The following is a 57,671-nucleotide window of genomic DNA, read 5'->3' as shown; positions in this document are numbered from 1 at the left end:
CTCGCACTCCCATTGTACCCGAGCGGAACTAGTATTTTCAAGCATTAACGATTTCACGCACTACAGGACAACCATTACCCGGAGGCAGCATCCCTTATACACGCTCACATTTCACCGCTCCAGCGCTCGCCAAAATCTTCCTGGGCTATCGCCCGATTCCGCTCCTATCCCGAAAATCGGGACATCCGCCTAAACCCATCGCCCGCCCGTATCATACAGTATAGTATCTTAACTCAAAAAGGAAAGTGATATCATGACGCGTCATTCTCACTATTATCACCGCCGACCCACTAATAACCAGCGCTCCCTCAATGAATATGAATCACTGCCGCAGACGCCATCGCCATACCCTGGCATTACTCCATACACCGATTATCCGGATGTGGGTGAAACCGCGTTATATCCATATACCGACGGCGTAACCGACATGGAAGCATCAGCTTCGGCTCTGGCTCCATCCACGAATTCCGGCGGAGGTGGTCTGGCAGGTCTCCTTGGCGGAGGAGGCAGCAGCGGCGGTGGAGGCGGATTAGGCAAGCTCCTCGGCGGACTCGGGGTCAACAATATGAGCGACATCAAGGGCCTCATCGATCGGATGGGCGGCATAGACGGTATCGTCAACAACATTGGCAAGGTACAAAAGGTCATGCAGGGCTTCCAGCAGCTTGCGCCTATGGTCTCTCTGCTTGCAGGCGCACTCGGCAAGAAGAAAGGCGGCGGCGGCGGATCCTCTCCAAGCGCATTTACGGACCAGAATGAAGACGGCTACGAATATAAACCGCGCAGACGCCGTTCCTCGGGGAGCCGACGCCGCTCCGGCTCGCGCAGACCATCCGGCTCTGGCAAAAAACGTCGCCGTTGATCTATGTAAATGGATAAACTTTAAACCTACCGTGCGTTTCACAAAACACGGCAGCCTCTGATCATCGAAGGATATAGCGACACGATGTTTAGCAGATACGTTAATAAAACTCACCATAGGCGGAATCATCCGAACCATCATACATCAATGCAGTTGGCTCCAGTCGGTTACCCAAGACTGGAGCCATAGCCTTTTATCAACCTATGATATCCTCATCAGCGCGTCCAGTCCCCTTCGGGACCGGCTTCTTTATTCTCGGCTCTTTCGAGTGATTTTAACCGAAACCAATAGGATCCGCGCAGACCGGAACGCAGCAGCATCATGATGCTGCCCATCAGATACAGCACGGTCGGGACCCGTTTCATATGGGGATAGAACATGAGTATGCTGCCAGTGATGAACAACAGGCCGGTCGCAATCTCGCTGATGACCATGCCCACCTCATAGCGGTTCGTCACGGCGAGCTTTCGTTTTCGTTTCCAAGCCAAGCGAAGCATCCGGCGCAGCAGCCGGGAACGCAAAGGCTCATCTGGTTGATGCGGTGAACGCTTCTTGGGATGTGGTCTGAGCCTGAGTTTCATATGCAGTCCCTCCTCTGCAAGCCTTTACCCCTTACGAAGGAACAAGAAACGACAGTTATTTAGCATTCGCCTTATGATGCAGGACAACCTTACCTCATTATAGGTAACCGCATGGCAGGGACTTGGGCCGACAAATACTCCCGGCTGGCATCCTCTACCTTACGAATCGCATCATCAATTTTCACGTTGACCTATACTCAACAATGAACCTCTCTATTTAAACCAGCCTCTGCGCATAAACCACAACACCATGCCCCCGCCAAGCACGAACATGAGAAGGAGCACGAAGAAGTATCCATAATGCCACTCCAGCTCCGGCATGTTCTCGAAATTCATCCCGTAAATCCCGGCAATCAAGGTAAGCGGCATGAAGATGGTCGTGATGACCGTCAGTGTCTTCATGATGGTGTTCATCCGGTTCGAATTCACCGATATGTAGCTGTCCCGAAGGTCCGCCGTCATCTCGCGGTCGGCTTCGATCATGTCCGCCAGCTTCAGCAGATGGTCATAAATGTCGGAAAAATAAGCATGGTGCGCGTGGTGCTGCAAATGCTGCGAATTCACGATCCGGTACAGCAGATCCCGCATCGGCACGACCGTCCGCCGCAGGCGAAGCAGTCTGGAACGAAGCGCAAACACCTGATTCATTAGATCCTCGACCGAATCCTTCTCCCCATGGCTTTCCAGCTCGGCCAGCTCATCCTCGATGGCAAACAAGCTTGGAAAGTACTGATCCACCAGCTTATCCATGATCGTATAGGCCGTGAAGCTTGGGCCGTCTTGACCCAGCGGTCCCTTGCCGGCGACCGAGAGCACGCGGTCCCAAGCTTCATCCATTTCGCGCATGGCTTTCTCGTGAAAAGATACAATATACGAAGGTGCTAGAAATAGATCCACCTCGACGACACCCAGCGTATCCGGCTGTAGGGCATGTAAGACTAAGAACTGCATCTGTTCGTAATAATCCAGCTTCGGCCGCTGCAGGATGTGCATGCAATCCTCCACCGCCAGCGGGTGAAAATGAAAATAGCTATCCAGCATCCGCGCCTCCTCCGGCGTCGGCTCACTGAAATCGACCCAGATCCAGGTATAGTCCTCCATTCGAATCTCTTCGAGTGGAAGTCCGATTACCGCTTCATAGCTTGGGGTAATGGCTAACGTGCGAATCATGATAAGCTCTCCTTCCAGCACCTTCGGTTTCGTTCAATAAAAAAAGCCAATCGATTCCTGATTGGCCCCACAACTATCCATGATCTATGTGTAATTACGTTTTTAGAAAAGAATTTTAAAGATGACTCCTGCCAGTACAGCCGTAATCGGAATCGTAATAAACCAGGTCACTACGATGCGGCCTGCCAGGGACCATTTCACGGCGGAGAAGCGTTTCGCTGAGCCTACGCCGAGAATCGCCGACGTTATGGCATGCGTCGTACTGATTGGCAAGTGAAGCAGCGTAGCCGAGAAGATGACGGATGCAGCCGAGAAATCCGCTGCGAAGCCGTTGATCGGCTCGATTTTGAAAATTTTCGTACCCATGGTTTTGATGATCTTCCAGCCGCCCACCGAGGTTCCGAGCGCCATCGCTGTCGCTGCCGAAATTTTAACCCAGAGCGGAACTTCCATCTCTGTCAATTGACCGGAGGTAACCAGAGCAAAAGTGATAATCCCCATCGCCTTCTGTGCATCGTTGGTACCGTGCGTGAAGGATTGCAGTGCTGCCGTAAAGATCTGCATCGTGCGGAAGCCTTTATTCACCGTATGCGGACTGCGCTTGGCAAAGATGAACTTCAGCAGCTGCATAACCACATAACCGATCACAAACGCAAGGATAGGCGACAGAATCAGCGCTAATACGATATCCTTAAATCCGCCATAATTCAGCATGTCGCTTCCCGCGCCGACAAATACCGCACCGGCCAATGCCCCGATCAGAGCATGGGAAGAAGATGAAGGCAATCCGAACCACCAGGTAACCAGGTTCCAGATGATGGCTGCAAGCAATGTTGCAATAACTACCTCGATCCCGTTATCCAGCTTGGTCGGATCGGCGACGCTTCCGCCGATGGTTTTGGCAACCCCTGTGAACATCATCGCGCCGACGAAGTTCATGCTCGCTGCAAGCAGTATGGCTACCCGCGGCTTCAGGGCCCGGGTCGAAACCGACGTTGCGATAGCATTCGCCGTATCGTGAAACCCGTTGATGAAGTCAAATGCAAGCGCCAAAAAAACAACAATTACTAATACTAACATCGTTGTATCCATTGTTCAAAGACTCCCTTACGAGTTGCGCATAATGATGGATTCCAGCATATTTGCCACGTCTTCGCAGGTGTCCGTGGTCGTTTCAAGACGTTCGTAAATCTCTTTTTTCTTGATCAGCAGAATCGGGTCAGAGACGGTGGCGAACAGATCCTTGATACAGATGCGCAGCAGCTCGTCGCCTTGGTTCTCCAGATCGTTCAAGCGGATCGTGTACTCACGAATGGCCAGAAGTTTTTTCTGAGAGAGCAAATGAATGGCCTTCTGAATTTCGTAAGCCGATTGACGCAAAATTTCGGCAAACTGTACCATGTACTCGTCAGGTTTCCCCAAATTGTACATATAGAAACGGGATGCCGTTGCTTCCAATCCGTCCATCACATCGTCCATGCTGGTTGTCAGGTCCATAATATCGTCGCGTTCGATTGGCGTGATAAACGTTTTGTTGAGCTCAGTGATGATGGTATGCGTATAGGTATCACACTGGGACTCGTATTTTTTCATTTCATTGGCAAATTCAAGCACATCTTGAAGATTGGAAACGTGCTGCGAAAAATAATCTGCGGCTTGTACCACCGTATCGGCCATATTCTCCAACGTTTGGAAGAATATATCCTTCTTCTTCAATTTCATACTCTTAACCCCTTTTTTCGATAAATTGCCGCGAACGCCCTTATAAGATAGACAACCTTGACTATCTTATCACATCCATGGCAGGGTGTGTATAGAAAAGTAACACTCAAAAATGTAAGGAACTAACAAAATAGAAGATGCATGGATATCGCTTCATTTCCCTTGCCTATTAACATCTCCGTCTGCGTGCAAATTATCCCGATATGCATCCAACATCCACCTCTTGTACATCAAGGATTCGTAATGGTCACATGGCTTTCAAATGAAGGCGAATTCGGCACAATGTTGAAATACGTCGTTCCCGGCACCAATGGCACTTCCTTGCCGTCCTTCACAAAACGGATCGCATCGCCCGCTGCGCGTACCCACTGCCCCTCGATGACCTCTCCGCGCTGGAACAGCATCGCTTTCCCGCCCGCTTCCACATTCACGGCAAGCCGGCCCACATCATCCAGCACCTTATGATCCGCCCCCAGCACGATGACATTCGCGGCTTCAAGCTGGACATTATCGTTAAGATCCACATGCGGCGATCCATTGACCCACCGTTTGTACGTATTGGACGAACCGTCATACTGATAAGCCACCACATAACTGTCTAGTAAAAATTTGATTTCTACCTTCTCCCCGGGTTCACCGGAAATAACCTCCACAGGCGCCGTTCCTTCTGCACCTTCGCCGCTTGCTGCCGTCGGCTCCGAATAGAACGAATATTGCGGCACCTTCACGTCGTTGCCATAATTAAGCTTGGCCGCTCCTTCACGAAGCTTCTCGTCGCTGGAATACAGATTATGCGGCGCTTTGCGTTCCTTGTCTCTCCAGAAGAAGGAGCCGGCATTTCCGATCTCGTCCATATCCTGCTTGCCTTGCTTTTGGATGATGCTATAAGCTTCAGGGCTGCCGCCCGCGTGGACCAGAACGCCGCCGTAGCTCTCGCCAAGATTGATGAGATAAGGACGAATGCTGCGAATCGGCCCGATCTTCTCAATGCCGCTCTGGCTTTGGAAAATGCCGATCAGTCGCGTGATCCCTCCTTCCGCCAGCACTTCATACACCATATCCGCTTGTCCCAGACCCGACTGCGGCCTTGCCGCCGGTGCGTTATTGATCATAACGGCCAGCGGCCGCTGCGTCAGTGACGCTTCTAACGGCATTCCTGTCAGCGGTGCCTTATATGGAGAGGACGTTTCCTCTTGAGGCGCTTCTACCGGCTGCTCGATCGGAGCCTCCACCACCGGTGCCGGAGCAGGCTCCGCCTGCTGTTTATCTCCGCCGCAGCCCGACAGCATAAGAACTGTCGCCATCGACATTAAGCTTGTCCTCCACGCGAATTTTTGAAAAGACAAAGACCCTTTGCTAAACATATGGTTTCCCCCTATGAACGCTCCCATTACTTATTACCCTAAATTTCCAACCAATTTCCCCAAAATTTCCAACCGACAATCAACTTTAGTTTACATTTAATCACAAAATCCGTGCTTTGTCTGTATATAGAAGGGATCCAATCCTTTCATGAATAACCTTGGCAGCAGTTCCAACTCAAACCATGGTGAGGTTCTTAACGACCCGGTTTGTGACATAAAAAAGTCTCTTAGAAGGCATACGTATAGTGTGTATGCCTTTAAGAGACTTCCTGCTTCCATGCATTTATTTAGACGCAGAAGTTTCCGAAGGGAAACGAGATGCCGATGGTCATCCGATCCGCAAACCAATATTGCCAAACTGCTCGCCCGCCGTCATCCGCCGGAACGCATCCAGAATCTCATCCAGCGGGTACATCCGGTCGATCAGGGGCGCAATGGTGTGCTCCTCCATGAACCGAAGCATCTCTCCAAACTCCTCGCGGCTCCCCATCGACGTACCGATCCAGGACAGCTGCGGAAAAAATAAAGCTCTCAGCGGAACCTCGACCGCGTCGCCGGAGCTGGCCCCAAAGCTGACGATCCGCCCATTCGGCTTGATCACTTCCAAGTATTGGGGAAAGGTAGCCGGACCGATACTATCCAGAATCACGTCCACCTTCTCCCCTTGCAGCTCTTTGTTCCAATCCCCGCTGCTCGAAAAAGCCCTATGCACAGAATAGCGCCGCGCTTCTTCGAGCTTGGCTTGGCTTCGGGAAGTGACGCTGACGACAGCCCCCGCAGTCTGGGCCATGAGCATGGCGTAGGTTGCAACCCCGCCTCCTATACCTGGTATAAGCACATGCTCGCCAGGTTTGATATGCGCCCTCGTAAACAGCGCACGGTAGGCCGTTAGCGCGGATAAAGACAGTACTCCCGCTTCCTCCCATGTCAGGTATGTCGGCTTTCTGAAGGCATTGTCCGCTGGAATGACGACCGTTTCAGCAAACGTACCGTCCGTGGGTCCGCCCAGGATCTGCGGCACCACCGGGACCTCTTCGGTGTTATCCCAACCGATCGTCGGATGGATGATGACTTCCGTGCCGGCTGTCAGACCCCCCACTCCTTCACCCACGGCATCAATGATGCCTGCTCCGTCTGAGCCAAGAATGAGCGGTGCATCCGCCGCATGACGTCCCTTCATCAGAAACAGATCGCGGTGATTGAGTCCGGCCGTCTTTAAACGGACCCGGATCTCACCGGGACCCGGTTGTTTCGATTCCATATTGCCGACCCGAAGTCCGTCCAGACCGCTCCGGCCGTGATGAATGGCTGCTTTCACATGAATCTCTCCCCTTCTTCCGGCTTGTGTAGGCCATGTTAGGTTCAATTGTATAGTTCGCCTCGGAGCATGTAAAATGAGTAGTAATGAATATGGCATTCAGTCAGAATGAAGTCAGGAAGGTGAGACTAATGGAAAGCGGAGATTTACGGATATTCCGAGCAGTAGCGGAGGAAGGCAGCATTACGCGGGCGGCCCAACGCCTGCAGTATGTTCCCTCCAACGTCACGGGCCGGATCCGCCAGCTGGAGGACAGGCTCCAGACGGCCCTGTTTATCCGAAGCAATCGAGGGATGGAACTGACCCCGGCCGGCGAGCGCCTGCTTGGATACACGCGTCAAATTTTAAATTTGCTAGATGAAGCGGAGAAATCCGTACAGGCAGAGGATACGCCGCGGGGACCGCTACGAATCGGTGCGATTGAATCCACCGCCGCTGCATATCTGCCAGGACGCCTGGCCGACTATTACGCCCGTCACCCCGAGGTCAGCCTGTCCCTCACCACGGGCAACTCCAGCGTGCTGATGCAGCAAGTGCTGGACCGCGAACTGGACGGCGCTTTCGTGTACGGACCTTTGACGCATCCTCTGCTGAAACAGATCCCTTCGTATAATGAGGAACTGGTGCTCATCTCCGAAGCCGGAGCGGCAAGCCAGCAGGAGCAGCTGCAGAAGCCGATGCTTATTTTGTCGACAGGCTGCACCCACCGATCCAGAGTGGAGCGCCTGCTGGCCGAGGCTGGCGTTCAACATCCGCAAATCATAGAGTTCGGTTCGCTCGAAGCCGTGTTAGGCGGGGTTGCTTCGGGTCTCGGCGTAGCGCTTCTCCCGAGGTCCAATGCCGTTTCGCTTTCCAACGAGAAAAACATTGCAGCCATGACACTGCCGGAGTCCTACCGCGAGGTCGTGGTGTATTTTATCTATCACCGCGACGTGCCGCTGAGCAGCGCCCTTCGAGCTTTTCTGGAGCCGGAGCATCAAAAATGATTGAAGTTTGACCCTCAAAACGGGCACATCGGATCGAATGACCACAGCGTGAGAATCCCTGCACTCCTGAAAACGAAAACGATTGAGTAATCTAGTCAGTGGGAGGATTCGATTGAACGTTCACAACTTTGTGATATTTATCACGTGTAATGTGAATATTTTCACTTATAATAAAGACATAGAGAAGGTGATCACTTCCCAAGGCAACAAGAATCGACAACATCGCATCAGAAACAACGTTATAACCCGTTAATCCCAAAAATCAAAACTCATATAAGGAGTGGTTTATATGTTTAACCATTGGCTGAGAACGAACAAAGTTGCAATGTGGCTGCTGACCTTCATCCGGGTTTATATCGGTTATGAATGGCTGACAGCAGGTTGGGGCAAATTGACAGGCGTCGGATTTGACGCTGGTGGGTTCCTCCAAGGCGCGATTGCCAATGCAACCGGCGATCACCCTGCCGTCCAAGGCTGGTGGGCAGCGTTCCTGGAGCATGCGGCACTGCCGGGCGTGAAGCTCTTCAACTTCATCATCCCGCTCGGTGAGTTCCTGGTAGGTCTCGGACTCATTCTCGGTACCTTCACCACCTTCGCCGCCCTGATGGGACTGGTCATGAATGCCGCGTTCCTCTTCTCGGGTACCGTGAGCACCAACGCCCAAATGTTACTGCTTGAAGTGCTGATCATCGTCGCTGCGGCCAACGCCGGTAAAATCGGTCTTGACCGTTGGGTTCTCCCTTACCTTCGCGGCCTGTGGAATAGAATGACCCACCGTGATCATGAACCCAAAGCACCGACAACTCATCTGAAAAAGCGCACAGCTTAACCTTATAACAACCATAAAAAGACGTTGGAGAATTCCGGTTCTCCATCGTCTTTTTTTCGTGCCAAGAACCTATGCCAAATCGCAGCCTATGCGAATACTGTATTTAAATACAGATTTTTGCAAATATGAATAATTTGTTATGATGCGACATTATATAGATCGTTGCTGTTTTTTCAGCTTCCGCCGTGATTACGAATTTCAAATTTGCAAAAATCTGAAAACAAAAAAGAGAATGATTATTCATTGGAGGAGTGGTGCTGATGTTTATTCAATGGTTGCAATCAAGCAAAATCGCAATGTGGCTGCTGACGGTCATTCGGGTGTACGTTGGGTATAAGTGGCTGACGGCAGGCTGGGGCAAGCTAACGGGAGGCTTCGATGCGACCGGATTTATGCAAGGGGCCATCGCCAAATCCACGGGTGAGCACCCTGCGGTTCAGGATTGGTGGGCCGTATTCCTGAAGCATGCCGCGCTGCCCGGCGTCAAATGGTTCAACGTCATCGTTCCACTGGGCGAATTCCTCGTCGGACTTGGCCTCATTCTCGGCACATTCACTGTGTTCGCTGCGCTGATGGGGCTCGTGATGAACGCTGCGTATCTCTTTTCTGGTGCCATCAGCATCAACGGTCAGCTCCTGCTGCTCGAATTCCTGATCATCCTCTCGGCCGCCAACAGCGGAAAGATCGGGATCGACCGCTGGCTCATGCCCTACCTCCAAGATAAATTCACGCGCAAAGCAAAAATCAGCAGTGACCCTTCCTCTCTGCAGAATCAGGCGGTCTGATTTTACAAGGGATGTGGGAGTTTAGGGGCAGTATAATCACAGAATAAAAATCAAGCGAATGGCGCTTGCTTCCCCAGTAATATGAATGGGGCTGCTGACTCCTCAGATCCTAAGTTGAGAACAACTCTTACGTCAGTCTAAACAGGAATGATTGATGCTTCTCCTCTCTCCGACCTCTTACAGCTTGGCTTACCTTTATAAACCAACGGGTGACCGATGCCACCGGTACCGGTCATCCGTGTCTTATCACCATTTTGCCCCAAGTAACGATTTCACCACCGAACCCAGCGGCCTAGCGATATGCTATCTCCCAATGCGTTGCATCTTTATCTACACGCACCAGGTACTAGATGCTGCTTTGCGCACACTGCTTACAGCTTGCTAGATTTTCTTTGCTGGCTTTGTACTTACTAGCTTTATTAATTACCTACTGACCATGCTTGCTTACTCACTCTGCACGTCTGCACAGAATATTCTTACAGCATATTACTTACTAATTACCTGCTTACTCCCATTTAACCTACTCCCACAATACTTCTGACACCATGCTTAACACCACATTACTTACTAATTACTCGCTTACTGCCCATTTGCCTACTCCTGCAATCCTCCAGACAACATGCTTACCACCACATTACTTACTAATTACGCGCTTACTACCCATTTGCTTACTCCCACAATCCTCCAGGCACCATGCTTACCACCACATTACTTACTAATTACCTGCTTACTACCCACTTGCTTACTCCCGCAAAACTCCAGACACCATGCTTTACCACCACATTACTTACTAATTACCTGCTTACTACCCATTTGCTTACTCCCGCAATACTCCAGACAACATGCTTACCACCACATTACTTACTAACTACCTGCTTACTGCCCATTTGCCTACTACTGCAATACTCCAGACCCCATGCTTTACCGCCACATTACTTACTAACTAATTACTTGCTTACTACCCATTTGCCTACTACTGCAATACTCCAGACACCATGCTTTACCACCACATTACTTACTAATTACCTGCTTACTGCCCATTTAACCTACTCCCACAATACTTCTGACACCATGCTTACCAACACATTACTTACTAATTACTCGCTTACTGCCCATTTGCCTACTTCCGCAAAACTCCAGACACCATGCTTACCAACACATTACTTACTAATTACTCGCTTACTGCCCATTTGCCTACTTCCGCAAAACTCCAGACAACATGCTTACCAACACATTACTTACTAATTACCTGCTTACTGCCCATTTGCTTATTCCAGCAATACTCCAGACAACATGATTTAGCAACACATACTTACTAATTACCTGCTTACTACCCATTTGCTTACTCCCACAATCCTCCACACACCATGCTTTACCACCACATATCCTAGTGCGCATCTTCCCCTCACTGTCCCGTGTTTCTCCTACGTCTCCTCTATATATTGCATCTGTTCGCCCTCTCGATTATCATCTGTCACTTCCCCCTGCCAACTCACAAATTAAAAGTTTTTTATGATTTTTATCACGAATGTGATTTTAATCACATATATTGTGATTTATTTCACTTATAATAAAGACATGAAAGAGATGATCATCTTCCTAAAGAACAACATCATAGAACTTCAGCACATCATCCGACAATTGGCAAGGAAGCTTTCATAAAAAAGAAATCATACTTTTAAGGAGTGGTTTATATGTTTAACAACTGGCTGAGAACAAACAAATTGGCAATGTGGCTGCTGACCTTCATCCGGGTCTACATCGGTTATGAGTGGATGACAGCAGGTTGGGGTAAATTGACGGGCCGATTTGAAGCAGGCGGCTTCCTGCAAGGCGCGATCGCCAAAGCAGCCGGCGATCACCCCGCAGTCCAAGGCTGGTGGGCGGCGTTTCTGGAGCATGCGGCACTGCCGGGAGTGAAGCTCTTCAACTTTATCATCCCGCTCGGTGAGTTCCTCGTAGGGGTCGGGCTGATCCTCGGTACCTTCACTACCTTCGCCGCTCTGATGGGACTTGTGATGAACGCCGCATTCCTCTTCTCGGGTACGGTGAGCACCAACGCCCAGATGTTACTGCTTGAAGTGCTGATCATCGTCGCTGCTGCCAACGCCGGTAAAATCGGCCTCGATTATTGGGTTCTCCCTTACCTCCGCGGCCTGTGGAACAAAATGACGCACAGAACAACTAAAGGCGATGGCACCACGCACACACCTTTCAAAAAACAAACGGCATAAACATGGTAAGCATCTGCCACCAAAAAACTAACCTATTGATTACACGCCCGACTTGAGCAATCAAGCCGGGCTGTTTTTGTTGGGGTATACGTTGGAGTTCTGGCATATGGGTCGAGCACTGTCATACATTTCAGCTTTGTCATACATTTGAGCTTTATCTTACATTGAGCACTGTCATACATTGAGCTTTGTCTTACATTGAGCACTGTCATGCATTGAGCTTTGTGATACATTTGAGTGCCATACATCTGAGTGTTGTATTTACCTTCTAGCGTCGTACATAAGTTCGAGCGTAGTTCATACTGGCACTGCCTAGTCACTTGCAATTTTAGCGGACTCAGCGGACCTTATTTTGACCAAAAGCACCCTTTTTTTAACACGAACGGACTACAGATCCGTTATTCACCAAATATGGTCATCATTTTACGGATTATCCGCTACTTAACGGAACCTGTGTCCGATAACCCCCTCAAAAGCGAGCATATTGCGAAAATAGCGGATCTGAGGTCCAAGAGCGTCATACTTACTTCGAGTGTCGTACTTACGTTCGAGCGTCGTACTCACGTTCGAGCGTAGTTCATACGGACACTGACTAGTCACTTGCAATTTTAGCGGACTCAGCGGACCTTATTTTGTCCAAAAGCACCCTTTTTTTAACACGAACGGACCACAGATCCGTTATTCACCAAATAAGGTCATCATTTTACGGATTATCCGCTACTTAACGGAACCTGTGTCCGATGACCCCATCAAAAGCGAGCGTATTGCGAAAATAGCGGATCTGAGGTCCGGAGAGTGCCATAAATTTGAGCGTTGTTCATACTTTCGAGCGTAGTTCATACGGACACTGACTAGTCACTTGCAATTTTAGCGGACTCAGCGGACCTTATTTTAACTAAAAGCACCCTTTCTTTAACACGAACGGACCACAGATCCGTTATTCACCAAATAAGGTCATCATTTTACGGATTATCCGCTACTTAACGGAACCTGTGTCCGATAAATCTTGCAATACTGTGCCAATAGCCAATTAGCGGATCTGAGGTCCGATACTGCTGGGCCTAAGGACTGACCAAGTCACTGATCGGCACTTATCGGGCTCTGTGTCCGGTAACTCCTGCAATACCGTGCCGATAGCGAAAATAGCGGATTTGAGGTCCAAGAGCGTCATACTTACTTCGAGTGTCGTACTTACGTTCGAGCGTCGTACTTACGTTCGAGGGTAGTCCATACGGGCACTGACTAGTCACTTGCAATTTTAGCGGACTCAGCGGACCTTATTTTGTCCAAAGGCACCCTTTTTTTAACACGAACGGACCACAGATCCGTTTTTCACCGAATTAGGTCCTCATTTTGCCGATTATCCGCTACTTAACGGATCGTGTGTCCGATAAATCTTGCAATACTGTGCCAATAGCCAAAATAGCGGATCTGAGGTCCGATACTGCTGGGCCTAAGGACTGACCAAGTCATGATCGGCAACTTATCGGGCTCTGTGTCCGGTAACTCCTGCAATACCGTGCCGATTGCCAAAATAGCGGATCTGAGGTCCGTTACGGCCAGGCCGTAACTCGTTTGACATACAACTTGGGAGCCTACGAACTCACTCAGAGTGCTGCCTGGAAAGCCAGGCTTATTTATGTAATCGATTTTTTGCAAATCATGATCTACGAACCGCTAAATTCCGCAAAATTGAAAAGTGGGCTCTATTTTTGACCGCTGTTTTAGCCAATGGAATCAGGTCTTCTTTCGTCAAAAGAGCCCATGCAATCCTACTTCCAGGACTGCACGGGCTTACCCAAGACCAAAGCTTGCTCAAAACACTATTTCTGCACCGCTGCTTTCAGAATATCGATCTTCTGTTCCTTGGACATATCCCATGTGGTTGAAATGCTGTATTCAAAGCCGCCTTCATGCCAAAACACGTATTTTGGATAGACATGCGCCGGGAAGTCATCCTCAAAGAAACCTTTCTTCTTACTTCCCTCTGAGTCCAACATAAATTTTGAAATGGCCAGCGTATCTTTCCCGTTCGTATATTCAAGACGAATGGTTGCCGCCTCTTTCCAGTCTATCTTTTTCGCGTAGATGGGTTTTCCGCTCTCCTTGCCTTCGGCCCTTACTTCATCAAGGAACTTTCTTTCGGTTGGACCTTCAATTCTCGCTTTGGAAAACTTAAATCCCTCCGGCAAGTTGGCAGGCCGCTTCAGAATAGAACCCTCCAGCGTGGAAGCTCTAATCAAGTAGTCCTCGTAAGCAGTGAATTTTTCTATACCTCCCCAATAACTTAGGTCGAATCCGCTGTTAAGATCCTTATATTTATGATACAGAACATACATATCACCTGTCTCTTCGCTTAGCTTCTTCACTCTATTGGTCTCAGCTTCGATATACTTCTTATCCTCTGGAGTTAGAGCCTTGGCTGCTGCTTCTGCTTTTTTTTCGGCCTTTTCCAGCTCTTTTTTGTAAAGCTCGCGGTCAATATCCCCCTTGGGATAGATAATATCCGGCACGTTATTGACAACAGCTCCATCCTGTTCTGACTGCACGGAAGCCTTTGACGTTACGTTCCCTGCATCGCTTTCCTTAGCATTAACCAATGTCACGCTGCCTAGCGCGAGAATCATCCCCATCCCCAGAATGGACAGGCGATAAGATTTTTTGTGAAAATGTTTAATCATCGTAAGTCTCCTTTTCATTTGTTTATGCGTGGCGGACAGGCCGGCAAGTCCCGGCTGACGTTGGTTTCCTGAAAAATGGTCCAGCACATGGATGATCGTTTGTCCGTATGCATTGTTTTGCTGCGGGCTCATCCGATTCAAGGCGCATGCATCGCAAGCCATCTCCTGGTCTTGTCTCGCTTTATGTACGGCTAGCCATAATAACGGATTAAACCAATGGATGATCAGGATGATATGCATTAACCAGTTCACTGCGACGTCCCGCCGCTGAATATGTGCGAACTCATGCGCCAGAATGTATTGAAGTTGATCCTTTTGCAGCGTGATGAGCAGACTGGGCGAAATGACGATCGCCGGTTTGTTAAAACCGACCACGGCAGGTCCAGGAATTCGCTCGCTGGCTACAAACTGCACGGTTTGCTTCACGCCTAATTGCTGTTTCGTCTCGTGAAACACGGCCAATAGAAAAGGCGTATCTATTTTTCGGCCCGTGCGCAGGGCTTGTTTCAATCGAAGCTGGTCGTATACCGTTTTGACGGCAAGAAGCAGCACACCCGCAAGCCAAACCGACATCAGTATATTGGTGAAGCCTATCTGCTTGAACCCATTCCACCAATGACCGCTGTCCTGCACGGGTCCCGATTCAAGGGATGGAGCAGGTACTTCCGAAGTTCCGCTTGCCTCCGGGTGTATAGAGCGCTCAACATGAATGGCCGCGCTTATTCTCCCCGTTTCCTTCCAAAGCGGTGAAACTTGGGTTTGTTGATGAATGCCGGGCACTATGGCCTCCAGAGACAAAACATTGTATAGGCTAAGCGAGGATTCCGGTGCCCAAGGAAGCAGCAAGCGAATGGCCACAGGAAACCAAAGCCAGTATCTCCATCTGGCTTCAATCTTGTTTTTTAGTAGAAATTGCAGCATCAGGACAAGGACGATCATGATGCCGGCCATGAACGATCCGCGAATGACCCAGCCGAAAAACAACAATAAATTTTCATGCAATGTATGACTCATCAGGGCTCTCTCTTTTCTGTTTCCCCGTCGCTGCTGTTCTCGTCAAACAAAGCCTTCAGATCCTCGATTTCTTGCGCATTCAGTTTTTTATCCTGCAAAAAGTTGGCCAGCATCGGCTTTAAAGCTCCCCCATAAAGTTTTTTCATGAAGGATTTGGTTTCAGACTGCAGATACTCCTGCTCGCTGATGATCGGATAAAATAGTTGGGTGCGCTTTGAACCCTTTTCCAGTTTCGCACCCGCTGCTTCCTTCTGCACCAGACGACTGAGGAGCGTCCGAGTTGTATTGGGGCTCCACCCCATCAGATCCGTCATTTTCTTTACGACCTCGCTGGAAGGACAGTCCGGATTAGCCCACAATACGCGCATAATTTCCAGCTCTGCATCCGTAATCGGTGGTATTTGATTCATGCATGAAACCTCCAATGTCAATTCAATAAAACTACATATGTAGTTATGTTAATGCTACGATTGTAGTTTGATAATGTCAACATGTTTGGTGAAGAAAATTTTCTCGGTTTAGTTACATGCAGTATACTTGTACCGCTTGTGGGAATGTTGATCTGCAAAAGAACTCATGCCATCCTGTTTTCCAGAGCTGTATGGGCCTGTCCGCAAGTCCTGAAGCTGACGCAAATGTTATTTTTTCACCGCTGCTTTCAAAATCTCGACCTTCTGTTTTCTGGACATATCCAAAGAGGAGGTTGAAATGCTGTATTCGAATTTGCCGCCATCATTCCAAAAAACGTATTTTGGAAAGACATGCGCCGGCAGCTTATCATTAAAGAAACCTTTCTTCTTGCTTCCCTCCGAGTCTGCCGCATACTTGGAAAAGCCCAGCGTGTCTTTTCCGCTCGCATATTTAAGACGGATGCTTGCCGCCTCTTTCCAATCGATCTTTTTCACATAGATGGGCTTTCCGCTCTTCTTGCCTTCGGCCCTTACCTCATCAACGAACTTTCCTTCGGTCGGACCTTCAATGACCGCTGATAAAAACTTGTATCCCTTTGGCAGGTTGGCAGGCTGCTTCAAGATGGACCCCTTCAGAGTTGAGGCTTTTTTCAAGTAGTCCTCGTATGAAGTGAATTCATGTATCCCTCCCCAAAAGCTAATATCAAATCCGCTATTTAATTTTGGGTACTTATGATACAGAACGTACATATCACCCGACTCTTGGGTCAACTCCTTCACTCTCTGGATCTCATCCTCGATAAGCCTTTTTTCCTCTGCAGAGATAGACTTGGCTGTTTCGGCTGCTTTCTTGACAGTAGCTTTTGGGGCTTTTTCGTAGGATTGCGCCTTCGCCGCGAGGTTTACGGAAGAACCCATTAATAAAATGCTGCTTAGTGTCGCGATTGCTACTTTCGTTGCTGCTTTCATTTGGTAATACTCCTCTCCTATTAATTTTTATCCACAAACTACAGATGTAGTTGCAAATCAATACTACAACTGTAGTTCAATTATGTCAACACGGTTTGTGCAGAAAAATTTTTGGGGTTTGGTTGAATACAGAAAAAAGAGCCCATGCAGTCTTATTTCAGACTGCATGGGCGTGTGTATAAGACCTATGGCGCTACGTTCTTATTCTCCGGCAAAATCAATCGAGCTAAGGTGTATCCCACTACCCCGCCTGAACATCTCATTTTTATCGGCCCACAACAAAAGCCGAGCTTGTTATCCAAGCTCGGCTTCTCATTATTCGAATGACCAGCAGTTCAGACTCAAACTGCCGTATTGGTAAGATTGAAACAATCGCTTTGCCTTGCGGCCGTTGTCGGCAGCACCCATTGCGTAGAACAAAGGGACAAAATGCTCCCGTCCATAAGAAGGGACAGCATCGCTGGCATGAGGCGCTTTTTTGTCAAACGCAAACAGATGATTCAGATTCCATTCCGTCAGCTGCTCCGCGATCCATTCATCGAATGCAGCCGCCCATTCATCAGGCTCATCGCTCTCGTGCACCATCCGCAGATTGTGCACCAAACCGCCGCTCCCGATAATCAGGATGCCTTCTTCACGCAAATCGGACAGCATCGTACCGATGGAATATTGTTCGTGCGGCGAGCGCTTGGAGTCCACGGACAAGGCCACCACGGGAATATTCGCATCGGGGTACATTTTGCGCAGAATGACCCATACCCCATGGTCCAGACCACGGCCGGTCTCGGCTTTGGCATGCAGATTGTTAGACTCAAAACGCTGACGAATCTGAGCTGCCAGCTCTGCGCTGCCTGGGGCAGGGTACGTGATTCGGTACATTTCCTCGGGAAATCCATAAAAATCATGCATCGTGCCATGCTCGGCGTCTTCAGTAAGCCGCTGATCCGGATCGTCCCAATGGGCAGAAAATACAGCTATGCCCCTAGGCGTAGGCAGCTCCCGCCCCAACTGCTCAAGGAAGCGGGTGTACTCGTTGTCCTCCAGGGCCATCATCGGCGAACCATGGGCAATAAATAAAGCAGGTAACGTCATCGATGCCACCTCCCAGCTTCAAAATCAAGGGACAACTCTATTGTACCGTTAAATCGCCCATTATGCCAAATAACTCCCTTAAATCATCCAGTGCTGCCACTCCTGCTGAATGTTCTCCTGCTCGTTCAACCAATCCCGTGTCCGCTGAAGCAGCAGCTCGCGCTGGGGTCCGGCAGAGTACGTGTGATCGGCCTGGAAGATAATCTCCTTATCGCAGCGGCCTTCCTGGCGCATCCAGAACACTTTTTGGTACAAAAATGCGTAATCCACCGGAATGACCTCATCCGAGGTACCATGTATCACCAGCACATTGCCCGTAAACTTGATTGCTTCCTGGAAAGGCTGACCCTGTGCCAGCGATTCGAAAAAGACCGGGGTAAACGAGTATCCCAAATAATCGGCGGATCCCGACTTGACAGAGGTGTCGTATACATCGCGACCGGTGATTTTGACGATATCGTTGAACGGATATCCTACCGCAGACCACAGGATCAGATTCTTCACCCGCCGATCCCGAACGGCGGTTTGCAGGGCGACAGCGCCGCCCAAGCTATGCCCGATGAGAGTGATGCGCGTCGGATCGACATCGGTGCAGCTGAGTCCATAATCAAGGACGGAACGCGTCTGGGCAATCATCGAATCGAGACCTTCGCTGCCGTAATTGCCGGAGCTTTCCCCGCATCCGATATAGTCGAAGCGGATCACCATGTACCCGTCCTCGGCAAACTCCCGCGCCGTTTTGACAAACAACCGATCCACGCCGATACGGCTTCCCACAAAGCCATGGCAGATAATGACCAGCGGGACCCGATTGCACCGGCTTCCGTGAGCCGATTCCTTCAACGGGTAATGGATGGTTGCCGTAAGTTCCTCTTGATTATGCCGGATTGTAATTTGCCGCTCCATGCCGATTCCTCCTTGCGATAACACGCCGTAATCATAAAATAAATAATTCCGATAAGTTTAATGTGAATTAATTAAACTTATCTTAGCATCGTGATTATGGATTGTCAACGCATGGCAGATCGACAAACGCGGCATATTTCTTCACGCTGAATTAATTGTTCCTTCCAGCTTTCGCACCGCACCCTCAGCCTTACTCGTAGCTCTGGCGGAACATGGCATGGGTCTCTTCGCGCCCGCTCCAATCGTTCATCCAGGTCTTCCCGATGGGGTCGTTCTCCCATAAGCTTGATGCAGACAGATCTGTTTCATCACCCTCGGAGGCGTATCCCCCTTCAGGCTGGCCAAATATCCCATCCGCTGTACTGCTGCCTGCAACAACCTCTTGCCCATTGGCCGGCACAGCGTCTCCCCCATGCAATTCATCGTCAAAAAAGTTAGCACTCACCTGAGAACTCCTCCTTCTTATCCCTAAAGTGATTAGGGTGTCGTCTATAGATTCAGAATGCTTATTATTGTGAAATAGGAACGGCGGAATTATACCTAGTTCACGAATACGACATGGAATTTTCGGACTACCTTGCATTGCAAGTATGTTGTTGGTATGATATATTGCATAACAAGGTAGTCGACAGTTTGTCACTCGTCATTTATCATTTTCAATTGGCAGCCCAGCCTCCATTTGCCCGACTACCTTGCATAGCAATATACTTGAAGGAGGATAATCCTATTCATGACCACCCAAAGTCAGATGCTAAAAGGCATTCTCGAAGGCTGCATTCTCTCGCTCATGGAGCATCGGGAGGTATACGGTTATGAGCTTAGCACGCTGCTGGAAGACAGCGGGCTAACGTTTGTGAGCGAAGGCAGCATTTATCCCCTGCTGCTTCGCATGCAGAAAGAGCAGTTAATCGAAGGGACACTTCGGCCTGCGCCCGGTGCCGGGGGGCCCCCCCGCAAATACTACAATTTGACCGATAAAGGCCGACAGGTTCTTCAACAATTCAAGGAGCATTGGGGAACGCTTAAAGATAGTGTGGACCACATTCTAACCCGCGGAGGACAGTGAACATGAATACCAAACAGATGATTAAAGAGAACAATCGACTCCAGGATGCCATGAAACCAAACAACCTGAGCTATTACCAGGACATGGTGGTCTATATCCGCAGCAGCTCGGTGCAGGAACAAAAAGGCGAGGAGTTGCTGCTCGAGATCGCCCAGCACCTGCTGGACGCCCAAGCCAAAGGCAAAAGCGCCGAGGACGTATTCGGAAGCGATCCCGAATCCTACTGCAAAGAGCTGGTAGAACAGCTGCCAAAAATGAAGGGCCTCAGCAGTCTCCAATATCATCTCATGATCCCGTGGATTGCTTTAACCTGGTTTTTCTTCGTCCAAGCGCTGGTCGGTTTCATCACGATGTGGGCCGGGGGACCGGTTGAACGCATGACGCAGGTCCGTATTTCTACCCTGATTCTGATAGCAGGCGGTTCCTATGTGCTGATCCACGCATTGTTAAGATCCATGAAGAGCGACACCTTCAAGCCGGAGGAGGACAAGCGCAAGATTAATGTCCGCAATATGGGGATTTATGTCGCCATCACCGTATTGATTCTGGTTGCCGGCGTGTGGCTGGGGCGGCTGCTGCCGGTTCTGACGATAGCGCCATGGATCAGTCTCGTCATATTCCTGGTCGGAATCGCCGGGACGAAGCTTCTTTTTTCGAGCAAATAATACAAACTCGTCATGAATTCGCGGCTTGCGCATAACAAAATCTTTAATATTTTTTCGTACATTGTAAACTAATGTTCTGTAGAAGATGATAGGATAAGGGTAATGTGTGGTAAGGGAGGAATATATATGTCAAAATCCAAAAAATCCGCGATTGCTGCCATCCTTGCACTTATTCTAACGACCCAGACCGGCGTCATCGCTAACGCAGCACCTGCATCCGTATCCCAAGCTGGTTCAACCGCAGTTTCAAGCAAAGCTACCGCCTTCGGCAATGCAGTGTACAACAAAGCCAGTAAACTTCTGAAGGAAACTGACGTGGCTTATGCCAAGGCCTACATCACCAAGCATATCCGCAGCGTAACCCCGTATCAGGCGACCATGCTGGTGCTCAAACTGGAGAATGCGATGAATGATGCACTCCCGGCAAAAACCGATAAGGTGTATGAAATCGGCATTCAGGATAAGCTGATGAACCTGTACAAATTCGGGGAGCCGATTAACACGACCATTAACAAAGCCAAGGACGACACGCTTCGGAAGGTGCTCATCAACCTGCGGGACAGCGGCTACAGACTGTATACGACCGAAGGCGTCATCTTCCCGATTATCGACTATACAACACTGAAACCATACAAGCCTTACATCAATAAGGATCTTCAAGCCTACATCGACATCATGATTGTGGAGTCCGAGAAGCCTGCGGTCAGTGATGCCGCCTTGGTCATCCCTTGGTCCGAGGTCATTGAACGTGGACTCGCGCAGGAGGCTTTTATCACGACATATCCTAAATCAAACCGGACCGCTGACGTGAAGCTGAAGCTTCGTTTTACGGAGCTGAGCTTATTCTACGGTTATAACAATACGCCGCTATTCAAGTACGAGGACAATCTACTTGATCCGGAAGTGCGGCAAGCCTTCGATAGCGTGCTCAAGGACAGCGACGCCGTCTCCAAAAGCGCTCTCCTGAAAAAGCTGAAGTCCTGGTCTGAAGTGCTTGAGAGCAACAAGGACAAGTTGACCCAGGAAGTGGAGCAGTATCGTGCGAAGGCGGTTCCGCTTGACTAGAGGAACGAGCCACAAATTCACCAACGTTAAACAAGACCGATAACCTAATGAATAGCTATGAAAAAAAGCCGGATTCCCGTTTGTAGGAGAATCCGGCTTTTATACGTGGTCTGTGCCTATTTATCGCGGTCTGTGTACCTCTTAAATCAGCAGATTGAACAGGTTCATGTTCTTGTTCAGCTCTGTATAATCCAGACCCTTGCGCTGCATCCGCTCTACCAGCGGACCGTAATCCTCGGGCCTTAACAGCTCGATGCCCACCAGGGCAGGCCCGTCTTCCTTGTTATGCTTCTTCGTGTATTCGAAGCGTGCGATATCGTCGTCGGGACCCAGCACTTCTTCCAAAAACTCGCGGAGTGCTCCCGCACGCTGCGGGAAATTGATCATGAAGTAATGCTTCAGTCCTTCATAAATCAAGGAACGCTCCTTGATTTCCTGCATCCGGTCGATATCGTTATTGCCGCCGCTGATGATGCATACGACCGTTTTTCCGCGAATCCGGTCCCGGTTCATATCCAGCGCCGCCACGGCCAGCGACCCGGCAGGCTCTACAACGATTGCATTTTCGTTATACAGCTCCAGGATGGTGGTGCAGGCTTTTCCTTCCGGTACCGTCACGATGTCATCGACAAGCTCGCAGCAGATATCGTAGGTCAGTTGCCCGACACGCTTAACGGCTGCGCCATCCACGAATTTGTCGATCTCGTGCATGGTGACCACCTCACCCTGCTTCTTGGCCTCGATCATGGACGCTGCGCCGAGCGGTTCAACGCCAATCACTTGCGTCGTTGGGCTGACGGTTTTGACATATGTTGCCACGCCTGCGGCAAGACCGCCGCCGCCAATGGTGACAAACATATAATCAGCCGGAGCGTCCAGCTCCTCCATAACTTCCATCCCGATCGTGCCGTTGCCCGCGATGATCTTCGCTTCATCGAACGGGTGAATAAAGGTCATGCCATACTCATCACAAGCCTTGATCGCCTCAGCATAAGCATCGTCGAAGGTATCGCCTGTCAAAATGACCTCGACACTGCCCCCGCCAAAACGCTTCACCTGCTTCACCTTCTGATTCGGGGTTGTACTCGGCATATAAATCTTGCCTCTAATATTCAGCGCATTACAGGAGAAAGCCACCCCTTGCGCATGGTTTCCCGCACTCGCGCACACGATCCCGTTACCACGTTCCTCGTCTGACAAGCTGCGAATCATATTGTAAGCGCCGCGGATCTTGAAGGAGCGAACCACCTGCAAGTCCTCGCGCTTCAAATACACTTCGCAGTCATACTTGGCTGACAGCACAGCGTCGCGCTGCAGTGGCGTCCGCACGATCACTTCACGAAGCACGTGGTGTGCGCGTACGATGTCCTCCATGCTGACTGCCCGTTTTGCCGTATACGTCTCTTCCATTCTCTCGATCACACTCCCACTTCGCTGCCAGGTAAACGTTGATCCTTCCGCTACCCTCATTTACGTATTTCTATCATTGTATCACTTTTCATGAAAATATCCCGCCCTTTTCTGGCAAGCTTTCGGAAACTGGAGATGTTTTCAAGATCAGGAGGCCTGAATTCCAGTCGAATTCAGACCGCCCGCTTCTCTGACGCATTCCGCGAAAGCGGCAAACGCCTTGCTGCGGAATGATTCATTGCGACGGAGTAGCCGGGTCGTGGCACTGCGATACTCTTCCGGTACGGGGTAGGCCTTTAATCCTGGATCGGACCAAGGAATCGCCGATGCCGGCAGAAGCGCGCAGCCCAGTTTGGCCCGTACGCAGCTGAGCATCGTCTCCAATGTGCTGATTTCGATCATGTTCGCTGCGGCGATCCCTTCGCTGCTAAGCCATTCTTCGTTAGACCTCCGGAACGGACATCCCTTGGGAAATACGATCCAAGAAGCACCCGTTAGTTCGAATGCCTTGAATGCCCCCTCTTCTTCGGATTCCTCCGACGAAGCGAGCAGCGACACCTCCTCCCGGATTTCCAGCTCGCTCACAAGCAGCGACTTATCATAATCACCGGTAATGAACGCACCGTCCAATCTACGGCTGAGCATGCCTTCATAATGCTGTGGAGATGTTCCGCTAACGAGAGATAGCGCGACCTCCGGATAGGTTCGTTGAAAGTGGGACAAGGCCTGAATAAAGGATGGCGATGTCGCCATCGTCTCCACGACGCCGATCACAAGCGGACCGCATGGATAGGGCGGCTCCTTCACGGCGGCAACGGCTTCCTCAGCCATGTCTAGAATCTCCTTGGCATATCGATAGAGAACGAGCCCCCTTTCCGTGGGAGTGACTCCTTTGGGATGCCTATCGAACAAAGGAACACCCAGCTCGGACTCCAGCTTGCGAATGCGCGCCGTCACGTTGGATTGCACATACCCCATCTTCTCGGCAGCACCTGATACGCTGCCTTCCTCCACGATGACGGCGATCGTCCTCAGATCCGTTAAGTCCATCCAGCACACCTTCTTGGTATCATTTTTTTTGATACATGTATTATTTTCTATCATTTTACAGTATAGACCATGCGAAATACAATCAGAACATACCCACTAACAAGCGTCGGTCGCCATAAGAGTGATCAACCATTAAGGAGGACAAAACCATGCATTCATATCCCAACCTGCTAACCGAAGCTTCATTAGGATCTTTGAAACTGTCCAATCGGGCCGTACTCTCGCCCATGACTAGAACGAGCGCGGAGCCGAATGGCTTGGCAAACGACCGAATGGTTCGATACTATCAGAGATTCGCAAAGGGCGGGTTCGGTCTGATCATTACGGAAGGCCTTTATCCGGATGACGTTCAGAGCCAAAGCTATCTCAACCAACCCGGCATGGCGAATGACCAGCAGGCCGCGTCCTGGAAGCCTGTCATCGAAGCTGTTCATCGGGAGGGAAGTAAAATCATTGCGCAGTTGATGCACGCCGGGGCCCTGGTTCAGCATGAGCGATTCATCCCGGTCGCGCCTTCAGCGGTGAAGCCGGTGGGCGCCATGCTTGAGGACCATGGAGGAAGCGGAGAATTCGCCACCCCTCGGGAGTTAACGCAGCCTCAGATTAAACAAACGATCCAGGATTTTGCGCAAGCGGCACTCCGCGCCAAGGCTGCTGGATTCGACGGGGTTGAAATCCATGCGGCAAACGGCTATTTGCTCGATCAATTCCTAACCGATTACACCAACCGCAGAACGGATGAATACGGCGGGTCCACGGAGAATCGGATTCGAATTGTCGTTGAGGTGTTGGAAGCCATTCGGGCAGCCGTTGGCCCGGATTATACCGTTGGCGTGCGGATTTCCCAGGGCAAGGTGAACGATTTCCATCATAAGTGGGCTCAGGGAGTTGCGGATGCTAAGACAATATTCGAACAATTGAGCGGGGCCTCACCATCTTACATTCACACGACGGAGTACAAAGCTTACGCCCCCGCTTTCGCTGATGGCGAGACCACCTTAGCCGAGCTTGCCGCAACATACGGCGGTCTTCCCGTCATCGCGAACGGCAAACTCGGCGAGCCGGCGGTCGCAGAACGAATCTTGGCTTCTGGCCATGCGCATTTCGCTGCGATCGGCACCAGCGCCTTGGTCAACCCGGATTGGGTGAATAAAGCTCGGACAGGGACAGAGCTGCGGCCCTTTAATCACCAATTTCTGCAGCCCATCGCCACGATCAGGGAGGATGAGGTGCTTATATGAAGCTCATGAAAGCCGGGGTTATCAATCCCCCGGCTTTTGTGGTTTAGATTTATATGAAGGCGAATGACGGCATGCCCGTTAGTCCATCGGAATCACGATGACTTTCCCCGTCTGTGTCGTTATTTTAATCTCACGCTGGCCGATTTCTACACCCAGACCCTTTGTTACGGCAACCATGGAAGGCTCCTCGACGACGTGAGGACCTGGATCGCCGTGCACAGCCGATATGAGCCAATGGGTTCCGGGTTCGAGCGCCGCCATCAACGTAGGAATGACGGTGCGGGGACGCAGGAGATTGGTATTGGCATGGGGATAGATGAGCTCTGCTGTATCGTAACCGAGCATGCCATAGATGGCGCTCGTGCCGAAGGTGCCGGAAGCCGATGCTGCCCCTTCTCCCGCCATGGAGCTGTTTAAAGATCCCAAGCCTAAAGCAAACCCGCCTTCTGCAGCATCAAGCATTCTTCCCGTGCTGATCCGATGGATGCGAATATGCCAAGGGAGCCCCGCCGCTACCCAGGTCCGTACCTCCACGTCTCTCCACGGCTTCCATTGTGCATACAGCACGTGCTCCTGAATCCATGTTTCTTCGCATAAGCGCTTGACCCGGAACAGCCGATCACCTTCGCTAAGCGCCAGCATGGAATCGTAAGCCCCCTGGGCCAGTCCCCATTCCGCCCTCGGAACGCTGAATGCAAAGGCGGTTGAGTAAACAAACTTCTCATACTTGGCGGAAGTATGCGTATGCTCGTTCGTAGACGGATGGCCCGTATTGAACGCGGCCACATGGCCGGTCTGCTGATCCCGGCAAAACACCAGATGCGCTTGCTCCTGCACCGAAATATCTCCCGTCTCCGGCAGTTCCTGCTCCTCGGCCGTCCAGAACGGATGCTCGTCCGGCAAAGCCAGGATCAGGAACGTCTTCAGCGACCAGTACACGGAGCCGGCCGCGTTATAATTCTCCGACATGATCCGGTTTGGGTACGCGTAGCCGATCGTCAACACGCCGTCCCGGTCGAATATGGGCTGCTGAAACCACCATCTGAGATTTCTCAGGATCAGCCCTTTTAGCTCACCCGGACGAAACCCTTCCAGCCCGGCATAGGCCGCAGCCGACCAGAACGCCGACTGGGCAAAGCGGTACGTCAAGCTGCGCCCATAAGGAACGGCCGCCCCGTCGGGGGCGAACCAGTGGACGAAATCGCGGGCAAACAACGCTGCCCGCTCCCTGTAGCGCCCGGCGCGTTCCGGGTCCTCCTCTCCCATCAGCTGCGCATAGATCAGACCGTAGAAGTGAAAGGCATACGGCACGTAATAATCGCTGTGCCCCCCGATTCCGTCGCTGTACCAGCCTGCATCCAGATAGAATTCCTCAATGCGCTGGAGATTGTTCTCCAGCTGCTCAGCATCGTACGGCAAGCCTGCTTTGAGGAAGCCAACGTTGACAAACACATGGAAAAATAGCCAATTGCAATCATGACAAGGGTGATAGTTGATCTGATCAAGCCACTGATAGAGGTTGCTCCTCTCCTTCTCGTTCAGCGGCTGCCAGATTCGCTCCGGAATGAGGGCGAAAGCCAATCCGAATACCGCCATCTCCACCAGCCGTTGGTCATAATCATTCACCTTTCCCCAATACTCCGCATGCGTCGGATCCGTCCCTGAACGTATCCCTTGGAGAGACAGCTCCCACAGATCCCCATGGGATCCGCCGGCAACGGCGGGTACGAGTCCCCACAGGACTCGCGAGAAACCCTCCATCTCCGCAATATCGGCATAGGCGTCGGCTCCCGATCGTTCAAGGCTTAATCGTGCTCGCCCCTCGCTGTACCTTTTATTCAGAGGCTCGAGCAGTTGGGTTAGTGCTTCCTGCACATCGTCTCTTGTTCGCAGCGGATTCCGGGCAACCGGATGGGTCAAGCCGCCATCGGGATTCCCCGTTGCCTTTATGCTCATCTTCCATTCTCACTCCATTTCCGGCATGCTTCTGTTATTCATTACCTGTACTTCTACATCTCTTATCCTCTTACACGCATGTACTTTTTTTACGTCATTCCCAGTAAAACGGCCCCTTCCCTCTCAGCCGCGCCACGCCTTCCACAAAGAAAAAGTCGCCATAAATTAAGGGCACGTCGATATTCCGTCCTTCCGGATAATGGCTGGTCCCATGAAGAATCAAGCCTTCCTCCCCATCGTTGTCCCATGTACCGTAATTCCGGTACAGCGATTCCAAAATCCGGACCGCGGATTCCCGGTATACGGTTGCCTGTCCCTGATCCACCTTGTCGGCCAGAAGCAGCAGCCCGCTGGCGGCGCAGGCTCCGGCGGACGAATCCCGGTAGATGCGGGCTTCATCCGGCGCGCGGAAGTCCCAGTATGGCACATGGTCTTCCGGAAGGTTCGCCAGGAAGAAATGCGCCACCGTTTTGGCGGTATCGAGGTATATCGACTTGCCCGTATGATGGTAGGCAAGCGTTAAGCCGTAGATCGCCCACGCCGTCCCCCTGGACCAGGCGGATTCGGGCGCAAAGCCCTGCCCGCCGATCCCTTCCACACGTTCACCGGTAGCCGGATCGTATCGAACGATATGATATACGGAACCGTCCGGCCGGACGAAGTCCCGGACCACCGTGTCCATATGGGCTTCGGCAATATGCCGGTAGCGGGGATCGCCGCTGAGCTCGGAGGCCAAAAACAACAAGGGCGTATTCATGGCGCAATCGATGATGGCAAGCCCGGCGTTATCCTCCCCTTCCGACCATGGATTCCAGGCTCGAATATATTGGCCCTTCAGGTTGAAGCGTGCAGCCAGGTAGTTAGCCGCCTTGAGCGCGCGTACCTTGGACTCTTCGCTGCCGGTCAGCTTGTAGGAAGCCATACTCGTTAACGTCCACATGAAACCGAGATCGTGATCCAGTCGTACATATTGGTTCAGCACGTCATCCAAAATGAGCTCGCACTGCTCGGCGGTCGTTCTAAACTCCGCCCGGCCGCTGTCATTGTACAGAAGCCACAGCATCCCAGGCCAAAAGCCGGCCGTCCACCAATGCGGCGGCTCCAGCTGGTAGACTCCATTCTGGCTGGCATGCGGAAACCCCGCCCCAATCCGCGTTACGTTTCGACGCGTCTTCGCAAGCGACTTCTCCCATGCCTCCGTCAACCAATCCAAAGCGATCTCTGTTTTCATTCCTCTCCACTCCTCTGTTCATATGAATTGAAATCTAAAGTCGATATTCGCATGGAAACCAGGGGTCTTCACTTTAAAATCAACGGCATACCAAGATGATTCCTGGCCGAAGTGGTCACGGAAGACATGGCTTGTCAGCTCAGGCTCCACCAGCTTGCTGTCATATTGGATCAGCAGGCCTGGCCTGTCATCTAAGGCCTGAACAACTTCTGATCCTCCTGCCTCTGCTTGCTCATAAGTACCCGGTGCCCGCAACCTAACAACCTGCCGGCCATCCATCAGCACCAGCTCGGGCTGTTTCCTGGTGACGATCCGCTCCACCAGACTCTCCGGGGGTGAATCGAACGTAAACCGGTCGCTCAGCGTCAGCTCTGGCCGATCCCTCTTCTTGTTCCACTCCAGCGTCCTCGTGAATGACTGAAGCGCCGGAACCCGGTAGGCCGAGGTCAGCTCAAGCGCAAGCCGATCCACGGCTTCGCCCGTCACGGCTTCCCTTACAACCGCGGCGCTATCCGGGCCCTCTTGCTGGTAATGGCCGTCGATGATCGGCACGGAGTGTCCTTGGGAGCCATTACAATCATAGCCATACCGTCCTTCGCCGAAATACTCCGCCGTGTACTCGCCGCAGCCGAGGTCCGAGCACCATACTTCCCCGGCGCCGTAAAGGATAAAATGCCCGAGATCATTATGGTTGTGCGGCTCGCCGTTGCTGCCGCCCTTGGCGGCAAACGCGTACACTTCGTCTCCATGGGAGCTGCGGGAGATCAGCCACTGGGCATCAGGCAAATAATAACTCGCCTCTCCCCAATCGCTTCCCGCCAGCAAGGGGTTCCGCCAGATCAGGTTGCGCAAGGCCGGAGCCCAGCGGCTGCAATGGTCGTCGCGGTAAGCCGACCGGAGAGACTGCGGCGGAGACTCGAATTCTCCGTACAATCCGGTCAGATAATGAGACAAGCCGATGTGCACCTTGCTTTCCGGTTGCGAATCGGAGAAGTTGACGACGGCCTTGCCTGCCAAAAAGCCCTTTTGCTGAAACAAGGCGATGCGGCCTACCTTCTCGGCACGGAACCAGTCCAGCTCGCCTCGGGTGCGCTTGCGCAGCAAATCGGCATAATACACGAAATACCCGAACCCGTAATTCCAGTATCCCAGCCCTTCCAGACAAGCTCCATCGGGGCCAAAGCCCTGCAGATAATAGTCCATGCACCGCTCCGTCTTCAGCAGAATCTTTGCAAGAGATTCCCCGCTTTCCATAAGCAGCAGCGCGGCAGAGCCGATGGAACCGGCACAGACGGCAGACCAATTATGCGTCGCGGTCTCCCAGCCGTGCTCATGGCTTAGGAAAGGGGTGAACAACCGCGCTTCAACCTCCTCCTCGATTCTTGAGATCAGCAGCGAAGGCAGATGGTCCCGCAGCAGCATGCGGATTTCGCTGAGGGTAAACCCGGTCTCGGCGCTGAACAGATCAATCGTCCCTTTGATGCCGCCCGGCGATTCCGCGTTCAGATGCGCCGGTAAACACCAGGTATACTCATCGCAGATGGACCAGACCATCTCCTGGAGAGCCGTCCGGTACGCTTCCTTATCAGGCTCGAGAAGGGTCAGCAGGGCAAACGTATTCAGCCGGAGCCTTCGCTCGAAATAAACCTTCTCATAGTCCAGCCTCGTTCCATGCCGGGCAAACCGGGTGAATAAGTCATAGGTCAGCGGCGGATTCGGGACAGACAGCAGCCGTTCCCCTTCCTCGCGAATCTCGGATATGTCCTGCTCGTAATCCCCGCTTCGCTGAATGCCTTCCCAGAAGGATCTCTGGTCCCTGCCTTGGTAATAGATCCGCCGATCGGCGGGAGCCATCCCGTTCACAATCGTTGTCAGCTCCTGCATTCTGTTCATCGGACTAAGGCCTCCTCCCCATTTCGGCGCCCGTTCAGACGCCCGTTTCATCTCCCGTTCAACCGTTCCGGAACTCTACAGGGGTCACCCCCGCATAAGCCTTGAATGTCTTGCTGAAATAACTCACATTGTCGTAAGCCAGACTTTCGCAGATTTCCCCGACCGTGCGGTCCGTCTGCCGCAGCAGCTCCTTGGCTCGCTCCATCTTCATCCGGGTGACGTATTCGATGAAGGTGACCCCCGTTTCTTTCTTGAACATGCGGCTGAAATAGCTCGGATTCAGGTGCAGACAGCCCGCAACTTCATCCAGCGTGATCCTCTGATCAAGCCGAAGGGACACGTATTTGCAAGCCTCCGCCACTTCCGATCTTCTGCTGCCCCCGAATCCCCGATCCATGGCCTGCATGGTGGATTCCAAATAATCGTGAAGCCAGGATTTCAGCTCGTTCAAGGAATCCATGTCCATGATCTCTTTGTGCAGCGCATCGGCCGTATAAGCGGGTGACAGCGAATGCAGGAGATGAAGCCTCAGCTTCAGATCCAGCAGAAGCTTCAACACCCAGTCCTTGACCGATTCCGGTGCGTACCGCTTGCCTTGAATCCATGCGATCCACCGATCGACCGTATCGCGCACCGCGCCGGAGCCTTTGCCGAGCAGCGATTCCCGCAGCTCCGAGCTGGCCCGGTCATAATAAACGAAGAGATCGGGATCCCTATGCAGACTGTTCTGTTCAAGCGCTCCGTTCAGTTTCGTTATCTCCTGCGGCTCCAGATAGAATCGTTGCTGCCGGCTGGCCAACAGTTCATTGAGCCCTGCCTTTAAACTTTCTGGATCAGCGCACCCCCGGCCGATCAGGAACGACATGCGGATTCGCAGCACGCGCTCGAGCGTCCGCTGCACCTCCTTCAGGCAGGCGGCGGCATCATCGTAAATGTTGCTGCCCAAGCCAGGTCGGTACGAGAACAGGAGCAGCGAAGACTTTGCATCGTATATGACATGGACCGCACTCGGATTCAGCTGCTCCAGCACCTCCCGCAGCACGTTGCCCAGGGCAAAATGCAGCGTCTGGTTGGAGGCGAAGCGGTGCTTGATATCCCGGACATCCTCCAGGTGCCCGACGACGGGAAGGCAGTGGGAACCCGGCTTCAATATCCCGTACTCCGACAGCTCATGCCGCCATTTTTCGGGTGACAGCAGGGGCTGGTGTATGAAATTTTTGAGGCTCTGCTCCTTCCGCAGCTCCTTGGATTCGTCCACCAGATGGATCATCCGCGACCGTTCCCAGCCCTTCTGTGCTTCCTCGTCCATTGCCTGCTTGAAGCGCCTCAGCAGCTGTGCCAGCTCCTCGGGGTCGAGCGTATCCTTCAGCAGATAATCCTGCACGTTCAGCCGCATAGCCTGCTGGGCATATTGGAATTCGTTATGGCAGGACAGAATGGCGATCCGCACATCGGCTTTCACTTCTTTGATGCGTGCGGACAGCTCGAGCCCGTTCATTTTGGGCATGCCGATATCCGTAATCAGGATGTCCGGAGGCGAAGACTTCGCATCCTCCCAGGCACTCATGCCGTTCTCATAACTTCCCATCAGATTCAAACCCAGCTCATTCCACGATATGGCCTCCGACAACAGCTCGATGACGGGATAATCATCGTCCACCAGCATCACGTTATACATCCGCATTCCCTCTTTCCGGTATAAACATCTCGATCACCGTTCCCTGGCCAGGCTCGCTGTAAACGTGACATTGAAAAGCCTCGCCGAACACCATACTCATCCGTTCCATCACATTTTGAAGACCGATATGGGAGAAGCTGCCTCCGCTTGCCTCTTCCTGCGTCGAGGAACCGGCGGAGCCGCCTTGGATTCTGCGGGCAATCGACTCCCTGATGGCTTCATCCATGCCGATGCCGTCGTCCTTCACCGCCAGCACGAGGTGCCTGCCCTTCATGACGGCTGCAATCCGGATCATCCCTGCCTGCTGGTTGAGCCCATGGATTAATGCATTCTCCACGATCGGCTGCAGGAAAAAGCGCGGCACCTTAAAGAGGAAAGCCTCCGGCGCGATATCCAGCTCCAGCCTGACCTCCTCCTTCTGCCGGAGGTTCATCAGGGCCACATAATGCGAGATCAGGTCGATTTCTTCGTGAAGCGCAATCTCGTCCTCCTCGCGGCTGATCGTCATGCGGAGCAGCACGGACAGGGAGCCGATCATCTTGGCGCTTTCGGGATCGCCCCGTTTCATGACCTTCATCCGGATCGAATTCAGGACATTGAACAGAAAGTGGGGATGGATCTGGGCTTGTAGCATTCGGAGCTCCGCTTTTCGTTTTCTCGCCTGGTTCTCGGATATTTCCGAAATCATGGCTTTGAACCGGTCCAGCATGTCGTCGAATAAATGACCGAGCCGACCAACCTCATCATTGCCATGAACATTCGACCTTACTTCCAGATTTCCGCGCTGCACGGCGGTTGCCACTTTGCCAAGCTTGACCAACGGCTTCGTAAACGCGCGGACAAGGGCAATGAGCAGCAGCAGAAAGATCAGAAAGAAGCACATCTGAAACCAGAACACCCGGTTAAAAATCGAGTTGATATTGACGATCGCATCCTTGTACGGCTGCATCAGCACCAGGCGCCATCCGGCAAACGGAATGTCCTGGTGTACCATCAGCTGTTTCTCCCCCTTCATCGGTACGATCGAATACGGCTTATCTTGATCCAACTCATCAAGATAAGCAAAGGTCGTTCCGATCTGGTTCTGATAACTGCCGGAAACGATCGTTCCCTTGGCATCCAGCAGCACCATATCGTTGCCTTCCGAAAGGGAGTTGAAGATCCCGCTGATCTGATCCTCCATGAACGTTACGATCACGTAGCCGTATATCTCGGAATCCGGCAGCCTGAGCGTGCGCACCACCGATAGCTGCGTCGGATGATCGATTTGGTCGGGGAGGAACATCGTGGCCTCCGGCTCCGTCCATAGAGACTCCAAGCCTTGCAGCTCCGAAATCCGGCTGAACCAAGGGCGCTGCCTGTAATCGAGCGGATTGTAATCGCTTACGGAATAATTCATGTAATAGGAGCCGTTCTCTAGGATGACGGTCACATAACTTTTCTCTCCGACGACCGTCAAGCTGTCTAGATGCTCCAAAACTCGGTTGGAGTCCATAAATCTGCGGTAAGGATCCGGGTCTTCGTTGCCGGAGACCACCTGCTTGAAGTAAGAATTCAACCCGGAATTCATCTGAATATAGTTGGCGATATTGATTTTGCTTAAGAGCAGATTCGTCACCGATCCGCGGACCAACTGAAGGGCATCGCTTGCGTTGGATACCGCCTGCTGCCTCAAGGCTTCCTTCGTTAACGAATTATACAGAATCAAGCTGACGATGGCGGGAACGACGATGCAGGTGATGGCAGCTAATATCAGCTTATGCCTGATGGAGCTCGGGATCAGGCTCTTGAGTCGTGCGGGCATAGGATCCACCTCGGGTATGGCGTGACGGGAATGATGTACGCGAATTCAAAAAAAGGGACGAAGAATTCCGTCCCGATTTTTTTGTCTATTATACCAGATCATTTTTTGTTGGATTCTATAATTTTGTTCACTCGCTCCTGCGAATTCGCAACGGTCTGGTCGATATCCTGATTGCCCAGGATCAGCTTCTCATACTCCTCGTTCACCGCCTCGTACACTTCCGCCTGATAAGGTGCCGGAGGCACGATGGCAGAGGCCTTCGAAGCGACCAAGGTGTCCACAAGCGATTTCTTGTCTACCTTCTCCGGACTCTTCGTGGCCGACAGAATGGTGTCGATGATCTCTTCCACCTGCTCGGTTTTCACCTGCTGCCAGGCCGGAATGTTCTTGCCCTGCACGATTTGCCCTTCCGTTGTGTACCAGCGGACGAATTTATAAGCTTCTTCCTTATGCTTGGACTTGGCCGCCACCGCCACGTAATCCGTGGTTACCGGCGTAAGCCCCGTTGGATCGCCTTTCTCGTTTTTCGGGAATGGGGCAACGGCGACATTGAAGTCCAGCGGCACTTTATCCGTTCCGCCGATCTCCGTGTTCATCCAGCTGCCAATCGTGATCATGCTCGCGGATTGATTGAAGAATTGCGTCCGGTAATTCAGCTTCTGGGAGATCATGTCCGTGTACGGCACCGAGGATTGGTCCTCCTTCTCCATCCGCACGCGCAGCTCCAGCGTCTTCCTGAAGGTCGGGTTATCCAGATTGGAAGAGCCGTCGGCCTTCAAATAATCGGTATCTTGGGGCTGATTCGCCATCATCAGCTTCAGAAACTCCAGCCATCCTCCCCCTTGCGGACCATGGAAGTATGTTCCGTAGCGCTTTGACGCTCCTTCGCCTTGGGTCAATTTTTTGGCATAATCCGCATATTCGTCCCAGGTCCAGTCCGTCGGAACCGGCAGTCCCGCTTCCTCAAGATGATCCTTGTTCAGCAGCACATACCAAGGGTTGAACTTGCCGGGCAGCGCGTAGACTTTGCCGTCGAGGCGTGTATCTACTTTATAATCCGTTTCCACGCTGTAGCCGTCCTTCGCAATGAAGTCATCCAGCGGCTCGGCCATGCCGAGCGCCACCCTCTGCGCGTAACCCGCCGGATCGCTGAACATCAGAATGTCCATCTGGGCCGAAGATGCCGCCTCCAGGTCGAGCTTCTTGAACGCCTCTTGCGTATCCCCCTTCTCGCTGAGCTGGACCAGCTCAATGGTCACGCCCGGCGTTGCCTCTTCATAGGCCTGGATCGTTTTCTTCCAATTGTAAGCTTCCTCCGTGCCATAGGTGTACAGCCTCAGATTGGTCTTGCCCCCGCCTTGTTCGGAACCCTCTTGCGCCGCATTCTCCTTCGCTCCGCCGCAGCCGGACAGCAGGCCGATCACCATTGCAGCCGTAAGAACGCCTGACCACCATTTCTTGTTCATCATTGTCTATAACCCTCCCCATTGATATCAATATCGGTATGTAAGGTCGTGACGATTCTAGCTGTGACTATCCCCATTATATAGAGCGCTTACATCTTAACCATAAAACAATCTTTACTGATGTTGGAACTATTTTTACCCCATTCATTCCCGGGCTCTTAACCCTTGACCCCGCCCAGCGCGATGCCCTCGATGACACTCTTCTGGCCGATGATAAAAACGATCAGCAGCGGGAAGATCGCCGACACGGCAGCAGCCATAATCAGGGAATAGAATTCTCCGCTCAAGGACGTGAATTTCTGCATCGCCAGCGGAATCGTGAACAGCCTGTCCGTCCGCAGGAAGATGAGCGGATTCTGATAATCGTTCCACGTCCAGATGAAACGCAGGATCGCATACGTGGCAACAGCGGGCTTCACCAGTGGCAGTGCAATCGACCAGAAGATTCGCGGATGGTTCGCGCCGTCGATTTTGGCGGATTCGATGAATTCCTGATGCACGCCCATGAAGAATTGCCTGAGCATAAACGTTCCGAGCACGCTGAAGCTTCCCAGCATAATGAGGCCGAAATGGTTATCAAACAGCCCGATGTTGCGGTACAGAATAAACTGCGGGATCAGGATGGCCTGGCCGGGAATCATGTAGGTCACCAGCACGATGATGAACAGCCAATTGCCGGCGGCAAACCGGATTTTGGAGAAGCCGTAGGCCGCCAGGGCGGATACCATGGCCGAGATGATTGTGGTCAGTATACTGACCTTGATCGAGTTCCAGTAATAGAGATAGAAAGGATAATCGCCGAACCATACCTCCTTATAATTCTCGATGGCGTTCCACTCCCGCGGAATCCACTGGATCGGATATACGAATACGTCTTTCTCCACCTTAAAGGATGTAACCAGCATCCATATAAAAGGAAGGAGAAACAGAATGCTCACCGCGAACATCGCGATCGTAACGATGAGCTTGCGCCCGTCGACGCCGACTCTTGTCCCCATATAGCGCCCTCCCTCCTAGTAGTTGACCCACTTCTTCTGAGCAGCCCACTGACCCAGCGTAATCAGCATGACAAAACCGAACAGAACCGCGGCAATGGACGATGCGTAACCAACCTTCAGGTTGACGAATGCCGTATCGTATAAATACCAGACCATCATGGTTGTCGATCCAATCGGTCCGCCTTGGGTCATAACAGCAATAATATCAAAGACCTTAAACGTGGAGATGACGCCCGTCACCAGCAGGAAAAATGACGTTGGCGACAGCAGGGGCAGCGTAATGCGTCTGAACTTGGTCCACCCGTTCGCTCCATCGATATCCGCCGCCTCGTACAGATCCTTCGGAATGGACTGCAGTCCGGCGATATAGATAATCAGATTGAAGCCGATGGAGATCCAGATCGATATCAGCATGATGGAAATCAGCGCGAAATTCGGATCTGCGATCCACTTGGGCGGATCGGACATCCCGAGCGTCCGGAGGATTTCGTTGATCGGCCCGTAGGACGGCTGGAACAGCACCTGCCATACGACGGCCACCGCCACGATGTTGGATATGTAGGGCATGAAGTAGGCCACTTTAAAATAGCCCTTCATATAGACAAACCGGTCGATCAGGATGGCCAGCACCATCGAGATTATCATGTAGACCGGAACCGTCAAGAGAAACAAGATGTTGTTGCGCACCGACTTGATAAACATGTCATCCTCCAGCAGCTGGCGGAAGTTCTGAAACCCGACCCACTGGATGCCATCCCAGCCTTGCACGAAATTCCAATCGGCAAAACCCAGCACGAGCGTAGCCAATATCGGAAACAGCACCAATATGATGACGCCGATCAGCATCGGGCTTACGAATGCGATCCCCCATAGGTTCTCACCCCGCTGCAAGGATCCCCGGGATCTGTGTCCCCGCGCAGGCTGGGTGCCATGCTTCTTCATCGTCTCCATTGTCTGTGCCATGTCGGACCCCCCTCGATTCTTATTCGATGGGTTAAGTATAAAAAAAATACCGCCAGCGTTTTGACGGTATTTTGATCATATTCGCTTTCATTTTTACTTATTAGGTAAGGAATGCATGGTGCTTGTATATCATGGCATCCTTGGTATTAGAGGAACTTCTCCTTAAACCAGGCAGCGGCCATCCCAACCTCTGCACGGCTCAGCTGATGCCCCCCGTTCTCCCAATGCAGCTTCACGTCCGCCCCTGCTGCACTTAGCATTTCATTCAGGTCCTCGCTCTCCTGCGGGGTGCACATCGAATCGTGACGACCGGCCGCGATGAAGACGGGAATGCCAGTCAAATCCGGTAAGGCCTTATCCCGCAGCGGAACCATCGGATGGTGGAGGATAGCCCCTTGCAGCGCATCTCCCTCGTGGAACAGCAGGCTTGCGGCAATGTTGGCGCCGTTCGAATAACCAACCGCTACGATACGGCTGCGGTCAAAACTGTATTCGGCGGCTGCCCAATTCAGGAATTCATTCAGGTCCTGCGTGCGTTTCACGAGATCCTCTACGTCGAATACGCCTTCAGCGAGACGACGAAAAAACCTTGGCATGCCGTTCTCCAGAACATTTCCGCGGACGCCGAGCACATTCGATGCGGGCGAGATCATCTCGGCCAGCGGCAGCAAATCCTCCTCATTCCCTCCGGTACCGTGCAGCAATAGTAAGGTTGGTGCCTCCGGAGAAGTTCCTTGGCGGTAAATATGCGTATGTTCCATGTGTATTGTCTCCTTTCGATTGGTTATATGGTTAGATTCCGTATACAACGAATGTTAGATTTCCCTTGAATAGCCCAATAGGACCATAGGCTACCCTAAAAATCACATTATAAACTAGGCTGCAATCCCTCTAGAGACTGCGCTGGAATCCCTTATTAATATCTTAAATTTAAGATTCTTTAAATACATAATACCACGGAATTATAAAAATGCAACAGCATCCCTTCCGCATCCCGGTCAGAGTTGCACTCGGACATGCTTTGTCGCCAGTTTCCTCAGCCTTTGACAAATGAAAAGAGAGGAAGCCTCCATATGGAAGACTTCCTCTCCTGTTTGTATTCTCTATATGATTCCGTACGTGTTCCCCCGTAACATCACTCATTATATCAAAAGATAGGTATAATGTCAGTGGATGTTTTGGCATTTCTCACAATTTTTTTGTGATTTCATTAGGTATTATTCCAGTTGTCTGGATGTAAAAGCATATAATTAGAAAAACTGTAATCGTTTAGTCAACGCACCTCTCGGCACGGCAAAGGCTTGTGCCCGCTTGAAGTTCACCGGAGCCCCCCTCACAATCGTGAGCGCTTTGTAATATTCGATAAACGGGAAGCCGTACGTTTCCCCACGCGCATAAGCATACACGTTCATGGCTCTCACCCAAGTTTCATAGGCTTCGTCCGGAATATCGATAAACACCTCAGGGTGAAAATCGTACGGGTCCTCCCAATTGTCCGCATAGAACAATTGCTGGGCATAATGGGCCGGAAGCTCTCGTTCAATCGTCTTCAGCCCTGCATAGAAGCGGGCGTCCTCCACAATGTAATGGGTATTGGAGTGGTCCTTGTGGATGCTCTCCTTCCAATGCGTGATGATGATATCGGGCTTCACTTCCCGTATGACGTCCGCTACCTGATATTTCACTTCCTCATTGAGCGGCAGCTCGGCATCCTTGTAAGCAAGGAAACGGACATCCGCGCCAACGATATCGGCAAATTGGTGAGCTTCGTCAATCTTCTGCTTCGCGTACTCCTCCGGCGTCAGACGGGGGTGTCCTTTCTCCCCTGGCGTTAAGTGAAGAAACGTTGCTTTGTGGCCAGCTTGTGTGTATTTGGCGATCACGGCGCCCGCCGTAAGATCCATATCGCCCGCATGTCCGCCAATCGCCAAAATATGATGCTGCTTTGCTTCCGTCAAATCGGATCTCCCCTTTGTATGGAAAATAGTAGAGTCTATTGAAGCATTTTGCTCATAATATCGAACCGACGCGTCACATGAAATCCGGCCTTGCGGTACAGATGCCCTGCCGGGCTTTGTTCGCCCGTCCAGAGGAACCAGGCTCCATGCAGCCCCTGCGCCCGCATGAGGGCGAGGCAATCATATAACAGAATTTTCCCCAACCCCTTCCCTTGCATCGACGGGTCCACGCCAAACGGACCAAATCGTTCAGCCACGCCTTCATATCCGTTATGCAGGCAGAATCCCACCAGCTTTCCTTGATCGCGCGCGATCAGGATCTGATCTGTTGTTAATCGCTGCAGCAATCCATCGCGAATCGCCCGGCCCCAATCCGGGTTAAACACGTCCGTCGCAAAATCGATCAGCTCCACCAAATCGCTGTCCTGAGCCAGCATGAAGGTGAAGCCTTCTTGCTCACGCTGCCGCTTTAATTCCGCAACCTCCGGCGGCATACGAAAATCGACCAGGGAGCGATCCATCGCAACCGCCGTATAATTGCGGGTAAAGCCGCTTGCCGCAAGCCACGCCAAGCCCTCCGGATAGCGCTCGCCATCGATTCCAGGAACGATATAATTCGGGGCATACGAGGAGAAAAAGACTTTGCTGCGTCCATGATCGCGAAGATAGTCTTCGCCGTCCTGCAGCAGCCGCGATGCCACCCCCTGTCTCCGAACCGATGGATCGGTATAAAAGAAGGTGATCCACCCGCGATCCGGCTCCAGTTCGGTTCCGATCATCGGCAGCCTCCGGCGTACCGCATACAGTACGCCTACCAAGCGGCCCTCCTGCTCCGCAATCCGCAGTCCTTGCGGATCAAAGTTCGGATCAAGCAGCACCAAGTTCCGAAAGCGAAGCCGAGTCATGGGATCTCCCGGTAGACAGGCATTCCACAGGGTAGTGATAGCGTCTTCGTCTCCAGGCCGGTAAGCCCTGTAGGCTAAACTCGTCATTGCATATTCCCTCCTTATTGTCGTAATGCTTCAGATTTGCTTGGATTCGCTTCCATTGCCGCGAAACGATGCCGAATCGAACACGACTCATTCCCATCTCACCATGTCACGGCTCCCGTCAATGCGTTGTGGACTTGGGCCCGAAGCTGGGCCACGCTGCTGCTCCGTCCTCCGTATACGCGGTTTGTCAGCAGTACGACCGCGAGATCCAGCTCGGGATCGATCCACATGCTGGTTCCGGTAAATCCGGTATGTCCGTAACAGCCCGGACCCATCCAATCACCCGAAGCGTCCATCTTATCCCCTTTCAGTACCCACCCCAAGCCACGGTTGGAGCCATGAATATGCCCCGTATGGGTACGAGTAGCCGTAATCGCCGCCGCCCTAGATAAGACGCGGAATTCGCCGCCTCCTGTCTCTGGCCTCACCGTTGCCGGGATCGCCCCTTGTGCCAGCCACATTCGGGCGTATTGCAGCAGATCGCCTGCGGTCGCAAACAGGCCGGCATGACCGCATACACCACCCAAGGCCCGTGCCTTCTCGTCATGCACAATTCCGCATAGATGATCCTGGATGGTATCCTCATACTCCGTTGCTGCATAGCGGCCGGCCTGTTCCGGCGCAGGAGTCAGCGTCGCATGACGCATGCCGAGCGGATCCAACACCCGTTGCTTTACTGCCTGCTCTAAAGACATTCCCAGGACCTTGTCAATCATGCAGCCAAGCGCCAAATATCCCAGATCACTGTAAATCACTTCGGTATCCGGCTTGGTCACGAGCGGTGCGGAAAGAACGGCATCCCACATCTGCTCCCTACCCCAGCCCTGCGAATGCAGGTTCATGTCCGCCTGGAGCCCGGAGGTATGCGTGAGCAGCTGTCCTACCGTAAGCTCTTCTTTACCGGCCGTTCCGAATGGAGGCAGAATGTTACTCACTTTTGTGCTTAAGGTCAAGACTCCCTCATCGATCAATTGCAGAATCAACGGGAGTGTAACCACCACCTTCGTTAAAGACGCACAATCGTATAACGTATCCCTGCTGACCGGCACAGGCTGACCCTGCTTTGGTCTGGGGTTGGCATAACCGGCACTATAAAACCACTGCTTGCCTTTATGCATGACACCCAACACGGCACCCGGCGTCGTACCCGCGGCTATTTCGCGTTCAATGGCGGTGCACGCCGCCTTCACTCCCTTGATTCCCAAGCCCAGCTGCTCTGCACCGGCTTCCGCGCTGCTCGCCATCCCATCTTCCCTCCTTTGCTGCAAGTCCTTAAGTTTGGAATACTAAATAACAGACACATCATTTAACTCCACAGCACCTTTGAAAATGTAAACGTTTCCTAAACCTATTATATGATCTGTAAAATTTTGTTTCAATATTAATTAATTATTATAAAATTTAATTTCATCGCTTCCCACTTAAATTTCCCTTTTATTTGGATATAACATATTGACACTTGAATACGCTTCCATTTACAATAATGTTGAAATCAAACACTCGCATAATTTAAGGGCCATGCATTCCGTCACCGCACACCCGGTATGGAACAACCCCGGTTTCTCTACAGGAGATTCCGGGGTTTTTTGTTGCCCGATTTAGTATGGGAGGTGAAACTCAAGCAGCCGATAAGCTAGTAAAACCAGCCTTCTCTATATCAGCTACATAGGAGGAATTACGATGAAAAAGTTTTACAAACTGACAACTTCTCTTGCCCTTAGCTTGTCCCTGGCCTTGAGCCTTCTCGGCCCTGCTCATGCGGCCCCGGATACTTCGGTGTCCAATAAACAAAATTTCAGCACCGATGTCATTTATCAAATCTTTACGGACCGTTTCTCCGACGGCAATGCGGCCAACAACCCGACCGGACCTGCCTTTGACGGTACCTGTACCAATCTGAGGCTATACTGCGGCGGTGACTGGCAAGGGATCATTAACAAAATCAACGACGGCTACCTGACCGGCATGGGCGTTACCGCCATTTGGATCTCCCAGCCTGTCGAGAACATCTACAGCGTCATCAACTATTCCGGCGTGAACAATACCGCTTATCACGGCTATTGGGCCAGAGATTTCAAGAAAACGAACCCGGCTTACGGCACGATCGCCGATTTCCAGAATCTCATCGCAGCCGCTCATGCCAAGAACATCAAAGTCATCATCGACTTCGCACCGAACCACACCTCTCCCGCTTCCTCGGACCAGCCTTCATTCGCGGAGAACGGCAAGCTGTACAACAACGGCACCCTGCTCGGCGGATACACGGGCGATACAAAGAATTTGTTTCATCATAACGGAGGCACCGATTTCTCAACAACAGAGAACGGGATTTACAAAAACCTGTACGACCTTGCCGACCTGAATCACAATAACAGCACCGTGGATACCTACCTGAAGGACGCCATCAAAATGTGGCTCGATCTGGGCATTGACGGCATTCGAATGGACGCGGTGAAACATATGCCGTTTGGCTGGCAGAAGAGTTTCATGGCTACCGTCAACAACTACAAGCCGGTCTTCACCTTCGGTGAATGGTTCCTCGGCGTGAACGAAGTAAGTGCAGAGAACCATAAGTTCGCCAACGAATCCGGCATGAGCCTGCTGGACTTCCGTTTCGCTCAGAAGGTACGCCAGGTATTCAGGGACAACACCGACAATATGTACGGTCTGAAGTCCATGTTAGAGGGCTCGGCAACCGATTACGCGCAGGTGGAGGATCAGGTTACGTTCATCGATAACCATGACATGGAACGCTTCCACAATAACAGCGCGAACCGCCGTAAGCTGGAGCAAGCGCTGGCCTTCACGCTCACTTCCCGCGGCGTGCCGGCCATCTATTACGGAACCGAGCAATACATGTCCGGCGGCAACGACCCTGACAACCGGGCAAGAATTCCTTCTTTCTCTACGACGACGACCGCTTACCAAGTAATTAAAAAGCTGGCGCCACTACGCAAATCCAATCCGGCCATCGCCTATGGAACGACCCAAGAGCGCTGGATCAACAATGATGTGCTGATCTATGAACGCAAATTCGGCAGCAACGTGGCGCTTATCGCTGTAAACCGCAACGTGAATACGCCGGCTTCCATTACGGGATTAGCGACTTCATTGCCTGCCGGCAGCTATGCCGACGTGCTGGGCGGACTTCTGAACGGCAACAGCTTGACTGTTGGCACAGGCGGAGCAGCTTCCAACTTTACGCTCGCTGCGGGCGGTACGGCCGTATGGCAATATACCACAGCCGTGACTTCGCCAACGATCGGGCACGTAGGACCGATGATGGCCAAACCAGGCGCAACCATCACCATTGACGGCCGCGGCTTCGGCGCAACCAAAGGCACGGTATACTTCGGCTCAACGGCCGTAACAGGCGCTAACATTACGGCATGGGAGGACACGCAGATCAAAGTGAAGATCCCTGCGGTAGCCGGTGGCGTATATAACATCAAAGTCGCCAATAGCGCTGGCACTTCAAGCAATGTACACGACAACTTCGAAGTGCTGACCGGGGATCAAGTCAGCGTCCGGTTTGTGGTGAACAATGCCACCACTGCGCTCGGACAAAACGTGTACCTGGCTGGCAGCGTAAGCGAGCTCGGCAATTGGGATCCTGCCAAAGCCATCGGACCGTTGTACAACCAGGTCATCTACCAATACCCAACCTGGTACTATGACGTCAGCGTACCGGCCGGTAAAACCATCGAATTCAAATTCCTGAAAAAACAAGGCTCGACGGTAACGTGGGAGGGCGGCTCGAACCATACCTTCACGGCTCCAACGAGCGGCACAGCCACCATTAACGTGAACTGGCAGCCGTAAATCCATAAAAACGCACCATTCCTTTGCTGCTCCGGCTAACGGCACAACCACCGTGAATGGGTATAGCCGCCGACCATAAGCTTTTGCCGAAGAGTGCACCTAACAAAACCAGCTCCGGGACAGTACCCGGAGCTGGTTTTAATTCATGCAGGTTAATAGTTCCAGCAGGCAGTAGCCCATTACGCACAAGCACCTCAACATCCCCTCTCCACCTGCACGAGCGATTCCCAAAGGGAGAGCGTCCCAGCAGGCAGTAACTCAACAAACGCACGAGGAAACTCACGCTCCCTCGCTAATCCCAGCACTCCCAAGTAACACGCCTACCAGCAAAAAACTTTCTATAGGACCATGTTCTGATCCCCCGACATTGCCGAAACACTACATAAACGAATAGAACGATCATCTAAAATAACCATGCAAGACTGTGGCCACCTCCCCTTTGTCGAGGCACCTCATCAATTCAATCATGTAGTTCTTGATTTTCTGTCGAAAAGGTTTGAAGCCTTTTGATTCTACTGGAACTTGGATATATGAAAGCAGAATGAAACGGACTAGCGTGACTAGTCCGTTTCTGTTTGTTCATGGTTATGTCTTTTGGATTTATTCCTGGAAATGCTGATGGAAGTTTTAATCAGTGCAAAGATTGCCGTCAAAGTTCGATGAACAGCAGAAGCGGAACATTTAAAACAGCTTCATAATCAAACGCGGGATATAGAGTATCACATCCATTATAAAAGTGGCGGCCATCTCAAATCGCTCCAATTTGGATCTTCCGCGCCAGCTCATCTTGATCTCCACCTCATTTCAATTGGATTTATGGGTCTCATCGATGGCTACCCACTTGCCAATCTTCCACTGTTTCATTCTGCGACTGCACAGGGAATTCCATGATCGCTGTTAGACCTCTTTGGTCCTCACCATTTGCAAGAAGGAGGTGGCCATGATGCGCCTTCGCAATCCTTGCTACCATCGGAAGCCCCAGGCCGTGACCTTGCTGGGCAGGGCGCCTTCTCTTTGCAGAAAAGTACAATTCGGTAATCTCCGCCAATTGCTCTTGAGGGATTCCTCGCCCATCATCCCTTACGATCATGCGATATTGGGAGCGATCTTGGGATAGAGAGGTTTCTATTGTGATTTTGCAGCCCTGCGAGTTATGACGCACACTGTTCTGGACAAGATTGCTGATTGCCCGGAGCAACAATTTCTCATCCCCATAGATCCGAACCGCTTCATCCGCTAGTTTTAATTCAATGTCATACCGGTTATCCAAACCATGATTCAAAAATTCCGTGACAACCTGTCTACCCAGAACCGATAGCCGGATGTACTTCAAGTTCAAAGGCTGCATTTCATATTCAAGCATAGAGACCAGATTCAGATCACTTACCAGTGAGCGCAGCTTCTCGCCTTGGCTCCGGATAATACCGGCCTGATGCCTCTGCTCCTCCGACAAGTCCGATTGATCCTCCATTTCGCTGGCATAACCGAGTATGAGGGAGAGCGGCGTCCGAATATCATGAGAAATCCCGGCAATCCAGTTGGCACGTGCTTCATCCCGTGACTGCAGCGCGGCTGTCTTGTTCTGGAATATCGCTGATGCTGAATTCATGCTCTGGGCCAAATCACCAAATATCCCTTTGGTGTCAAGCTGAACCTCTTGTTCCCTAGCTAAATTGTGGACTCCGTCCACCAGAGGCCGTATCTTTCTGATGAGCCGTGTGCCAATGATAATAGATATCAGTAAGGCCAACGCCAAATTACAAAGTAGCAGCAGCACGATCCGCAGGGGCAACGAGCTTATCCATTCTGCAAGGAAGTCCAATTGATACTTCCAGTGGCTTTCCTTGGGATACCCTACGACCATCAGTCCTTCCTGATGTTCCGATGTATAAACCGGATAATCCTTAAGGTAGTACCGTGAGAACTTGGCTACATCGACTAGATTGTAGAAAGCAGGAACATCATGAGGTAAATGATAATCCCAGATCACATGACCATTTTCACCGAGCAGCATGGCCCAGGCATGATTCTGCTGCAGCAGCTCGGTAGCTTGCCCGTCCAGTTGAAAGCTGTCCTTCTGCATCTCCAAGCCTTGGGTCACTTGCTTAACTATGCCTTCCGGGGACGAGTTCTGGTCATTTTCCGTGAACACTAGCGTGCCTAGTAATACGAAATTAAAAAGAAGCAGAAATAACGAGAACAATAGGGTTGAGGCGACAAACCGCCGTAATATGCGAATAATCCCCTCCACTAACGTATCTCCTTCACCAGCAGCTTATATCCCAGTCCCCTGACGGTGAGTAGATGAATCGGTTTAGAAGGATCCCGCTCGATTTTTTCCCGTACCCGTCTGACATGGACCATCAATGTATTTTCGTATCCGTAGCTGTCATCTCCCCAAACGGCTTGACATAAGGCATCGCTCGTGACGATTCGGCCTTGGTTCTCGTACAATTTCACAAGAATCGCATGTTCCTTTGCCGTCAATGACAGTTCCTTCTGATTCCTGTGCACGACAGCACTCTCGAGGTCTATCGTCTGTTCCCCCAATCGGAAGACAGGCAGACGCTCTGCCACGGGAGAGGAGTAAACCCGCTTCAGTATTGCCATCAGCCGTAATACCAGCTCCCGCGGCAGGAAAGGTTTCACAAGGTAATCATCTGCCCCCAAACCCAGTCCAAGCAATCGATCTTCATCCTCACCTCGCGCGGAAAGAAAAAGAATCGGAATATCTATCAACTGTTTAATGGAAGACAGAAGCGAGAATCCGTCGCCATCAGGCAGCATGACATCAAGAATCGCGATATCCGGTTTACCCTCTCGGCAGATCGACAGAGCCGAAGTACAGTCGCCTGCCATGGAAATACGGTAAAAGCCCTCTTTTCTTAAAAATCGTTCGATCATAATTCTGATTTCCGGTTCATCATCTACAATTAATATTTTTTTGTCTTTTAAATTCTCCATGCCCCATCACCTGAATTTATTATACATGAACAAGGGGATGAGCCGTCTTTTTCAAAATCTATTTAAGGTTAGCGTAAGGTTGTCTAAAGACTGAAGTAAGGTAGATTCTTTATGGTTGAAACGAAGTAGAAATTAAAGACTGGAATGGAGCTGACTTTCTTATGAGTACACTCGCTATTGTGCAAACGCAAAATCTGTCTAAAACATATGGGGCAAATAACAGTGTAAATAAAGTGGATTTACGTGTTCAAGAGGGAGAAATCTATGGTTTTCTGGGCCCAAACGGTGCAGGGAAAACAACGACGCTAAAAATGCTGCTCGGTCTCGTCAAGCCAACGGAAGGGACCATCCATATTTTCGGACAAGACCTGAGCAAACATCGGCCATCCATTCTGCAGCGAACCGGATCGCTGATTGAATCTCCCTCTTATTACGGGCATTTGACCGGGCTTGAGAATATGAAGGTTATGCAGCGCCTTCGGAACGTACCCGATAAAAATGTTCACGAGGCGCTTCGTATTGTGCGGCTGGAAAATCAAAAAAACAAAAAAACGGAACAATATTCGCTGGGAATGAAGCAACGGCTGGGCATCGCGATGGCCCTGCTTGCTTTTCCCAAGCTGCTGATCCTTGATGAGCCGACGAACGGACTTGACCCCGCGGGCATTGGGGAAATTCGGGAGCTCATCAAATCATTGCCTGAACGCTATGGAATCACTGTATTGCTCTCCAGCCATCTCCTCTCGGAGATCGAACAAATCGCTACCTCAGTAGGCATTATTACTCAAGGGAATCTGTTGTATCAGGGGAGTATGGCAAGTTTGAAGCAAAAAAACAGAAACGCCATTTATATGAAAACCGGGGACAACGCTAAAGCCGAGCAGCTACTACTCACTCAAGGATACAACCCGACACAAAGTGGCAGCCGGCTTGAGCTCTGCACGCTTCAGGATACGGAAGTGGCGGAGATGAACAGGCTGCTTGTTGAACATAAAATCGAAGTCACTCGAATCGAAGAGCAGAAGAAAAGTTTGGAGGATATATTCCTGGAGCTGACAGGAAAGGGGCGGAGCTTGTGATCAAATTGTTAGGGCTGGAGTATTATAAAATCCGTCGCAAAAAAATAGGGATCATGATGATATTATTTCTTGTCATAGAGATGCTGTGGGCTTTTATGTCCATAAGCCGGTCCATTGCGAGCAACCCGGATCACGCCGTGTGGGAATCCGTTTTTTTTAGTATATCATCCATGAATGGTTTGTTTATGCCCATTATGTCGGCTGTTGTTGTCTCACGTATTTGTGATATGGAACATAAGGGATCGACCTGGAAAATGCTTGCTGCTACCAATGTTGGACGCGGACGGCTCTACGCAGCGAAGTATATATGTACCAATAGTCTAGTCCTGTATGGCATCGGGGTACAGGCTTTATTCATAATCGTGATCGGGCTCACAAAGGATTTCCCCGGCTCGCTGCCTAGCGATTTATTATTCCGGTTCGTTGGAGGCACTCTCCTCACGACGCTTGCTGTTACAGCTCTTCAACAGTGGATATCTTTTGCTATCAAAAATCAGGCTTTTGCGCTGTGTTTAGGCATGCTGGGCGGCTTCATCGGAATGACCGCCGGATTATTTCCGGCTGCTATTCGACATCTTCTTATTTGGTCTTACTATTTGGATCTCAGTCCAGTTACTTATCGATACGCCGAGTCTGCGAGTGTCTATATCGTACAGCCTGAAAGTGTTGGAATCATACTGGGTTCGTTGATCATGACTCTCCTGTTCTATTTCGTGGGGAACTTCCAAGTAAGCAGGCAGGAAATCTGAGGAGGAGTTTTTATGAAACGAAGTATTTCTGCTGAATGGATAAAACTGCGTCATTCTCGAATTGGCCTTATCATCGCGGTACTTCCAATTCTAAGTTTGTTGATTGGATGTGCGAATTATTATTTTAACCAGGACGCCCTGCAAAATGGTTGGTACAGCCTGTGGACCCAAGTCGCCCTATTCTACGGTGTGTTTTTCCTGCCTATTCTGATTTCCATCTGCTGTTCCTATATTGGTAGGCTGGAGCATTTAAACCGGAATTGGAATATGGTTATGACCTCTCCTGTTTCGATTGCCAGCGTGTTTCTTGCCAAATGGATGGTAGTCGGCATATTAATCTTGTTCGCACAAGTACTGTTCATGGGACTCTATTGGCTGGCAGGCACCTTATTCTCCTTACCAGGGCATTTCCCTGTAGAAACTATAGGTTGGATGATCCGTGGATGGTATGCGTGTATGTCCATAACTGCTCTACAATTGGGGCTTTCGCTGCGGATCCGCAGCTTTGCCACGCCGATCGGCATTAGTTTGTGCGCGGTCTTTATTGGTCTGGGTATGTATATTGCCAAGTTAGGAATATTTTTCCCGTTCTCGTTACTCAACATCGGGATGAGTGTGATGAGTCAAGATCCGTTAACAGGCATGCAGAACATTCTGTTTTGGTTGATCAATTTGGCTTTCATTATCATTTTTTCATCGATGTCTATTCGCCGGTTGAAGAATAAAGACATTGTATCATCCTGATTACGCTTAGGAGGATTTTATATTGAAAAAAACAGTACAAGTCCTGGGGCTCATCATCGTGATTGGAGCATGCTTGTGGATGTTCTTCTGGGATTCGGAGAAGCTGACCCCTGAAAATTCTGCAGGAAAAAACATCTATTATACGATGATAACCGGCCTCGGTATTCAAGATGACAATGGACGTTACAACTATGAGCTGACTTCATATAATGTGAAAGGAAATGAACGCAGGCTTGGGTTTTCGACCGGAAAGCAATTAAGAGAAGGAGCTTATGTACAGCTATATCACACGCTGCTTCGGGGGGTCACGCATTGGGAAGAGGTTGCCTTCGAGGAACTGCCTGAAGCGGTTCAGGGGCGATATCGACAATAATACGCATGAATCCAGTTTATTTGAAACTGCCTATAGGCAGTCTTTTAGCATTGAACGATCGTGTCCCGTTAGCTTAATTCATTGCGTAATGCAGGCACATTACGGATTGCCAAAAATTTAATTTTTCACATAAGCTTCAACTGATATTTTCAAATTTTGGTACATTTTCACAGGATAAATATGTATAATTGCAGAATGATGTCATAATTTAGTAGTTTGTACTTTCAGCTTTTGAACTAACTCGCGAGTCTTAGGAGGTGATTGGTTATCCCCGCTAACTTGATACCTTTCAATTTCATAACATCAGTTCTCTTATGAATTGGTTAGTTTAAGTATTAGGTTATTTTCCTGTGATTTCTTTTCATAGATGAAAACCGTATGGTAACCATGTCTTTCAGCTAGAAGTTTAGTAATTCCGTAAATTTAAACCGAGGTGTAAAATGAAGAAATCTATAATGATGCTACTGTTTACTGCACTGCTACTCTTTCTAAACCCTATGCACGCTCAAGCGGCTACAAATCAAACAAAAATATTTTTAGATGGCCAGGAGCTTGGGTTACCTAATTCTGTTGAAGTCGTTAATGTACGCAACAACATCATGATTCCAATTCGAGTAGTCGCTGAGAATTTAAAGTTCAATGTGAACTGGGACAAAAAAACACAAAATGTACATATTCAACAAGGTTCTAAAGCAATTTCATTGACTGTTGGAAAAAATGAGGCTTTAGTCGAAAACAACACTGTGACGCTCAACGTTGCTCCTCAAATGATTAAGAATACGGTTGTCGTACCCATGCGTTTTGTTAGTGAAGAAATGGGTCTGAGCGTTGGCTGGAATAACAAAGACAAGATTGTTACTCTATCTAGCAATACATCCCTTCCATCCCAACCCTCTAATGAAAGTGGGATCGAAGCAACCACTAAGCAAATTCATGAAATAAACTATGCAAATAACCAACTGGTGGTTTCGTTAGACCATGAAGTTACTCCAGTCATAACTACTCTTCAAAACCCTGAACGAATCGTCGTGGATTTCCCATCTACCAACTTGGGAGATATGGGACAAGCACTCTCTAGCGGAGCCATGGAGAGATTGGATACTAGTGAATCTCCAAATATTACCGATATACGTTATTCTCTTTTCAAAAATGACCCTGCTCAAGTTCGAATCGTGATTGAATTAAACAATGTTCGTTCGGTCAATTATGAGCAGCAGACCATCGCCGGCAAATTCATCCTTGATTTGAGTATGGTAAACGACCCTGCACCTGCAACTCCTGTCAACAGTGGCAAGAAAATAGTCGTTATTGATCCGGGACATGGTGGAAGTGATCCAGGTACAATAAGTTTCACGAAAAAACCTGAGAAGATTTTCACCCTTGCTTTAGGCCTTAAAGTTCAGGCTCTCTTGCAACAAGAACCTAGCATAGAAGTGATTATGACTCGTGAAACGGATATTTACCCTACACGATCGGAACGAGTTAAACTTGCTAATGATCTAAAGGCGGATGTGTTTGTTTCTATACACGGGAACAGCGTAAAGGCTGCTCCTCAAGTATCGGGAACCGAAACGTATTATTACCAACGTGAAAGTAGTAAAGAACTAGCAGACCTCATTCATAAAAATTTGATTAAGGCCTTGGGATTTCAAGATCGTGGTGTTAAGAACGGAAACTACCAGGTCATCCGGGAAACCACAATGTCTGCGGTTCTCTTGGAAGTCGGATTTTTAAGTAACAAATCTGAGGAGGAGGCCATGATGTCAGAAACCAATCAAAATAAAGCGGCACAGGCCATTGTTGATGGAATAAAAGAATATCTGACGTTATAAAACAACGATTATTTTAAGAGGATGTGCTTCTATGAAAAAAGGGATCTATCTTGCTATCGCAATTTGTGCCATAAGCATACTAGCGGTGGGGTGTGGTAGCAAGCCTACTTCTTCTGATCCAGTGCAGGGTTCTGACCCTGCAAGTACTGCACCCGTGCCATCAGCTAATCAGGACGAGGAGGGCGAACAATCTCAAGAAATTCAGGTTTTTTACGCGGACGGCCAACTATACAAACTAGAACAAAGTACGAAGAAAATTACTTTTGAGGATGACTCCGACAAATACAGTAAAACGTTTGCTGCCCTTAAAAGTAACGATCAAACTGAATTGATCTCATTGTGGAATAGTATTGATTTACTCTCATCAACGTTTAATCAAGGAAAATTGACACTTGATGTGCATATTCCGGATGAAGCAAGATTAGGTGCTGGAGGAGAACTTCTAGCCATCGATGCCCTGAAAGAAACATTTTTTCAGTTTGAAGAAATAAGCAGTATTGATCTGCTTGTTGACGGAGATGCAACTGAAAGCTTAATGGGTCATGTGGAATTAGAACATCCACTAACCCGTGAATAACGTCCACTCCATGAAAAAACAGCCGAATCTCTATTAGAGACGGCTGTTTTTCTTCACTCAATGGTTTAGTATGTAGTTGTCTGTCGTATACTGTGTGGCATTCATTTCCGAATATTAATTGTGTCTGTAGGCAATTATTTGGATCATTGATCAATGGTTTCAATAACAACAGCTTTACCAAAATCTTCGCTTAGCAGAATCTCGATTAATTTGTGCGCAGTGTATTCAGGCGTTTGTAATTTCCCTTCCTCAGAAAGTTGAATGAATTCATTAACATATGGGAAAAGATCATTACTTACGGATCGAATTTCCGATTGTAAATTGGTGTCGATCATACCTGGATATATAGCGACTACTTTTGCTGGATATGTCACGAGCTTTTGCTCGATGTCTATACTTTTAGTAAACGAGTCAAGGCCAGCTTTTGCAGTACTGTAACAGCTTTGTGACGGTAATAAAAATTTTGCAGATGCTGAGGATATATTTAGAATTCTTTTGTCCACATTCATATCTTTGCTACGTTTAAGATAGTTTGCGATTATTATCATTGGTGCTAATAGATTTAAATGGATGTTCTCTATTATTTTTTCAGTTTCTATCCGTTCAATTGGGCTCACTGGAGTCAACATGGCGGCATTATTGATAAGATAAATCCCCTCATCGTTGGAATAAAGCTCAATTTGACTGAAGATGTCTTCGAAAAGTTGATCAATCTCGCCAATGTTTGTTAAATCAAAATTAAAATAATCAATTTTGCAGTCTCTCTCCTTGGCTAGATCGATAATCCGTTGGTTCGTGGTTCTAGAGATGCATATAAGGTGGTGGTTCTTATCGATTAATTGATTAGCCAAAGATTCACCGATACCTCTTGATGTACCTGTAATAATAATATGTTTCAATTGGATCGCTCCTTATAAGCTAACTATGTATTTTCTCGAATCATAATTCGATTAACAGTCTCTTCCCAAATCATCTGATATTCCAAATCCATCTTCATCATTTTGCATCTAGACAAATTATCAATAAGCAGGGCGAGAATTTTAGAACTTACTTCGATTTTTGTAGGTTCAACTAGATCCCATTCGGCGCCTTTTGACAATAAATTATAAAAACCGTTGACAAAATCTTGTTGAACTTTCAATAAGGGAGCTCTAAATTGGTCATCACGCTCGGCTAGCATCGTGAACTCACTAAGCACTCTTAAGGTTGAACGATACTCTTGGCCATCGCTTGGCAGCATGTTTAAACCGCCTCTAATTATCGTCTCTATAAAATTGTCTTTATTAACGGATTCATTATCAAAGTAAGCAGCAAAATAATGATCTTTAAAAATATACTCAAAGGTTCGGCTAATCAACTCTTCTTTTGTTGCAAAATGGTAGTATATAGAGGATTTGGTTATGCCTACTTTTTTTGAAATCAACCCCAAACTCGTTCTCTCTATCCCATGCTCTGCAAACAGCTCATATGCTGCTTGGATGATATGACTTGATGTAATCTCTCTTTTCTTGATAACCCTCAGGCTCCCTTCATTTGAATTAATGCCATTATAAGGATTATAACAATGTACTGTCAATAATTTAACGACCGATCGTTTAAAAAAGTGCATTTATATAAATGGTACCCCCAATCAGTATGTCTGTCATTACTTTTTACAGCAGGTGATTTACGATGTTGTCCCCTTCTTCCACTTATACTGCAGAAGTCCCCTTTATCCCCGGATTTCAACCATAAATATGATTCCAATAGAAATCCGGGGGTAACAGGGATCGGAAGCATGATCCGCATGCGGAGTGCTGCATAAGCACATCATTTTCACGCAGCAATCGAAAACCATTTACGTCCTAAACATCACCAAAGATTTGCGCAAACCCTCCGACAGCTCCTCCAAGCGTGAAGACAGGGCAACCAGCTTCTCGCTCACTTTGAACTGCTCGGATGACATCGAAGCGACCTCCTCCGTGGCGGCGCTGGTCTCTTGAACGATCGAGCTTGCCTCCGAGATCGAGTCGGTCAGGGTAAGCTGGGAACCGATCAGTACCTCTACCGACCGGGTCGATTCGCGGATCTCGGCCAAAAGGGCATCCATCTCGTAGCGTACATGATCGAATACGCCCTGGGCTTCCTGAACCGAATGCAGCTGCTCGTCAAAGAGCGGTGATGCCGACGTCAATGCATCAACGGAGCCTTGTACTTCAGATCGGATATCCTTGATCATCGCGCCTACGGTCTGGATCGATTCCTTGGAACGATCCGCCAAGCTGCGCACTTCATTGGCTACGACCATGAAGCCGCTGCCTGCTGCCCCCGCACGGGCTGCTTCAATCGTCGCGTTAATGGACAGCACGTTGGTTTGATGCGTGATCTCCGACATCAGCTCCAATATTTTGTGAATCGACGCGGTGTTCTCCTTCAGCTTCTCCGCATTCTGGACAATGGCCCGGTTCACCTGATTAATCCGCGTGGATTTCTCCACCAGATTGTCCATATGCCGTGCGCCCTCTCCCGTCACCTGAAGCACGCGATCAGCCGCGGCCTCCATCACTTGATTCGAATCCGATACCTTACTCATCTGAAAGCCAATGTTCTCAGCCAGCTGATTCTCCCGTTCGGCCTCCATCGCCAAGCTTGCGCTTCCCTGTGCAATCTGCTCCATGGCCGATGCAATTTCACCAGCCGTCAGCGAGGTTCCCTTCGATACTCCCGCCAGTTCCTCCGCCGTGGCCAGCACTTGCTTCGCGGAAGCATTCGTCTGATCGACCAGAGCCGAAATTTGCCCCATCATCCGGTTGAAGCTGTGGCCGAGTCGGCCAATTTCATCCGCACGCCGGAACTCGGTCCGAACCTTCAGATTTCCTTGCTCTCCCTCTTCCATCAGACGGCACATCTGATTCAGGGGGCGGCCGATGGAACGCATCATATAATAGCCTAGCAGTATCGCAACCAGAACCGCGGCCACAATAACCCCGAGCGTTACAACCAATAGCTTGTCCGTGGCTTGCACAAAATCGCTAACGGGAGCAAAGCCGACCATATGCCAAGGAGCCGTCTTCAGCGGGGTATACACCACCATCTGCTCGTCGGCGGTGTAATAAATCCCTCCGTCTTCGGTATCTTGAGGAACCGTGATGGCGGACGGCTGCATCAGCTGAGCCGAGTCCATGTCGTGTACGATCCGGTTATCCTCGGCAATGATTCGCATCCGGCCGTTGTTCCCTATTTTTAAATTGGCCAGCACCCATCCGACCGCCTCTTCCTTGATATCGATCAACAGGATATATTGCGCATCCGGATTCTTCAGATTTTTCAGCAATCTCCCCATCGACATGGTGGCGGTTTTCTCGTTCTCCATAAAGCCTTGAACCTCGGTCGGAAACCATACCGGTTCGCCATCGGCCTGTATAATCCGGTCCATCTTCGCCTTCACGCTTTCTGCGGAAGACATTCCCGTTAAGCCCGTTGAGTTATAGGAGCTTTGAGCTTGAAGATTGGGCGCAACCAGGCGCATGCCCTGCAGACGTTTATCCGAAGAAGCCATCCCGTTCAATTTCTCCCGGATTCGGTTCTCGGCCTGCGTTTTGTCCCGAATGCCGATACCCGCCGTACTTACCGTAACGAGGTCCTCGCGAAGAACCGTATCCAGCGCCCATTGGCGGGAAGCGGCTTCATATTGCGCCAGCAGAAAATCCAGCTTGTCCGCCGCCTGCATCATCTGCCCCGAAGTCGCTTCCGACACCTGATCCATCACCGTGTCTTTGGAGATGGAATACGATAATAACCCGAGCGCCGAAGATAACAGCACGATCGTGGTAAAAAAGATAACAAACAGCTTCATCCCAACCGCTTTGAATTGAAAACGTCTCATCATGTTCATATGTATATGTCCCCCTGCATCGCATGTTTGAATGCAAAAAGACACAGCTAGCGGTTACCGGCTGTGTCTCTTCGCTGTTCTCTCTATCTATCTGTCTTATGATGAATTCATACGATTAGCTATCCGTACCTTACCCTTTGCTTGCACCAGCCGTCATGCCATCGACAAGCAAACGCTGCAGGAAGACAAACAGCAAGGTGATCGGCAGTGCGATCAGCACGGATGCCGCCGCGAACAACGTAAAGTTACTGTCCTGGGTGGAGTTGACGAGATCCCATAGGCCGACGGCGAGCGTCCAGTTTTCTTTTGTCCGGAGCACGAGTCTCGCAAAGATAAAGTCTACCCATGGGCCAACGAACAGCGTCAAGCCCATATACGTGATCATTGGCTTCGACAACGGCAGAATGATTTTGCGGAATATCTGGAAGTTGGTAGCTCCGTCGATCTTCGCCGCTTCATCCAGACTTCGCGGTATCGTATCCAGGAAGCCTTTCATGATCAGGGTTCCGCCTAGCGGCGCCCCTGCCGCATACACGATAATCATCGCCGCATGCGTGTTCAGCAGATCCAGGGAATTCAGCAGGATATACAGCGCGATCATACTCATGAAGCCCGGGAACATCCCCAGCACGAGAATGACCGATAGCGCATTCTGCCGGCCTTTAAACCGGAATCGGGAGACCGCATAACTTGTGAGCAGGACAAGAATGGTCCCAATAATCATGGAGAATATCGCAATTTTCAACGTGTTCATGTACCATGTGCCAAACAGAAAGCTCTGGGACGTAAACAATTCTTTATAATGACTGAGCGTAAAAGATTCTGGAATCAAGGACTTGCTGTACAACGACTTTCCGGGACGGAAAGAGGCCAGAACAATCCAGAGCGCCGGGTAAATACAACCGATCGCAATGATGACAAGCGTGATGTAACTTGCCGTCAGGCGAATCGCATTTCTCATTTTAATTCCCATTATTGGATCATATCCTCCTCTTTAAAGGATCTGGTTCTGCGATAATTGTAAATCGAGAAGGTCGCAATAATCATGAAGATGATAATACCGATGGCCGATGCCATGCTGTACCGCTGCTGATCCAGCGTCAGTTTATAGAGCCAGGTTACCAGCAGGTCCGTCGCACCCGCGTATTGATAATCACCCACAACCGGGTTACCGTTTGTCAGGAGGAAAATCAAGTTAAAGTTGTTAATGTTACCGGCAAATTGCGTAATCAGCACCGGTGCCGTCGAGAACAAAATCATCGGCAGGGTGATGATCTTGAATTTCTGGAATCCAGTCG

49 protein-coding genes (1 of these 49 only partly in view) are annotated in these 57,671 nt (G+C 50.4%); 16 read left to right on the top strand and 33 right to left on the bottom strand.

What is annotated here, in order from left to right; translation table 11 throughout:
- Nucleotides 1-253: 253 nt before the first annotated feature.
- Nucleotides 254-862, top strand: coding sequence for a hypothetical protein (locus tag BJP58_RS25010; RefSeq protein ID WP_194541016.1), 609 nt, complete (start codon nucleotides 254-256; stop codon nucleotides 860-862).
- A 215-nt stretch (nucleotides 863-1,077) separates the two neighbouring features.
- Here the strand turns inward: BJP58_RS25010 and BJP58_RS25005 are convergent, their stop codons facing one another.
- The 6 genes from BJP58_RS25005 to BJP58_RS24980 all read right to left on the bottom strand — a co-directional run bounded on the left by BJP58_RS25005 (nucleotide 1,078) and on the right by BJP58_RS24980 (nucleotide 7,017).
- Nucleotides 1,078-1,443 (bottom strand): YrhK family protein, encoded by a 366-nt coding sequence (locus BJP58_RS25005; RefSeq protein WP_194541015.1) that lies wholly within the window; start codon nucleotides 1,441-1,443, stop codon nucleotides 1,078-1,080.
- Nucleotides 1,444-1,656: 213 nt separating this feature from the next.
- Entirely contained in the window at nucleotides 1,657-2,613 is a 957-nt protein-coding gene (corA, locus tag BJP58_RS25000; RefSeq protein WP_194541014.1) for a magnesium/cobalt transporter CorA, read from the bottom strand.
- Nucleotides 2,614-2,715: 102 nt separating this feature from the next.
- Nucleotides 2,716-3,705, bottom strand: a complete 990-nt coding sequence (locus BJP58_RS24995) for an inorganic phosphate transporter (protein ID WP_071221507.1) — start codon at nucleotides 3,703-3,705, stop codon at nucleotides 2,716-2,718.
- Between the two features lie 15 nt (nucleotides 3,706-3,720).
- Nucleotides 3,721-4,335, bottom strand: a complete 615-nt coding sequence (locus BJP58_RS24990) for a DUF47 domain-containing protein (protein WP_053489885.1) — start codon at nucleotides 4,333-4,335, stop codon at nucleotides 3,721-3,723.
- 230 nt (nucleotides 4,336-4,565) lie between these two features.
- Entirely contained in the window at nucleotides 4,566-5,645 is a 1,080-nt protein-coding gene (locus tag BJP58_RS24985) for a DUF3048 domain-containing protein (RefSeq protein WP_194541013.1), read from the bottom strand.
- A 382-nt stretch (nucleotides 5,646-6,027) separates the two neighbouring features.
- Nucleotides 6,028-7,017: a zinc-binding dehydrogenase gene (locus BJP58_RS24980; RefSeq protein WP_194541012.1), complete on the bottom strand. Its 990-nt coding sequence runs from the start codon at nucleotides 7,015-7,017 to the stop codon at nucleotides 6,028-6,030.
- Nucleotides 7,018-7,148: 131 nt separating this feature from the next.
- On the opposite strand from BJP58_RS24980, the gene BJP58_RS24975 reads away from it, so the two are divergent.
- The 4 genes from BJP58_RS24975 to BJP58_RS24960 all read left to right on the top strand — a co-directional run bounded on the left by BJP58_RS24975 (nucleotide 7,149) and on the right by BJP58_RS24960 (nucleotide 11,851).
- The gene (locus BJP58_RS24975; RefSeq protein WP_194545052.1) at nucleotides 7,149-8,003 is read left to right on the top strand and encodes a LysR family transcriptional regulator; all 855 of its coding nucleotides are present in this window, start codon (nucleotides 7,149-7,151) and stop codon (nucleotides 8,001-8,003) included.
- Between the two features lie 289 nt (nucleotides 8,004-8,292).
- Nucleotides 8,293-8,832 (top strand): DoxX family protein, encoded by a 540-nt coding sequence (locus BJP58_RS24970; RefSeq protein ID WP_194541011.1) that lies wholly within the window; start codon nucleotides 8,293-8,295, stop codon nucleotides 8,830-8,832.
- Nucleotides 8,833-9,092: 260 nt separating this feature from the next.
- Entirely contained in the window at nucleotides 9,093-9,617 is a 525-nt protein-coding gene (locus tag BJP58_RS24965) for a DoxX family protein (RefSeq protein WP_071221512.1), read from the top strand.
- A gap of 1,694 nt (nucleotides 9,618-11,311) precedes the next feature.
- Nucleotides 11,312-11,851, top strand: coding sequence for a DoxX family protein (locus BJP58_RS24960; protein ID WP_194541010.1), 540 nt, complete (start codon nucleotides 11,312-11,314; stop codon nucleotides 11,849-11,851).
- Nucleotides 11,852-13,674: 1,823 nt separating this feature from the next.
- Here the strand turns inward: BJP58_RS24960 and BJP58_RS24955 are convergent.
- The 6 genes from BJP58_RS24955 to BJP58_RS24930 form a co-directional block, all read right to left on the bottom strand.
- Entirely contained in the window at nucleotides 13,675-15,546 is a 1,872-nt protein-coding gene (locus BJP58_RS24955) for a M56 family metallopeptidase (protein ID WP_194541009.1), read from the bottom strand.
- On the bottom strand, nucleotides 15,546-15,956 hold the full coding sequence (locus tag BJP58_RS24950; RefSeq protein ID WP_071221516.1) for a BlaI/MecI/CopY family transcriptional regulator: 411 nt from the start codon (nucleotides 15,954-15,956) through the stop codon (nucleotides 15,546-15,548). The genes BJP58_RS24955 and BJP58_RS24950 overlap by 1 nt, the downstream gene beginning before the upstream one ends.
- Nucleotides 15,957-16,184: 228 nt before the next feature.
- On the bottom strand, nucleotides 16,185-16,925 hold the full coding sequence (locus BJP58_RS24945; RefSeq protein WP_194541008.1) for a hypothetical protein: 741 nt from the start codon (nucleotides 16,923-16,925) through the stop codon (nucleotides 16,185-16,187).
- A 315-nt stretch (nucleotides 16,926-17,240) separates the two neighbouring features.
- On the bottom strand, nucleotides 17,241-18,017 hold the full coding sequence (locus BJP58_RS24940) for a DODA-type extradiol aromatic ring-opening family dioxygenase (RefSeq protein WP_194541007.1): 777 nt from the start codon (nucleotides 18,015-18,017) through the stop codon (nucleotides 17,241-17,243).
- A 78-nt stretch (nucleotides 18,018-18,095) separates the two neighbouring features.
- Nucleotides 18,096-18,923, bottom strand: a complete 828-nt coding sequence (locus BJP58_RS24935) for an alpha/beta hydrolase (RefSeq protein ID WP_194541006.1) — start codon at nucleotides 18,921-18,923, stop codon at nucleotides 18,096-18,098.
- A gap of 190 nt (nucleotides 18,924-19,113) precedes the next feature.
- Nucleotides 19,114-19,368 carry a hypothetical protein gene (locus tag BJP58_RS24930; protein WP_194541005.1) on the bottom strand — a complete coding sequence of 85 codons (255 nt, stop codon included), beginning with the start codon at nucleotides 19,366-19,368 and terminating at the stop codon, nucleotides 19,114-19,116.
- A 285-nt stretch (nucleotides 19,369-19,653) separates the two neighbouring features.
- Between BJP58_RS24930 and BJP58_RS24925 the strand changes: the two genes are divergently transcribed.
- The 3 genes from BJP58_RS24925 to BJP58_RS24915 all read left to right on the top strand — a co-directional run bounded on the left by BJP58_RS24925 (nucleotide 19,654) and on the right by BJP58_RS24915 (nucleotide 21,719).
- Nucleotides 19,654-19,989 carry a PadR family transcriptional regulator gene (locus BJP58_RS24925; protein ID WP_009592352.1) on the top strand — a complete coding sequence of 112 codons (336 nt, stop codon included), beginning with the start codon at nucleotides 19,654-19,656 and terminating at the stop codon, nucleotides 19,987-19,989.
- A gap of 2 nt (nucleotides 19,990-19,991) precedes the next feature.
- On the top strand, nucleotides 19,992-20,654 hold the full coding sequence (locus tag BJP58_RS24920; RefSeq protein WP_194541004.1) for a DUF1129 family protein: 663 nt from the start codon (nucleotides 19,992-19,994) through the stop codon (nucleotides 20,652-20,654).
- A 126-nt stretch (nucleotides 20,655-20,780) separates the two neighbouring features.
- Nucleotides 20,781-21,719, top strand: coding sequence for a hypothetical protein (locus tag BJP58_RS24915; protein ID WP_194541003.1), 939 nt, complete (start codon nucleotides 20,781-20,783; stop codon nucleotides 21,717-21,719).
- 141 nt (nucleotides 21,720-21,860) lie between these two features.
- On the opposite strand, the gene ilvA is transcribed toward BJP58_RS24915, so the two are convergent.
- The gene (ilvA, locus tag BJP58_RS24910) at nucleotides 21,861-23,129 is read right to left on the bottom strand and encodes a threonine ammonia-lyase IlvA (protein ID WP_071221525.1); all 1,269 of its coding nucleotides are present in this window, start codon (nucleotides 23,127-23,129) and stop codon (nucleotides 21,861-21,863) included.
- Between the two features lie 147 nt (nucleotides 23,130-23,276).
- Entirely contained in the window at nucleotides 23,277-24,179 is a 903-nt protein-coding gene (locus BJP58_RS24905) for a LysR family transcriptional regulator (protein WP_194541002.1), read from the bottom strand.
- 149 nt (nucleotides 24,180-24,328) lie between these two features.
- Between BJP58_RS24905 and BJP58_RS24900 the strand changes: the two genes are divergently transcribed.
- Nucleotides 24,329-25,420, top strand: a complete 1,092-nt coding sequence (locus BJP58_RS24900; RefSeq protein WP_194541001.1) for an oxidoreductase — start codon at nucleotides 24,329-24,331, stop codon at nucleotides 25,418-25,420.
- Between the two features lie 78 nt (nucleotides 25,421-25,498).
- On the opposite strand, the gene BJP58_RS24895 is transcribed toward BJP58_RS24900, so the two are convergent.
- The 12 genes from BJP58_RS24895 to BJP58_RS24840 form a co-directional block, all read right to left on the bottom strand.
- Complete coding sequence (locus BJP58_RS24895) at nucleotides 25,499-27,376, bottom strand: DUF2264 domain-containing protein (RefSeq protein WP_194541000.1); 1,878 nt, start codon at nucleotides 27,374-27,376, stop codon at nucleotides 25,499-25,501.
- Between the two features lie 94 nt (nucleotides 27,377-27,470).
- Entirely contained in the window at nucleotides 27,471-28,607 is a 1,137-nt protein-coding gene (locus BJP58_RS24890; RefSeq protein WP_194540999.1) for a glycoside hydrolase family 88 protein, read from the bottom strand.
- Nucleotides 28,608-28,625: 18 nt separating this feature from the next.
- Nucleotides 28,626-30,500, bottom strand: coding sequence for a heparinase II/III family protein (locus tag BJP58_RS24885; protein WP_194540998.1), 1,875 nt, complete (start codon nucleotides 30,498-30,500; stop codon nucleotides 28,626-28,628).
- Nucleotides 30,501-30,558: 58 nt separating this feature from the next.
- Nucleotides 30,559-32,178, bottom strand: a complete 1,620-nt coding sequence (locus tag BJP58_RS24880; protein WP_194540997.1) for a response regulator transcription factor — start codon at nucleotides 32,176-32,178, stop codon at nucleotides 30,559-30,561.
- A complete protein-coding gene (locus BJP58_RS24875; RefSeq protein WP_194540996.1) occupies nucleotides 32,171-33,982 on the bottom strand; it encodes a cache domain-containing sensor histidine kinase in 1,812 nt (603 codons plus the stop codon). The genes BJP58_RS24880 and BJP58_RS24875 overlap by 8 nt, the downstream gene beginning before the upstream one ends.
- Before the next feature lie 98 nt (nucleotides 33,983-34,080).
- A complete protein-coding gene (locus BJP58_RS24870; RefSeq protein ID WP_194540995.1) occupies nucleotides 34,081-35,451 on the bottom strand; it encodes an ABC transporter substrate-binding protein in 1,371 nt (456 codons plus the stop codon).
- Nucleotides 35,452-35,606: 155 nt separating this feature from the next.
- Nucleotides 35,607-36,446 carry a carbohydrate ABC transporter permease gene (locus BJP58_RS24865; protein WP_194540994.1) on the bottom strand — a complete coding sequence of 280 codons (840 nt, stop codon included), beginning with the start codon at nucleotides 36,444-36,446 and terminating at the stop codon, nucleotides 35,607-35,609.
- Nucleotides 36,447-36,461: 15 nt separating this feature from the next.
- Complete coding sequence (locus BJP58_RS24860) at nucleotides 36,462-37,409, bottom strand: carbohydrate ABC transporter permease (RefSeq protein ID WP_194540993.1); 948 nt, start codon at nucleotides 37,407-37,409, stop codon at nucleotides 36,462-36,464.
- Between the two features lie 146 nt (nucleotides 37,410-37,555).
- On the bottom strand, nucleotides 37,556-38,170 hold the full coding sequence (locus BJP58_RS24855) for an alpha/beta hydrolase (protein ID WP_194540992.1): 615 nt from the start codon (nucleotides 38,168-38,170) through the stop codon (nucleotides 37,556-37,558).
- Between the two features lie 489 nt (nucleotides 38,171-38,659).
- Entirely contained in the window at nucleotides 38,660-39,367 is a 708-nt protein-coding gene (locus tag BJP58_RS24850; protein WP_194540991.1) for a PIG-L deacetylase family protein, read from the bottom strand.
- Between the two features lie 35 nt (nucleotides 39,368-39,402).
- Nucleotides 39,403-40,359 (bottom strand): GNAT family N-acetyltransferase, encoded by a 957-nt coding sequence (locus BJP58_RS24845; RefSeq protein WP_194540990.1) that lies wholly within the window; start codon nucleotides 40,357-40,359, stop codon nucleotides 39,403-39,405.
- 98 nt (nucleotides 40,360-40,457) lie between these two features.
- Nucleotides 40,458-41,603, bottom strand: coding sequence for a serine hydrolase domain-containing protein (locus tag BJP58_RS24840; protein WP_194540989.1), 1,146 nt, complete (start codon nucleotides 41,601-41,603; stop codon nucleotides 40,458-40,460).
- A gap of 436 nt (nucleotides 41,604-42,039) precedes the next feature.
- On the opposite strand from BJP58_RS24840, the gene BJP58_RS24835 reads away from it, so the two are divergent.
- Entirely contained in the window at nucleotides 42,040-44,181 is a 2,142-nt protein-coding gene (locus BJP58_RS24835; RefSeq protein ID WP_194540988.1) for an alpha-amylase family glycosyl hydrolase, read from the top strand.
- A gap of 823 nt (nucleotides 44,182-45,004) precedes the next feature.
- Here BJP58_RS24835 and BJP58_RS24830 read toward each other — a convergent pair.
- Both BJP58_RS24830 and BJP58_RS24825 read right to left on the bottom strand, forming a co-directional pair.
- On the bottom strand, nucleotides 45,005-46,432 hold the full coding sequence (locus tag BJP58_RS24830) for a sensor histidine kinase (RefSeq protein WP_194540987.1): 1,428 nt from the start codon (nucleotides 46,430-46,432) through the stop codon (nucleotides 45,005-45,007).
- Nucleotides 46,432-47,145, bottom strand: a complete 714-nt coding sequence (locus BJP58_RS24825) for a response regulator transcription factor (RefSeq protein ID WP_194540986.1) — start codon at nucleotides 47,143-47,145, stop codon at nucleotides 46,432-46,434. Before BJP58_RS24825 ends, BJP58_RS24830 begins: the two co-directional genes overlap by 1 nt.
- A 161-nt stretch (nucleotides 47,146-47,306) precedes the next feature.
- On the opposite strand from BJP58_RS24825, the gene BJP58_RS24820 reads away from it, so the two are divergent.
- From BJP58_RS24820 to BJP58_RS24795, 6 genes are all read left to right on the top strand, one after another.
- Entirely contained in the window at nucleotides 47,307-48,224 is a 918-nt protein-coding gene (locus BJP58_RS24820) for an ABC transporter ATP-binding protein (protein WP_194540985.1), read from the top strand.
- Nucleotides 48,221-48,973: an ABC transporter permease gene (locus tag BJP58_RS24815; protein WP_194540984.1), complete on the top strand. Its 753-nt coding sequence runs from the start codon at nucleotides 48,221-48,223 to the stop codon at nucleotides 48,971-48,973. The genes BJP58_RS24820 and BJP58_RS24815 overlap by 4 nt, the downstream gene beginning before the upstream one ends.
- A 12-nt stretch (nucleotides 48,974-48,985) precedes the next feature.
- Nucleotides 48,986-49,717, top strand: a complete 732-nt coding sequence (locus BJP58_RS24810) for an ABC transporter permease (RefSeq protein ID WP_194540983.1) — start codon at nucleotides 48,986-48,988, stop codon at nucleotides 49,715-49,717.
- A gap of 22 nt (nucleotides 49,718-49,739) precedes the next feature.
- Nucleotides 49,740-50,090 carry a YxeA family protein gene (locus BJP58_RS24805; RefSeq protein ID WP_194540982.1) on the top strand — a complete coding sequence of 117 codons (351 nt, stop codon included), beginning with the start codon at nucleotides 49,740-49,742 and terminating at the stop codon, nucleotides 50,088-50,090.
- Nucleotides 50,091-50,530: 440 nt separating this feature from the next.
- A complete protein-coding gene (locus tag BJP58_RS24800) occupies nucleotides 50,531-51,922 on the top strand; it encodes an N-acetylmuramoyl-L-alanine amidase family protein (protein ID WP_233354753.1) in 1,392 nt (463 codons plus the stop codon).
- Nucleotides 51,923-51,953: 31 nt separating this feature from the next.
- Nucleotides 51,954-52,499 (top strand): GerMN domain-containing protein, encoded by a 546-nt coding sequence (locus BJP58_RS24795; RefSeq protein WP_194540981.1) that lies wholly within the window; start codon nucleotides 51,954-51,956, stop codon nucleotides 52,497-52,499.
- Nucleotides 52,500-52,642: 143 nt separating this feature from the next.
- Here BJP58_RS24795 and BJP58_RS24790 read toward each other — a convergent pair whose 3' ends face one another.
- The 5 genes from BJP58_RS24790 to BJP58_RS24770 all read right to left on the bottom strand — a co-directional run.
- On the bottom strand, nucleotides 52,643-53,398 hold the full coding sequence (locus BJP58_RS24790) for a (S)-benzoin forming benzil reductase (RefSeq protein ID WP_194540980.1): 756 nt from the start codon (nucleotides 53,396-53,398) through the stop codon (nucleotides 52,643-52,645).
- A gap of 23 nt (nucleotides 53,399-53,421) precedes the next feature.
- The gene (locus BJP58_RS24785) at nucleotides 53,422-54,108 is read right to left on the bottom strand and encodes a TetR/AcrR family transcriptional regulator (protein ID WP_194540979.1); all 687 of its coding nucleotides are present in this window, start codon (nucleotides 54,106-54,108) and stop codon (nucleotides 53,422-53,424) included.
- Between the two features lie 228 nt (nucleotides 54,109-54,336).
- Nucleotides 54,337-56,373 carry a methyl-accepting chemotaxis protein gene (locus BJP58_RS24780; RefSeq protein WP_194540978.1) on the bottom strand — a complete coding sequence of 679 codons (2,037 nt, stop codon included), beginning with the start codon at nucleotides 56,371-56,373 and terminating at the stop codon, nucleotides 54,337-54,339.
- A 130-nt stretch (nucleotides 56,374-56,503) separates the two neighbouring features.
- Nucleotides 56,504-57,346 carry a sugar ABC transporter permease gene (locus tag BJP58_RS24775; protein WP_071221547.1) on the bottom strand — a complete coding sequence of 281 codons (843 nt, stop codon included), beginning with the start codon at nucleotides 57,344-57,346 and terminating at the stop codon, nucleotides 56,504-56,506.
- Nucleotides 57,346-57,671, bottom strand: the end of a protein-coding gene (locus BJP58_RS24770; protein ID WP_194540977.1) for a sugar ABC transporter permease. Its footprint extends 988 nt past the window's final position; the window shows 326 of its 1,314 coding nt (coding positions 989-1,314); its start codon lies off the right edge, out of view; its stop codon occupies nucleotides 57,346-57,348. The genes BJP58_RS24775 and BJP58_RS24770 overlap by 1 nt, the downstream gene beginning before the upstream one ends.

The organism is Paenibacillus sp. JZ16 (assembly GCF_015326965.1).
In the GTDB taxonomy this organism is placed as follows: Bacteria; Bacillota; Bacilli; order Paenibacillales; family Paenibacillaceae; genus Paenibacillus_AQ.
The sequence above is the reverse complement of the archived record's forward strand: the minus strand, read 5'-3'. Positions and strand labels throughout refer to the sequence as shown.

What these genes read in the sequence shown, in the direction of transcription:
- BJP58_RS25010 (WP_194541016.1), top strand. Translation starts at nt 254, where the DNA reads ATGACGCGTCATTCTCACTATTATCACCGCCGACCCACTAATAACCAG.
- BJP58_RS25005 (WP_194541015.1), bottom strand. Translation starts at nt 1,443, where the DNA reads ATGAAACTCAGGCTCAGACCACATCCCAAGAAGCGTTCACCGCATCAA.
- corA (WP_194541014.1), bottom strand. Translation starts at nt 2,613, where the DNA reads ATGATTCGCACGTTAGCCATTACCCCAAGCTATGAAGCGGTAATCGGA.
- BJP58_RS24995 (WP_071221507.1), bottom strand. Translation starts at nt 3,705, where the DNA reads ATGGATACAACGATGTTAGTATTAGTAATTGTTGTTTTTTTGGCGCTT.
- BJP58_RS24990 (WP_053489885.1), bottom strand. Translation starts at nt 4,335, where the DNA reads ATGAAATTGAAGAAGAAGGATATATTCTTCCAAACGTTGGAGAATATG.
- BJP58_RS24985 (WP_194541013.1), bottom strand. Translation starts at nt 5,645, where the DNA reads ATGTCGATGGCGACAGTTCTTATGCTGTCGGGCTGCGGCGGAGATAAA.
- BJP58_RS24975 (WP_194545052.1), top strand. Translation starts at nt 7,149, where the DNA reads ATGGAAAGCGGAGATTTACGGATATTCCGAGCAGTAGCGGAGGAAGGC.
- BJP58_RS24970 (WP_194541011.1), top strand. Translation starts at nt 8,293, where the DNA reads ATGTTTAACCATTGGCTGAGAACGAACAAAGTTGCAATGTGGCTGCTG.
- BJP58_RS24965 (WP_071221512.1), top strand. Translation starts at nt 9,093, where the DNA reads ATGTTTATTCAATGGTTGCAATCAAGCAAAATCGCAATGTGGCTGCTG.
- BJP58_RS24960 (WP_194541010.1), top strand. Translation starts at nt 11,312, where the DNA reads ATGTTTAACAACTGGCTGAGAACAAACAAATTGGCAATGTGGCTGCTG.
- BJP58_RS24955 (WP_194541009.1), bottom strand. Translation starts at nt 15,546, where the DNA reads ATGAGTCATACATTGCATGAAAATTTATTGTTGTTTTTCGGCTGGGTC.
- BJP58_RS24950 (WP_071221516.1), bottom strand. Translation starts at nt 15,956, where the DNA reads ATGAATCAAATACCACCGATTACGGATGCAGAGCTGGAAATTATGCGC.
- BJP58_RS24945 (WP_194541008.1), bottom strand. Translation starts at nt 16,925, where the DNA reads ATGAAAGCAGCAACGAAAGTAGCAATCGCGACACTAAGCAGCATTTTA.
- BJP58_RS24940 (WP_194541007.1), bottom strand. Translation starts at nt 18,017, where the DNA reads ATGACGTTACCTGCTTTATTTATTGCCCATGGTTCGCCGATGATGGCC.
- BJP58_RS24935 (WP_194541006.1), bottom strand. Translation starts at nt 18,923, where the DNA reads ATGGAGCGGCAAATTACAATCCGGCATAATCAAGAGGAACTTACGGCA.
- BJP58_RS24925 (WP_009592352.1), top strand. Translation starts at nt 19,654, where the DNA reads ATGACCACCCAAAGTCAGATGCTAAAAGGCATTCTCGAAGGCTGCATT.
- BJP58_RS24920 (WP_194541004.1), top strand. Translation starts at nt 19,992, where the DNA reads ATGAATACCAAACAGATGATTAAAGAGAACAATCGACTCCAGGATGCC.
- BJP58_RS24915 (WP_194541003.1), top strand. Translation starts at nt 20,781, where the DNA reads ATGTCAAAATCCAAAAAATCCGCGATTGCTGCCATCCTTGCACTTATT.
- ilvA (WP_071221525.1), bottom strand. Translation starts at nt 23,129, where the DNA reads ATGGAAGAGACGTATACGGCAAAACGGGCAGTCAGCATGGAGGACATC.
- BJP58_RS24905 (WP_194541002.1), bottom strand. Translation starts at nt 24,179, where the DNA reads ATGGACTTAACGGATCTGAGGACGATCGCCGTCATCGTGGAGGAAGGC.
- BJP58_RS24900 (WP_194541001.1), top strand. Translation starts at nt 24,329, where the DNA reads ATGCATTCATATCCCAACCTGCTAACCGAAGCTTCATTAGGATCTTTG.
- BJP58_RS24895 (WP_194541000.1), bottom strand. Translation starts at nt 27,376, where the DNA reads ATGAGCATAAAGGCAACGGGGAATCCCGATGGCGGCTTGACCCATCCG.
- BJP58_RS24890 (WP_194540999.1), bottom strand. Translation starts at nt 28,607, where the DNA reads ATGAAAACAGAGATCGCTTTGGATTGGTTGACGGAGGCATGGGAGAAG.
- BJP58_RS24885 (WP_194540998.1), bottom strand. Translation starts at nt 30,500, where the DNA reads ATGAACAGAATGCAGGAGCTGACAACGATTGTGAACGGGATGGCTCCC.
- BJP58_RS24880 (WP_194540997.1), bottom strand. Translation starts at nt 32,178, where the DNA reads ATGTATAACGTGATGCTGGTGGACGATGATTATCCCGTCATCGAGCTG.
- BJP58_RS24875 (WP_194540996.1), bottom strand. Translation starts at nt 33,982, where the DNA reads ATGCCCGCACGACTCAAGAGCCTGATCCCGAGCTCCATCAGGCATAAG.
- BJP58_RS24870 (WP_194540995.1), bottom strand. Translation starts at nt 35,451, where the DNA reads ATGATGAACAAGAAATGGTGGTCAGGCGTTCTTACGGCTGCAATGGTG.
- BJP58_RS24865 (WP_194540994.1), bottom strand. Translation starts at nt 36,446, where the DNA reads ATGGGGACAAGAGTCGGCGTCGACGGGCGCAAGCTCATCGTTACGATC.
- BJP58_RS24860 (WP_194540993.1), bottom strand. Translation starts at nt 37,409, where the DNA reads ATGGCACAGACAATGGAGACGATGAAGAAGCATGGCACCCAGCCTGCG.
- BJP58_RS24855 (WP_194540992.1), bottom strand. Translation starts at nt 38,170, where the DNA reads ATGGAACATACGCATATTTACCGCCAAGGAACTTCTCCGGAGGCACCA.
- BJP58_RS24845 (WP_194540990.1), bottom strand. Translation starts at nt 40,359, where the DNA reads ATGACGAGTTTAGCCTACAGGGCTTACCGGCCTGGAGACGAAGACGCT.
- BJP58_RS24840 (WP_194540989.1), bottom strand. Translation starts at nt 41,603, where the DNA reads ATGGCGAGCAGCGCGGAAGCCGGTGCAGAGCAGCTGGGCTTGGGAATC.
- BJP58_RS24835 (WP_194540988.1), top strand. Translation starts at nt 42,040, where the DNA reads ATGAAAAAGTTTTACAAACTGACAACTTCTCTTGCCCTTAGCTTGTCC.
- BJP58_RS24825 (WP_194540986.1), bottom strand. Translation starts at nt 47,145, where the DNA reads ATGGAGAATTTAAAAGACAAAAAAATATTAATTGTAGATGATGAACCG.
- BJP58_RS24820 (WP_194540985.1), top strand. Translation starts at nt 47,307, where the DNA reads ATGAGTACACTCGCTATTGTGCAAACGCAAAATCTGTCTAAAACATAT.
- BJP58_RS24810 (WP_194540983.1), top strand. Translation starts at nt 48,986, where the DNA reads ATGAAACGAAGTATTTCTGCTGAATGGATAAAACTGCGTCATTCTCGA.
- BJP58_RS24800 (WP_233354753.1), top strand. Translation starts at nt 50,531, where the DNA reads ATGAAGAAATCTATAATGATGCTACTGTTTACTGCACTGCTACTCTTT.
- BJP58_RS24795 (WP_194540981.1), top strand. Translation starts at nt 51,954, where the DNA reads ATGAAAAAAGGGATCTATCTTGCTATCGCAATTTGTGCCATAAGCATA.
- BJP58_RS24785 (WP_194540979.1), bottom strand. Translation starts at nt 54,108, where the DNA reads ATGCACTTTTTTAAACGATCGGTCGTTAAATTATTGACAGTACATTGT.
- BJP58_RS24780 (WP_194540978.1), bottom strand. Translation starts at nt 56,373, where the DNA reads ATGAACATGATGAGACGTTTTCAATTCAAAGCGGTTGGGATGAAGCTG.
- BJP58_RS24775 (WP_071221547.1), bottom strand. Translation starts at nt 57,346, where the DNA reads ATGGGAATTAAAATGAGAAATGCGATTCGCCTGACGGCAAGTTACATC.